Source organism: Mesorhizobium sp. M8A.F.Ca.ET.181.01.1.1 (genome assembly GCF_004792025.1).
Classification (GTDB): Bacteria; Pseudomonadota; Alphaproteobacteria; order Rhizobiales; family Rhizobiaceae; genus Mesorhizobium.
In genome coordinates this window covers 44,181-100,726 of record NZ_SRTV01000003.1, presented here as the reverse complement: position 1 = coordinate 100,726, position 56,546 = coordinate 44,181, and the positions used below count along the sequence as shown (strand labels likewise).

54 protein-coding genes, 1 tRNA gene and 2 rRNA genes (1 of these 57 only partly in view) are annotated in these 56,546 nt (G+C 63.1%); 33 read left to right on the top strand and 24 right to left on the bottom strand.

What is annotated here, in order from left to right:
• Positions 1-445: the 3' portion of a zinc-binding alcohol dehydrogenase family protein gene (locus EN824_RS13210; protein ID WP_127279886.1), read on the top strand. Its footprint begins 572 nt before the window's first position; the window shows 445 of its 1,017 coding nt (coding positions 573-1,017); the start codon falls outside the window, past its left edge; its stop codon occupies positions 443-445.
• 8 nt (positions 446-453) lie between these two features.
• Here the strand turns inward: EN824_RS13210 and phnF are convergent, their stop codons facing one another.
• The gene (gene phnF, locus EN824_RS13205) at positions 454-1,203 is read right to left on the bottom strand and encodes a phosphonate metabolism transcriptional regulator PhnF (protein WP_127279887.1); all 750 of its coding nucleotides are present in this window, start codon (positions 1,201-1,203) and stop codon (positions 454-456) included.
• A 110-nt stretch (positions 1,204-1,313) separates the two neighbouring features.
• Between phnF and phnG the strand changes: the two genes are divergently transcribed.
• The 12 genes from phnG to phnE (EN824_RS13145) all read left to right on the top strand — a co-directional run bounded on the left by phnG (position 1,314) and on the right by phnE (EN824_RS13145) (position 12,069).
• The gene (gene phnG / locus EN824_RS13200; RefSeq protein WP_127279888.1) at positions 1,314-1,775 is read left to right on the top strand and encodes a phosphonate C-P lyase system protein PhnG; all 462 of its coding nucleotides are present in this window, start codon (positions 1,314-1,316) and stop codon (positions 1,773-1,775) included.
• A complete protein-coding gene (phnH, locus tag EN824_RS13195; RefSeq protein WP_127279889.1) occupies positions 1,775-2,386 on the top strand; it encodes a phosphonate C-P lyase system protein PhnH in 612 nt (203 codons plus the stop codon). The genes phnG and phnH overlap by 1 nt, the downstream gene beginning before the upstream one ends.
• 2 nt (positions 2,387-2,388) lie before the next feature.
• Complete coding sequence (locus EN824_RS13190; protein WP_127279890.1) at positions 2,389-3,501, top strand: carbon-phosphorus lyase complex subunit PhnI; 1,113 nt, start codon at positions 2,389-2,391, stop codon at positions 3,499-3,501.
• The gene (locus tag EN824_RS13185; RefSeq protein ID WP_135865813.1) at positions 3,498-4,409 is read left to right on the top strand and encodes an alpha-D-ribose 1-methylphosphonate 5-phosphate C-P-lyase PhnJ; all 912 of its coding nucleotides are present in this window, start codon (positions 3,498-3,500) and stop codon (positions 4,407-4,409) included. Before EN824_RS13190 ends, EN824_RS13185 begins: the two co-directional genes overlap by 4 nt.
• Complete coding sequence (gene phnK / locus EN824_RS13180; protein ID WP_135914961.1) at positions 4,406-5,182, top strand: phosphonate C-P lyase system protein PhnK; 777 nt, start codon at positions 4,406-4,408, stop codon at positions 5,180-5,182. Before EN824_RS13185 ends, phnK begins: the two co-directional genes overlap by 4 nt.
• Positions 5,183-5,501: 319 nt before the next feature.
• Complete coding sequence (phnL, locus tag EN824_RS13175; protein WP_127277885.1) at positions 5,502-6,209, top strand: phosphonate C-P lyase system protein PhnL; 708 nt, start codon at positions 5,502-5,504, stop codon at positions 6,207-6,209.
• Positions 6,206-6,823: a DapH/DapD/GlmU-related protein gene (locus tag EN824_RS13170; protein WP_127277886.1), complete on the top strand. Its 618-nt coding sequence runs from the start codon at positions 6,206-6,208 to the stop codon at positions 6,821-6,823. Before phnL ends, EN824_RS13170 begins: the two co-directional genes overlap by 4 nt.
• Positions 6,824-6,969: 146 nt before the next feature.
• Positions 6,970-7,680 (top strand): DUF1868 domain-containing protein, encoded by a 711-nt coding sequence (locus EN824_RS13165; RefSeq protein ID WP_135932381.1) that lies wholly within the window; start codon positions 6,970-6,972, stop codon positions 7,678-7,680.
• A 129-nt stretch (positions 7,681-7,809) separates the two neighbouring features.
• A complete protein-coding gene (gene phnC, locus EN824_RS13160) occupies positions 7,810-8,667 on the top strand; it encodes a phosphonate ABC transporter ATP-binding protein (RefSeq protein WP_127277888.1) in 858 nt (285 codons plus the stop codon).
• 110 nt (positions 8,668-8,777) lie between these two features.
• Positions 8,778-9,686 carry a phosphonate ABC transporter substrate-binding protein gene (gene phnD / locus EN824_RS13155; protein WP_135932380.1) on the top strand — a complete coding sequence of 303 codons (909 nt, stop codon included), beginning with the start codon at positions 8,778-8,780 and terminating at the stop codon, positions 9,684-9,686.
• 55 nt (positions 9,687-9,741) lie between these two features.
• The gene (gene phnE / locus EN824_RS13150; RefSeq protein ID WP_127277890.1) at positions 9,742-10,698 is read left to right on the top strand and encodes a phosphonate ABC transporter, permease protein PhnE; all 957 of its coding nucleotides are present in this window, start codon (positions 9,742-9,744) and stop codon (positions 10,696-10,698) included.
• 3 nt (positions 10,699-10,701) lie between these two features.
• The gene (gene phnE, locus EN824_RS13145) at positions 10,702-12,069 is read left to right on the top strand and encodes a phosphonate ABC transporter, permease protein PhnE (RefSeq protein WP_135932379.1); all 1,368 of its coding nucleotides are present in this window, start codon (positions 10,702-10,704) and stop codon (positions 12,067-12,069) included.
• A 162-nt stretch (positions 12,070-12,231) separates the two neighbouring features.
• Here the strand turns inward: phnE (EN824_RS13145) and EN824_RS13140 are convergent, their stop codons facing one another.
• The 3 genes from EN824_RS13140 to EN824_RS13130 all read right to left on the bottom strand — a co-directional run bounded on the left by EN824_RS13140 (position 12,232) and on the right by EN824_RS13130 (position 15,603).
• Positions 12,232-13,083, bottom strand: a complete 852-nt coding sequence (locus EN824_RS13140; RefSeq protein WP_135865831.1) for a sugar phosphate isomerase/epimerase — start codon at positions 13,081-13,083, stop codon at positions 12,232-12,234.
• Positions 13,084-13,309: 226 nt separating this feature from the next.
• Entirely contained in the window at positions 13,310-14,497 is a 1,188-nt protein-coding gene (locus EN824_RS13135) for a Gfo/Idh/MocA family oxidoreductase (RefSeq protein ID WP_135932378.1), read from the bottom strand.
• Between the two features lie 50 nt (positions 14,498-14,547).
• Entirely contained in the window at positions 14,548-15,603 is a 1,056-nt protein-coding gene (locus tag EN824_RS13130; protein WP_127277894.1) for a sugar phosphate isomerase/epimerase, read from the bottom strand.
• 401 nt (positions 15,604-16,004) lie between these two features.
• Between EN824_RS13130 and EN824_RS13125 the strand changes: the two genes are divergently transcribed.
• The 5 genes from EN824_RS13125 to EN824_RS13105 are packed head-to-tail and all read left to right on the top strand — an operon-like array spanning position 16,005 to position 20,260.
• Entirely contained in the window at positions 16,005-16,892 is an 888-nt protein-coding gene (locus tag EN824_RS13125; protein WP_127277895.1) for a sugar phosphate isomerase/epimerase, read from the top strand.
• A gap of 59 nt (positions 16,893-16,951) precedes the next feature.
• Positions 16,952-18,121, top strand: a complete 1,170-nt coding sequence (locus tag EN824_RS13120) for a mandelate racemase/muconate lactonizing enzyme family protein (protein WP_127872324.1) — start codon at positions 16,952-16,954, stop codon at positions 18,119-18,121.
• Positions 18,122-18,123: 2 nt separating this feature from the next.
• Complete coding sequence (locus EN824_RS13115; RefSeq protein ID WP_127872323.1) at positions 18,124-18,843, top strand: FadR/GntR family transcriptional regulator; 720 nt, start codon at positions 18,124-18,126, stop codon at positions 18,841-18,843.
• Positions 18,844-18,857: 14 nt separating this feature from the next.
• The gene (locus EN824_RS13110) at positions 18,858-19,838 is read left to right on the top strand and encodes a hydroxyacid dehydrogenase (protein WP_127872362.1); all 981 of its coding nucleotides are present in this window, start codon (positions 18,858-18,860) and stop codon (positions 19,836-19,838) included.
• Complete coding sequence (locus EN824_RS13105) at positions 19,835-20,260, top strand: hypothetical protein (protein WP_245512088.1); 426 nt, start codon at positions 19,835-19,837, stop codon at positions 20,258-20,260. The genes EN824_RS13110 and EN824_RS13105 overlap by 4 nt, the downstream gene beginning before the upstream one ends.
• 21 nt (positions 20,261-20,281) lie before the next feature.
• On the opposite strand, the gene EN824_RS13100 is transcribed toward EN824_RS13105, so the two are convergent.
• A complete protein-coding gene (locus EN824_RS13100; protein ID WP_135865892.1) occupies positions 20,282-21,571 on the bottom strand; it encodes an amidase in 1,290 nt (429 codons plus the stop codon).
• A gap of 115 nt (positions 21,572-21,686) precedes the next feature.
• Between EN824_RS13100 and EN824_RS13095 the strand changes: the two genes are divergently transcribed.
• A complete protein-coding gene (locus tag EN824_RS13095; protein WP_127279578.1) occupies positions 21,687-22,034 on the top strand; it encodes a GFA family protein in 348 nt (115 codons plus the stop codon).
• A gap of 12 nt (positions 22,035-22,046) precedes the next feature.
• Here EN824_RS13095 and EN824_RS13090 read toward each other — a convergent pair whose 3' ends face one another.
• The gene (locus EN824_RS13090) at positions 22,047-22,955 is read right to left on the bottom strand and encodes an SDR family oxidoreductase (protein WP_135865836.1); all 909 of its coding nucleotides are present in this window, start codon (positions 22,953-22,955) and stop codon (positions 22,047-22,049) included.
• A 97-nt stretch (positions 22,956-23,052) separates the two neighbouring features.
• Between EN824_RS13090 and EN824_RS13085 the strand changes: the two genes are divergently transcribed.
• On the top strand, positions 23,053-23,631 hold the full coding sequence (locus EN824_RS13085) for a TetR/AcrR family transcriptional regulator (protein ID WP_245520978.1): 579 nt from the start codon (positions 23,053-23,055) through the stop codon (positions 23,629-23,631).
• Between the two features lie 40 nt (positions 23,632-23,671).
• On the opposite strand, the gene EN824_RS13080 is transcribed toward EN824_RS13085, so the two are convergent.
• Positions 23,672-24,886: an MFS transporter gene (locus EN824_RS13080; RefSeq protein ID WP_135932377.1), complete on the bottom strand. Its 1,215-nt coding sequence runs from the start codon at positions 24,884-24,886 to the stop codon at positions 23,672-23,674.
• Between the two features lie 182 nt (positions 24,887-25,068).
• Here EN824_RS13080 and EN824_RS13075 point away from each other — a divergent pair, with 182 nt between their 5' ends.
• Both EN824_RS13075 and EN824_RS13070 read left to right on the top strand, forming a co-directional pair.
• A complete protein-coding gene (locus EN824_RS13075) occupies positions 25,069-26,040 on the top strand; it encodes an AraC family transcriptional regulator (protein WP_135932376.1) in 972 nt (323 codons plus the stop codon).
• Between the two features lie 117 nt (positions 26,041-26,157).
• Positions 26,158-26,589: a DUF4437 domain-containing protein gene (locus EN824_RS13070; RefSeq protein ID WP_135920264.1), complete on the top strand. Its 432-nt coding sequence runs from the start codon at positions 26,158-26,160 to the stop codon at positions 26,587-26,589.
• Positions 26,590-26,596: 7 nt separating this feature from the next.
• Here the strand turns inward: EN824_RS13070 and EN824_RS13065 are convergent, their stop codons facing one another.
• The 7 genes from EN824_RS13065 to EN824_RS13035 all read right to left on the bottom strand — a co-directional run bounded on the left by EN824_RS13065 (position 26,597) and on the right by EN824_RS13035 (position 33,304).
• Positions 26,597-27,682 carry an ABC transporter ATP-binding protein gene (locus tag EN824_RS13065; RefSeq protein WP_127872317.1) on the bottom strand — a complete coding sequence of 362 codons (1,086 nt, stop codon included), beginning with the start codon at positions 27,680-27,682 and terminating at the stop codon, positions 26,597-26,599.
• Positions 27,682-28,785, bottom strand: a complete 1,104-nt coding sequence (locus EN824_RS13060) for an ABC transporter ATP-binding protein (protein WP_135932375.1) — start codon at positions 28,783-28,785, stop codon at positions 27,682-27,684. Before EN824_RS13060 ends, EN824_RS13065 begins: the two co-directional genes overlap by 1 nt.
• Positions 28,782-29,012, bottom strand: a complete 231-nt coding sequence (locus tag EN824_RS13055; protein WP_127279269.1) for a hypothetical protein — start codon at positions 29,010-29,012, stop codon at positions 28,782-28,784. The genes EN824_RS13060 and EN824_RS13055 overlap by 4 nt, the downstream gene beginning before the upstream one ends.
• Positions 29,009-29,968, bottom strand: coding sequence for a carbohydrate ABC transporter permease (locus EN824_RS13050; protein ID WP_127279270.1), 960 nt, complete (start codon positions 29,966-29,968; stop codon positions 29,009-29,011). The genes EN824_RS13055 and EN824_RS13050 overlap by 4 nt, the downstream gene beginning before the upstream one ends.
• A gap of 1 nt (position 29,969) precedes the next feature.
• Entirely contained in the window at positions 29,970-30,875 is a 906-nt protein-coding gene (locus tag EN824_RS13045; protein WP_015315632.1) for a sugar ABC transporter permease, read from the bottom strand.
• A gap of 69 nt (positions 30,876-30,944) precedes the next feature.
• Entirely contained in the window at positions 30,945-32,261 is a 1,317-nt protein-coding gene (locus EN824_RS13040) for an ABC transporter substrate-binding protein (protein WP_127279271.1), read from the bottom strand.
• Positions 32,262-32,620: 359 nt separating this feature from the next.
• Positions 32,621-33,304 (bottom strand): TetR/AcrR family transcriptional regulator, encoded by a 684-nt coding sequence (locus EN824_RS13035; protein ID WP_135932374.1) that lies wholly within the window; start codon positions 33,302-33,304, stop codon positions 32,621-32,623.
• Positions 33,305-33,404: 100 nt separating this feature from the next.
• Here EN824_RS13035 and EN824_RS13030 point away from each other — a divergent pair, with 100 nt between their 5' ends.
• Genes EN824_RS13030 through EN824_RS13020 form a run of 3 tightly spaced genes read left to right on the top strand, consistent with a single transcriptional unit; the run spans position 33,405 to position 35,900 of the window.
• Complete coding sequence (locus EN824_RS13030; protein WP_135929404.1) at positions 33,405-34,601, top strand: Tm-1-like ATP-binding domain-containing protein; 1,197 nt, start codon at positions 33,405-33,407, stop codon at positions 34,599-34,601.
• 9 nt (positions 34,602-34,610) lie between these two features.
• Positions 34,611-35,477: a phosphoenolpyruvate hydrolase family protein gene (locus EN824_RS13025; protein ID WP_135932373.1), complete on the top strand. Its 867-nt coding sequence runs from the start codon at positions 34,611-34,613 to the stop codon at positions 35,475-35,477.
• 6 nt (positions 35,478-35,483) lie between these two features.
• Positions 35,484-35,900 carry a cupin domain-containing protein gene (locus EN824_RS13020; RefSeq protein ID WP_127279966.1) on the top strand — a complete coding sequence of 139 codons (417 nt, stop codon included), beginning with the start codon at positions 35,484-35,486 and terminating at the stop codon, positions 35,898-35,900.
• A 177-nt stretch (positions 35,901-36,077) separates the two neighbouring features.
• On the opposite strand, the gene EN824_RS13010 is transcribed toward EN824_RS13020, so the two are convergent.
• On the bottom strand, positions 36,078-37,268 hold the full coding sequence (locus tag EN824_RS13010; protein WP_135932372.1) for a Xaa-Pro peptidase family protein: 1,191 nt from the start codon (positions 37,266-37,268) through the stop codon (positions 36,078-36,080).
• A 369-nt stretch (positions 37,269-37,637) separates the two neighbouring features.
• On the opposite strand from EN824_RS13010, the gene EN824_RS13005 reads away from it, so the two are divergent.
• From EN824_RS13005 to EN824_RS12980, 5 genes are all read left to right on the top strand, one after another.
• Positions 37,638-39,248, top strand: coding sequence for an ABC transporter substrate-binding protein (locus tag EN824_RS13005; RefSeq protein ID WP_135932371.1), 1,611 nt, complete (start codon positions 37,638-37,640; stop codon positions 39,246-39,248).
• Between the two features lie 262 nt (positions 39,249-39,510).
• Entirely contained in the window at positions 39,511-40,497 is a 987-nt protein-coding gene (locus tag EN824_RS12995) for an ABC transporter permease (protein WP_135932370.1), read from the top strand.
• Positions 40,494-41,324, top strand: coding sequence for an ABC transporter permease (locus EN824_RS12990; protein WP_135932369.1), 831 nt, complete (start codon positions 40,494-40,496; stop codon positions 41,322-41,324). The genes EN824_RS12995 and EN824_RS12990 overlap by 4 nt, the downstream gene beginning before the upstream one ends.
• On the top strand, positions 41,321-42,169 hold the full coding sequence (locus tag EN824_RS12985; protein WP_189343707.1) for an ABC transporter ATP-binding protein: 849 nt from the start codon (positions 41,321-41,323) through the stop codon (positions 42,167-42,169). The genes EN824_RS12990 and EN824_RS12985 overlap by 4 nt, the downstream gene beginning before the upstream one ends.
• On the top strand, positions 42,166-42,942 hold the full coding sequence (locus tag EN824_RS12980) for an ATP-binding cassette domain-containing protein (RefSeq protein WP_135865858.1): 777 nt from the start codon (positions 42,166-42,168) through the stop codon (positions 42,940-42,942). The genes EN824_RS12985 and EN824_RS12980 overlap by 4 nt, the downstream gene beginning before the upstream one ends.
• A 37-nt stretch (positions 42,943-42,979) precedes the next feature.
• Here the strand turns inward: EN824_RS12980 and EN824_RS12975 are convergent, their stop codons facing one another.
• The 4 genes from EN824_RS12975 to EN824_RS12960 all read right to left on the bottom strand — a co-directional run bounded on the left by EN824_RS12975 (position 42,980) and on the right by EN824_RS12960 (position 47,208).
• On the bottom strand, positions 42,980-43,735 hold the full coding sequence (locus tag EN824_RS12975; RefSeq protein ID WP_127279898.1) for an ATP-binding cassette domain-containing protein: 756 nt from the start codon (positions 43,733-43,735) through the stop codon (positions 42,980-42,982).
• Complete coding sequence (locus EN824_RS12970) at positions 43,728-44,789, bottom strand: ribose ABC transporter (protein ID WP_135932368.1); 1,062 nt, start codon at positions 44,787-44,789, stop codon at positions 43,728-43,730. The genes EN824_RS12975 and EN824_RS12970 overlap by 8 nt, the downstream gene beginning before the upstream one ends.
• 102 nt (positions 44,790-44,891) lie before the next feature.
• A complete protein-coding gene (locus EN824_RS12965; RefSeq protein WP_096457947.1) occupies positions 44,892-45,869 on the bottom strand; it encodes an ABC transporter substrate-binding protein in 978 nt (325 codons plus the stop codon).
• Between the two features lie 433 nt (positions 45,870-46,302).
• Positions 46,303-47,208: a sugar-binding transcriptional regulator gene (locus EN824_RS12960; RefSeq protein ID WP_135865860.1), complete on the bottom strand. Its 906-nt coding sequence runs from the start codon at positions 47,206-47,208 to the stop codon at positions 46,303-46,305.
• Between the two features lie 280 nt (positions 47,209-47,488).
• Between EN824_RS12960 and EN824_RS12955 the strand changes: the two genes are divergently transcribed.
• On the top strand, positions 47,489-48,397 hold the full coding sequence (locus EN824_RS12955; RefSeq protein ID WP_135932367.1) for a tagatose-bisphosphate aldolase: 909 nt from the start codon (positions 47,489-47,491) through the stop codon (positions 48,395-48,397).
• Between the two features lie 34 nt (positions 48,398-48,431).
• On the top strand, positions 48,432-49,877 hold the full coding sequence (locus tag EN824_RS12950) for an ROK family protein (RefSeq protein ID WP_135932366.1): 1,446 nt from the start codon (positions 48,432-48,434) through the stop codon (positions 49,875-49,877).
• A 217-nt stretch (positions 49,878-50,094) separates the two neighbouring features.
• On the opposite strand, the gene EN824_RS12940 is transcribed toward EN824_RS12950, so the two are convergent.
• Together EN824_RS12940 and EN824_RS12935 are read right to left on the bottom strand one after the other, a co-directional pair.
• On the bottom strand, positions 50,095-50,706 hold the full coding sequence (locus EN824_RS12940; RefSeq protein ID WP_127872303.1) for an NAD(P)-dependent oxidoreductase: 612 nt from the start codon (positions 50,704-50,706) through the stop codon (positions 50,095-50,097).
• Positions 50,707-50,746: 40 nt separating this feature from the next.
• Complete coding sequence (locus EN824_RS12935) at positions 50,747-51,385, bottom strand: DsbA family protein (protein ID WP_127279804.1); 639 nt, start codon at positions 51,383-51,385, stop codon at positions 50,747-50,749.
• A 140-nt stretch (positions 51,386-51,525) separates the two neighbouring features.
• Here EN824_RS12935 and EN824_RS12930 point away from each other — a divergent pair, with 140 nt between their 5' ends.
• Positions 51,526-52,443, top strand: a complete 918-nt coding sequence (locus tag EN824_RS12930; protein WP_135932365.1) for a LysR family transcriptional regulator — start codon at positions 51,526-51,528, stop codon at positions 52,441-52,443.
• Positions 52,444-52,810: 367 nt separating this feature from the next.
• Here the strand turns inward: EN824_RS12930 and EN824_RS12925 are convergent.
• The 3 genes from EN824_RS12925 to EN824_RS12915 form a co-directional block, all read right to left on the bottom strand.
• A tRNA-Met gene (locus EN824_RS12925) sits at positions 52,811-52,887 on the bottom strand.
• A gap of 178 nt (positions 52,888-53,065) precedes the next feature.
• Positions 53,066-53,180, bottom strand: a 5S ribosomal RNA gene (gene rrf, locus EN824_RS12920).
• Between the two features lie 204 nt (positions 53,181-53,384).
• Positions 53,385-56,194 (bottom strand): 23S ribosomal RNA (locus tag EN824_RS12915).
• Positions 56,195-56,546 lie beyond the last annotated feature (352 nt).

Below are 56,546 nucleotides of genomic sequence, written 5' to 3'. Positions count from 1 at the left end.
GAGCAGCGAAAGGCTGGGCTTCGCGTCAAGCGAGCTCGGCTTCTCAGTCCTTGACGGCTCACAAGCGCCGGTTGCCGATCTGGTGCGCGACGCGACTGGTGGCGAAGGCTTCGACGTGGTCTTCGACGCCACCGGCAACACCTCCTCGGTGCAATCGGCCTTCGCCCATGTCGCGCATGGCGGCACGCTTGTGCTGGTCAGCGTCGTCAAGGACGACATCGTCTTTTCCGATCCCGAGTTCCACAAGCGCGAGATGACGCTGGTCGGCAGCCGCAATGCGCTGCGCGCCGATTTCGATCATGTCGCCGCCTCGATCCGCAATGGCGCCGTGCCGCTGGCCAAGCTCGTCACCCACCGGACCACGCTGACCGATACGCCAGGGGATCTCGCACGCTGGGTCCATGAAAAGTCGGGCCTGATCAAGGCCGTGATCGAGATCGGATAGCCGGGGCGTTACAGCGCCGACAGCTTCAGCTCCACCCGCTCGGCCGGAAAACGTGACTCCGAAAACTGGATCGGCTGGCCGTCGGGCGTGACGTTGACCGCCACCGTGACCAGCACGATGGCGCCCGGCTGCAGATCGAGATCGGCAAGATCCGCGGCGTCGGCATGGCGCGCCGAGAGCACGGTCGATTGCCTGAGATAATCGTCGATGCCGAAACGCGCGAGCGACGCGGTGATCGAACCGGTCTGCGCCATCGCCTCGTCGATGCCGGCAAAGCGTCTGGCATCGAACCAGCTGGCAGCACGCGACACGGACCGTCCGTCGGCCTCGCCGCGTGTTTCCAGCCGCATCACGTCAGCGCCCCTGGCAAGGCCAAGACCCTCGGCGACACGCTGGCTGGCCGGCTCGATCGATGAAGAGAGCAGCACGATGTGTCGTTCCGACGTCTGTCCCTGCAGGCCCGCCGAGAAACGCGTACGCGCGCCGATCGGATAGGACAGCCGCTTGCGCGACAAGACGAACGTGCCGCGCCCTTGCTCGGCCCGCAGCACGCCCTCCTGCACGAGGGCCGATATGGCGCTGCGTACTGTGTGACGGTTGACGCCGTAGCGCTCGGCCAGCGCGACTTCGGGCGGCAGCGCGGCATTTTCGGCGAAATCGCCAATGGCAATCGCTTGCAGGATCCTGTCGGCGATCTGGCGCCATAGTGAAACACCGCTGCGCCGCTCGATGCTGTCGGCCGCTTGCTGCCCGATCATGTTTTGCCCCCGCCTGTCACGCACCCGTCATGGACTCGCGTTAGGGAATATGTATAATTTGTATAGTTGTCTATATCAATAGACAAATCTGGCGAAGAGGAAAGCTGCCGATGCGAGGACAGGAAGCCCGCGACCAGGCCGAGCGCAAAGCCGCCATGGCGACGCTGGCGCAATCCAGCGGCGACGACATCGTCCGGCTCTGGAACGAGGCCGGCCTGCCTTCGCAAGCCGAGCTGCTGCGCGGTCCCGAGACCGGCCTGGTCACGCTGCGTGGCCGCATCGGCGGCGGCGGCGCGCCCTTCAATGTCGGCGAAGCGACCGTTACCCGCGCCACGGTCCGGCTGCCGTCCGGACAGGTCGGTCATTGCTACGCGCTTGGCCGCGACAAGCAGAAGGCGAAGCTGGCGGCCATCGCCGACGCGCTCTGGCAGGACCCTGCCCGCCGCGCCGAGGTCGAGACCAGGCTCATTGCGCCCTTACGCTCGGCTCTGACCGTTGCCCACGAAAAACGCCGTGCCGAGACGGCGGCGACGAAAGTGGATTTCTTCACCATGGTTCGCGGAGAAGATTGATGGATATCGCGGCACAATCGATCGAGGGCGGTTTCGCCGATCCGGTCTTCAACGCACAGACCGTGTTTCGGGCAGTCATGGACGCCATGGCGCGGCCGGGCAGCGTCCAGCCCTTGCCGGGCCTGGCCCGCCCGCCGGCGCCGCTTTCGGCAACATCAGGCGCCATTGCACTGGCGCTCTGCGACAACGACACGCCGCTCTGGCTCGACCCGGCCCTGCACGCCTCCGCGGCGATCGGCTCCTGGCTTGGTTTCCACACCGGTGCGCCGCTTGCCAACACCCCGGCCGACGCGCATTTCGCGTTTGTTGCCACACCGGCCGAGATGATGGCGCTCGACGGTTTCTCACAAGGCACGCAGGACTATCCCGATCGATCGACAACGCTGATCCTGCAGGTCGGCGATCTCACTTCAGGAACCCCGCTGTTGCTCGAAGGCCCCGGCATCGAAACCAGCGCCACGATCGCGCCGGCACAAATGCCGCGCCATTTCGTCGAGCAGTGGAAGCAAAACAACAAGCGCTTTCCGCGCGGCGTCGACATCGTCCTCGCCACATCGCAAGGCGTAGCCTGCCTGCCGCGCACGACGCGCATCAAGACGATGGAGGCTTGAAGATGTATGTCGCGGTAAAAGGTGGCGAAGCCGCCATTGCCAACGCCCACGGCCTGCTTGCCGACCGCCGGCGCGGTGACCGCTCGGTGCCCGCGCTCCGCCTCGACCAGATCGTCGAGCAGCTGGCGCTGGGTGTCGACCGGGTGATGAGCGAAGGCTCGCTCTATGACCGTGAACTCGCCGCACTCGCCATCGTCCAGGCGCGCGGCGACATGATCGAAGCGATTTTCCTGGTGCGTGCCTACCGCACCACGTTGCCGCGCTTCGGTTACACCAGACCGATCGACACCAGCGCGATGCTGGTCGAACGGCGCGTCTCGGCGACTTACAAGGACCTGCCTGGCGGCCAGCTGCTTGGCCCGACCTTCGACTACACGCACCGCCTGCTCGACCCCGAGCTTGCCACCGGCGCCGATGTCGCCGAGCCCTTGCAGCGCGCCCGCGAAGCCGAGCCCATGCCGCGTGTCTCGGCCATCCTCGCCCGTGAAGGCCTGATCGAGCCCGATGGCAAGATGCCGCAGGATCACATCCCCGGCGACATCACCCGCGAGCCGCTGGAATTCCCGATGGCGCGCGACATCCGCCTGCAGGCGCTGTCACGCGGCGACGAGGGTTTCCTGCTGGCGCTCGGCTATTCCACGCAGCGCGGCTACGCCCGCAACCATCCCTTTGTCGGCGAGATCCGCATAGGCGAGGTCGAGTTGGAGCTTGACGTTCCCGAACTGCCCTTCGCGGTGCCGCTCGGCACGGTGCGGGTCACCGAATGCCAGATGGTCAACCAGTTCAAGGGCTCGGCCAAGGCGCCGCCGCAATTCACGCGCGGCTACGGTCTCGTCTTCGGCCAGAGCGAGCGCAAGGCAATGGCCATGGCGCTCTGCGACCGGGCGCTACGCGCCTCCGAGTTGGGCGAGGACGTCGTCGCCGCCGCGCAGGACGAGGAGTTCGTCATTTCGCATTCCGACAATGTCCAGGCGACCGGCTTTGTCGAGCATTTGAAACTGCCGCACTATGTCGACTTCCAGGCCGAACTCGACCTCGTGCGCCGCATGCGCGCCGAGTATGAGGCCCGCGAAAATCCAGCGAAGGCGGAAGAAACGAAGGAGGCAGCGGAATGACTGCGCAACCGACCGACATCGCCACCTACAACTTCGCCTATCTCGACGAACAGACCAAGCGGATGATCCGCCGCGCGATCCTCAAGGGCATCGCCATTCCTGGCTACCAGGTGCCGTTCGCCTCGCGCGAAATGCCGATGCCCTACGGTTGGGGCACCGGCGGCGTCCAGGTCACCGCCTCGATCATCGGCCCCGACGACGTGCTGAAGGTCATCGACCAGGGCGCCGACGACACCACCAATGCTGTGTCGATCCGCGCCTTCTTCAAGAAGGTCGCCAATGTCACTGTCACCACCGATACCGCCACCGCCAGCATCATCCAGACCCGCCACCGCATCCCCGAGCATCCGCTGACCGCCGGCCAGGTGCTGGTCTACCAGGTACCCATTCCCGAGCCGCTGCGCTTCCTCGAGCCGCGCGAGACCGAAACGCGCAAGATGCATGCGCTGGAGGAGTATGGCCTCATGCATGTGAAGCTCTATGAGGACATCGCCAAGCACGGCCGCATCGCCACCACCTATGCCTATCCGGTCAAGGTCGAGGGCCGTTATGTCATGGACCCCTCGCCGACGCCGAAGTTCGACAATCCCAAAATGCACCGCTCGCCGGCCTTGCAGCTGTTCGGCGCCGGCCGCGAAAAGCGCATCTACGCGGTGCCTCCCTTCACCGATGTGGTGAGCCTCGACTTCGAGGACCATCCGTTTGAGGTGCAGACTTTCGACCAGCCCTGTGCGCTCTGTGCGGCCGAGAACGTCTATCTCGACGAGGTCATCCTCGACGACCATGGCGGCCACATGTTCGTCTGCTCCGACACCGACCACTGCGAGAAGAGGCGCGAAGAGGGCCATCGCGGCCACCTTGCCCCCGAGACCCATCTGGCGCCAGCAAACATGGAGCCGGCCCAATGACCGACGAACCGCTGTTGCGCGTCTCGGCGCTCTCCAAATTCTACGGCTCGCGCGTTGGCTGCGACAACGTCTCCTTCGACCTGTGGCCCAGCGAAGTCCTGGCTGTCGTCGGCGAGTCCGGTTCCGGCAAGACCACGCTGCTCAACTGCCTGTCGACGCGGCTGCTGCCTTCCTCCGGCACCGCCAGCTACCGCATGCGTGACGGCCAGTTCCGCGAACTCTACCGCATGAGCGAGGCCGAGCGCCGCTTCCTGATGCGCACCGACTGGGGCTTTGTCCATCAGAACCCCGCCGATGGCCTGCGCATGACGGTTTCGGCCGGCGCCAATGTCGGCGAGCGTCTGATGGCGGTCGGAGACCGCCATTACGGCAAGATCCGCGCCACTGCGGTCGACTGGCTGTCGCGCGTCGAGATCGAGGAAGACCGCATCGACGACGAACCCCGCGCCTTTTCCGGCGGCATGCGCCAGCGCCTGCAGATCGCCCGCAATCTCGTCACCGGGCCACGGCTGGTGTTCATGGACGAGCCGACCGGCGGCCTCGATGTTTCCGTGCAGGCCCGCCTGCTTGATCTCCTGCGCGGTCTGGTCACCGACCTTGGTCTTGCCGCGATCGTCGTCACCCACGACCTTGCCGTGGCGCGGCTTCTGTCACAGCGCATGATGGTGATGAAGGACGGCCGCGTGGTCGAAAGCGGCCTCACCGACCGTGTGCTCGACGATCCGCGCGCGCCCTACACGCAATTGCTCGTTTCCTCGATACTTCAGGTGTGACGATGGCACCAGGTCACCCCCATCTGCCAAGCGCATTTTGCAACGTTGGAGATTGGCGAAACCGCCCGACACGGCCCCTTCACCCCGTCACTATACGGGGAGAAGTGCCCGGCAGGGCGATGAGGGGCGACGCTGACGTGGCGGGAACGCGCGCTGTGGACGCTTATGCTGTCCCGTTAGCCTCGCCCTGCCCAAAGCAACTTCTCAACCGGACCTCGGCGCTGCCCCTCATTGTCCTGCCGGACATTTCTCCCCGTATAGTGACGGGGAGAAAGAGCCGTATCCTCCCGCCGACCTACGACAATTGGAGAACCTTCTGATGCCGACTCCTCTCGTTGTCTCCGACGTCGCCAAGAGCTTCACCATGCATCTGCGCGACGGCATCAAACTGCCTGTCGTCTCCGGCGTCTCCTTCTCCATCAAGGCGGGAGAATGCACCGTGCTCGGCGGCCCCTCCGGTGCCGGCAAGAGCTCAATCCTGAAGATGCTCTACGGCAACTACGCCGTCGACGAAGGCCAGATCATCGTCACGCACGAGGACGGGTTGATCGATCTCGCCCATGCCAGCCCGCGCACCGTGCTTTCCGTTCGCCGGCAAACGATCGGCTATGTCAGCCAGTTCCTGCGCACCGTGCCGCGCGTCTCGGCTCTCGATGTCGTCGCCGAGCCGCTGGTCGAACGCGGCGAGCAGCGCGAGGCCGCCCGAGCCAAGGCCCGCGCCTTGCTGGCCCAGCTCAACCTGCCGGAAAAACTCTGGATGCTGCCGCCGGCAACCTTCTCCGGCGGCGAGCAGCAGCGCGTCAACATCGCGCGCGGCTTCATCACCGAGCATCCGATCCTGCTGCTCGACGAGCCGACCGCATCGCTCGACGCCACCAACCGCGACGTGGTGATCGAACTCATCGCCGCCAAGAAGCTGGCCGGCGTTGCCCTGCTCGGCATCTTCCACGACCACGATGTGCGCGAGGCGGTGGCCGACCGCATCATCGACGTCACCGCCTTCGCCCCGGGAAAACTCGCCGCATGACCAGGAAATTGTCGGAGACGCCGCTGGTCCACCCCTCAGCGGAGGTGCACAACTCGACGCTCGGCCGCTGGACCGAGATCGCCGACCGCAGCCGGGTGTCGGAAAGCGAACTCGGCGACTATTCCTACATGATGCAGGACTGCGCCGTCTGGTGCGCGACCATCGGCAAGTTTGCCAACATCGCGGCAAGCGTGCGCCTCAACGCCACCAACCATCCGACCTGGCGGCCGACGCTGCACCACTTCACCTACCGCGCGTCGGACTATTGGGATGACGCCGAGCATGAGAGCGAATTCTTCGCTGAACGTCGCGCCAAGCGCGTCAACATCGGCCACGACACCTGGCTCGGCCACGGCTCGACCGTCCTGCCTGGCGTGACCGTCGGCGACGGTGCCGCCGTTGGCGCCGGAGCGGTCGTCTCCAGGGACGTCGCGCCCTACACCATCGTCGCCGGCGTGCCGGCCAAACCGATCCGCGAGCGCTTCGACCGCCGCACCGCCGAACGCTACCAGGCGCTTGCCTGGTGGGATTGGGACCATGCCAGGCTGCGAGCCTCGCTCGACGATTTCCGCGAACTGTCCGCCGAGGCGTTCCTGGAGAAGTACGAGGGATAGGACAATTCCAGGAAAAGGGAGAACCGGTTTTCCTGGAATTGTGTCAGGTGAAGAGACATAGCCGCTCACATCATCGTCATATGGCGGTCCTGTTCATATCCCTGACACAGGACTCGGACAGGACGCCATCTCCCAAGGAGATCTCCATGCCCCACACTGTCAGACCCTCGCTCGCTGGATTCTTTGCCGGCTCCAATCCGATGCCGCCGACACATCTCGGCACGCGTTATGACACTTCCGGCAATTTCCTGATCGAACCCGGCAATACCGTCGTCAGCCATCTGGTCATCGGCTCACCATCGGAAGCCGTTGTGCTTGCTGTGCGCGATCGGATGATGGCGATGCCGGACGCCGACCGCCTCGCCTTCACGCCGGTTTCCAGCCTGCACATGACGCTGTTCCAGGGCATCATCGAATATCGCCGCCGCTTGCCCTTCTGGCCGCGCGACGTTCCGCTCGACACCGGCATCGACGCCATGACCCGCCTCTATCTGGAGCGCCTGAGAGGTTTCGAGGGCGCCGGCCCGTTCAATATCAAGGTGGTCGAGATCGTGCCGAGCGGCCTCACCGTTGCCGGCGCGACCGACGAGGATGTGCGCATCATGCGTGCATGGCGCGATGCACTGGCTGTGCCGTTCGGCTACCGGCACCCCGACCATGACGCCTACGTCTTCCACATCACCTTCGCCTATCAGATCCAGCGTCTCGCCGACGACAGGGCTGCTGCCTGGCAGGCGCTGTTCGATGAGAGCCTGGCGCTTTTCGGCCGGGAGGCCCCGGTGATCGAGATCAAGCCGCCCGCCTTCTGCGCATTCCGCGACATGAAGCATTTCGAGGAATTGCTGGTGCTCGGCTGATCGCCAGCAGGACGCGGCCGTCGTATCTGTGGAGCGTAACAAAACTGACATGCTGGCGACATGGCAGGTTCATGTGGCTGCGTTAGGCGAGTGCCTGACGATCAATATGGACCGGACTGGAACCAGCCCATGTCAGCAAGCTCTGCCACGCTCGAAATCCGCGGTGTCAGCCGACGATTTGGCAAGAACACCGCCGTCAGCGACGTCAACATCTCGATCCCGCAGGGGCAGATGGTTGGTGTCATTGGTCGTTCGGGCGCGGGCAAATCAACTCTGCTTCGCATGATCAACCGTCTTGTCGACCCCAGCCAGGGGTCGATTTTTTTTGACGGCGCCGAGGTTTCCCGGTTGCGCGGGTCGCCGCTGCGCCGCTGGCAGCGCGACTGCGCCATGATCTTCCAGCAATTCAACCTGGTGCCGCGCCTCGACGTGCTGACCAACGTACTGCTCGGCAAATTGAACCACCGTTCGACCCTGTCCAACCTTCTCGGCATGTTTTCGCGCGCCGAGTGCGCGGAAGCGGTCGCCGCGCTCGAGCGGCTCGACATCGCCCGCACCGCACTTCAGCCCGCCGGCACCCTGTCGGGCGGACAGCAGCAGCGGGTCGCCATCGCCCGCGCCATGATGCAGCAGCCCAGGGTGATCCTGGCCGACGAGCCGATCGCCTCGCTCGACCCGCTCAATGCCAAGGTGGTGATGGATTCGTTGCAGGACATCAATCTGCGCGAAGGCATAACCGTCGTCACCAATCTTCATACGCTCGATACCGCCCGCACCTATTGCAACCGCATCATCGGCATGGCCGCCGGCAAGGTCGTCTTCGACGGGCCGCCCGAAGAGCTCAACCGCGAAGCTGTGCGTCTTGTCTACGGCGCCGACAGCAATGGCGGCGAGATATCGGAGACCATCACCTCCACCAGCGCTGCCTTCAAGCAGAAAATCGCCGCATCCGCCGGACCGCTCGAACCCGCATTCCCGGGATACTGAGCCCGTTACGGGCCAGTAGCGAGCGCCTGGATCGTCCGCCCGCGTCAAGGGCACTTGTCAAGATCAAGAACGCTGCCGGCGCGGGGCCGGAACTTACAGGAGAGACATCAATGTTCAGGAAGATGGTTTTCGGCGCCGTTTCGGTGCTCGCCATGGCCACCAGCATTGCCCACGCCGCCGACATGAAGGAATTTCGCGTCGGCATTCTCGGCGGCGAAAACGAAACCGACCGGCTGCGCAACTACCAGTGCCTGGCCGACCACCTGAAGACCGAGTTCGGCTTCGAGAAGGTTTCGCTGTTTCCCGCCGCCGACTATGACGGCGTCATCCACGGCCTGCTCGGCGGCACGCTCGACTTCGCCGAACTCGGCGCCTCCGGCTATGCCAGCGTTGTCCTGAAGGACCCGAAAGCCGTCACCCCGATCCTCACCACCAAACAGACCGACGGCGCCACCGGCTATTATTCGATCGGCCTGGCGCTGAAGACCTCGGGGATCACCGACATCAAGTCGGCCAAGGACAAGAAGCTTGGCTATGCCGATCCGGATTCGACTTCCGGCTATTTGATCCCGCTGACCCAGATTCCGAAGGACACCGGCGCTTCGAACGAGACCTTCTTCGCTTCGACCCAGTTCAATGGCGGCCACGAAAACAACGTTCTGGCCGTGCGTGATGGCAAGGTCGACGTCGCGGTTGACGATTCCTCGGGCATCGGCGACTTCAAGAACGGCTACACCTCCGGCACTTTCCACAAGGAAGTCGCCAAGGGCGCCGTCGACCCCAACGACTTCGTCGAAGTCTGGCGCTCGGGCCTGATCCCGAACGGCCCGCTGGTCGTGCGCACCGCGCTCGGCGACGACATGACCGCCAAGCTGACCGCCTTCTTCACTGATCTGCCCAAGAAGGACAAGGCTTGCTTCGAAGGCGTCGAAGGCGGCGATTTTACCGGCTACGTTCCGGTGAAGCCCGACTTCTACAACGTCATCGTCGAAGCCCGTAAGGCAGCCATCGGCGGCTAACGGTGAAATCGGAAGGGGCGGTGTTCAAAACACCGCCCTTTTTGCATCTCCGATCATGACCCTTTCCGTGACAGCCCCCTCCGACGGCATTCACCAGACGGCCGATGCCTGGCGACGCCAGACGTCGCTGCGCCGGTTCTATACCGTGCTCGGCGTCGGCCTCCTGCTTGCCGCGATGCTTTCCAGCATGTGGTTCGCCGACGAAGCCAATGCCGGGCATTTCTTCGACCGGCTGCCGCACATACTGGATTTCCTGAGCTGGCTGGTCCCGAAAGACTGGAACGACGTCTGGCGAGCGCTGTTCGACATCGCCTCGCCGCGTGATACCGGCACCCAGGAATTCAACTTCCCGCTCGGCCGCGTCTATGTCTGGGGCGGTTTCTACGTCCCCGAATATTTCGAACTGATGCTGACCACGGTGAACGTGGCGCTGGTTTCGACCTTCATCGGCTTCATCTTCGCGGTGCCTTTTTCCTTCTTCGCGGCACGCAACCTGACGCCCCATCCGGCACTGAGGCTGGTGGTCAAGCGTTTCATGGAATTGCTGCGTGCCTTTCCGGAAATCGTCATCGCCGGCCTCTTCGCGGCAATCGTCTCGACCGGTCCGATCGCCGCCATAATCGCCATCGGCCTGCATTCGATCGGCGCACTCGGCAAGCTGTTCTACGAGATCAACGAGAACATCGACATGCGCGCCGAGGAAGGCCTGACGGCGGTCGGCGCCAACTGGTTCGAGCGGGTGCGCTTCGCCGACCTTCCGCAGGTGTTGCCCAATTTCGTGTCCTATACGCTGCTGCGGGTCGAGATCAACGTGCGGGCCTCGACCATCATCGGCGCCGTCGGCGGCGGCGGCATCGGCGAAGAGCTGAAGCTGTCCATCTCGCGCGGCTTCGGCGCCAAGACGCTGGCGCTGGTGTTGCTGCTGTTCACGACCATCTTCATCATCGATCAGTTTTCCGCCTGGCTTCGCCGCAAGCTGGTCGGCGAACAAGCCTTTATGATGGGGGCATAGATCATGGCAACCATGACCGCCGAGGAGATGCTGTCGATCGAGGCGCGCCACCCGCAGGTTTTCTGGCGCCCCGCATACAAGCGCTTCGGTCCGCTGCTCCTGTTCGTTGGCACTCTCCTCTATCTGGTCTATGCCTTGTGGTTCTTCAGCCTGCCGCAGGTATTGCGTGAATCGCATTGGGAGCGACTGCCACTCTTCCTGACGCAGTGGATCAGCTACGATCTGCAGCCGGAATTCCGTCTCGACCAGCCGGAGATCATGCCCAAATATCCGCGTTTCTCCGCACTGGGCGACAATCCCAATCCGGATTGGGTAATCAAGAATGCCGACGGGTCCTTCACCGTGCGGATCGACGGCCAGGCCAAATCCGTCACCTTCGACAAGACCTATGCGACGATTGTCGCCAATGGACAGACAGTGCCGGTGGCGCTGACCGGCGGCAAGCCGGTGGTCTCGGGCCCGGTGCCCGACTGGATGACGGTTCACGATGACGAGGTGATCGCCAGGATGGGCTTTGTCGGCGAGGTGCGCGTCACCGTCGACCGGGTCAAGGTGCGCAAGCGCTTCCTCGGCTGGGCGAACTTCGTCTTCGACACACGCTCGCCCTTCTTCGGCAAATCAGCGTCGGAAGTGATCTCGCTGATCATATCGGGGCCTGAGCTGAAACCTGGCACCTCGAACCTCGCGCTGGCCGGCGACAGCATCTGGAACAACGCCCAATGGCAGCACGGCGACGTCTGGACGAAGCTCCTGCAGACCATCGTCATGGCTTTTCTCGGCACGCTCCTCGGCGGCATCGTCGCCTTCCCGCTTGCCTTCTTCGCGGCGCGCAACATTACGCCAAGCGGCGTGCTCAGCCAGGGGCTCAAGCGCTTCTTCGACTTCATGCGCTCGGTCGACATGCTGATCTGGGCGCTGTTCTTCACCCGCGCCTTCGGCCCCGGCCCGCTGGCCGGGAGTGCCGCGATCTTCTTCACCGAGATCGGCACGCTCGGCAAAGTCTATTCGGAAGGTCTGGAGAACATCGACGACAAGCCACGTGAAGGGGTGCTTTCGACCGGCGCCAACGGCCTTTTGGTGCAGCGCTACGGCGTTATGCCCGAAGTGATCCCGATCTTCATCAGTCAGACCCTCTACCAGTGGGAATCCAACACCAGGGGCGCCACCATCATCGGCGCGGTCGGCGCCGGCGGCATTGGCCTGAAACTGTGGGAAGCGATGCGCACCAACTCCAACTGGGCCAACGTCTTCTACATGGTTCTGCTGATCCTGCTCGTCGTCTTCATCTTCGACAACATATCCAACTTCCTGCGCCGCAGGTTGAGCCGGACGATCCACGACTACAATAGGATCCAGGCCCAGCAAGGATAACGATCTCGCCTCAGGGCATGTTGAGATTCGGGTCAGGCCGAGTCGAAAATGCAGGGTTACGAGAACCGGAGCGGAGCGTACTTTTTGGGTACGTGAGCACCGGAAGCGCAGGAACCCTGCATTTGCAGACCGGCCTCACCCGAATATCGACGTGCCCTAAGCCTAAGCCGCCTTCTTCCACCCGTCCCTGATATGCTTGTATCCCTCGCGATAGACCGCTTCCGGCGTCTCGGAAAAATCGCGCCACACTTTCGTCGCCGCCGCCAGATCCTTCAGCGAGCGCCCGAACGCCTCGATGGTCAGCCAGTCGTCATAGCCGCTCTTGCGGATCGCCGCGAAAGTCTCTTTCCAGGGAATGTTGCCGCGCCCCGGCACGCCGCGATCGTTCTCCGATATGTGGATATGCACGACATTCCTGCGGTGCTTCGTATAAGCGCCGATCGGGTCGGCCTCCTCGATATTGGCGTGGAACGTGTCGTACATCGCCTTGATGTGCGGCCGGTCGATGACGTCGACATGCTCCGACAGGTCGGCCATGGTGTTGAGAAGATAGCATTCGAAGCGGTTCAGCGCCTCGAGCCCGATGGTGACGTTGCGCTTGCCGGCATGGTCACCAATGGCGCGCTGCGAGGCGACGGAGCGTTTTTTCTCGGCGGCTGTCGGCCCGGCTCCGGAAAAGGCGCCCAGCGTCGAATGCAGCGGTCCGCTCAGCGTGCGGGCGCCAAGCGCATCGGCGCAATCGATGGCCCATTTCATGTAATGGACACCAGCCTTGCGCGTTGCAGCATCGGCCGAGATCAGGTTCATCGAGGGATCGCCCATCGCTGAAACCGCCGTCCGCTCCAACCCGATGCGGTCGAGCAATTCGCCCAGTTTCCGGTAGTCGTCCGGCGTCCCGGCGAAGATCGGTATCTCGACACCGTCGAAGCCGGTTGCCTTGATGTCGCGAAGCAATGGCTCGTGCTTCTTCGACACCGCCGTCGTCCACAAGAACATGCACATGCCGATTTTCATCGACGCCCTCCCCATTTTCAAGGCCGGCTGGTTGTTCCCGCCAACTTCGCGCCAAGCCCCTCATCCGGCCGCTACGCGGCCACCTTCTCCCCGAGGGGAGAAGAGACTGACGCCGGCACCAGCGACCTCCTCTCCCCTCGGGGAGAGGTCGGATTGCCCCGAATTGCCCTTCGCAATTCGGTTGGCAATCCGGGTGAGGGGGAATTCCGCGCTTGCCAGGCCCCCCTTACAGCTTCGTCCACGCCCCATTCTTCTTCGACGACTTCACACAGGCTTCGATGAAAGCCATGCCTTCGACGCCGTCCTCAATGGTCGGGAAGACGACATCCTTTGCCGGCTTGCCGCCCTTGCGCCGCGCCGCGCGGATGGCGCGTGCGGCCTCCTGGTAGATATTGGCGAAGCCTTCGAGATAGCCCTCGGGGTGGCCTGACGGAACGCGGCTGACGCGGCCTGCCACCGGCAACGCGCCGGCGCCGTTGCGGGTGATCAACTGTTTCGGCTGGCCGAACGGCGTGTACCAGAGATAGTTGGGATCGGCCTGCACCCACTCCAGCCCGCCCTTCGAACCGTAGATGCGCAGCTTCAAGCCGTTCTCATGACCGGGCGCCACCTGGCTCGCCCAGATCATGCCCTTGGCCGGATGCGTTTTTCCCGCCGGTTTGAAACGCAGCATGACGTTGACGTTGTCGTCGAGCAGCCTCCCCGGCACGAAGGCATCGAGATCGGCCGACAGCGAGTCGAGCTCGAGCCCGGAGACGAAGCGGGCGAGGTTATAGGCATGGGTGCCGATGTCGCCGAGCGCGCCGCCGGCCCCCGCCTGCTTGGGGTCGCCGCGCCACGACGCCTGCTTCTGGCCGGTGGCGGCCAGGTCCTCGGTCAGCCAGTCCTGCGGATATTCCGACTGCACGATGCGGATGTCGCCAAGCACGCCCTTGGCCACCATTTCGCGCGCCTGCCGCACCATCGGATAGGCGGTGTAATTGTGGGTGAGCACGAACACCTTGCCGGTCTTTTCGACTATCGCCGCAAGCTTTTTCGCCTCTGCCAACGTGGTTGCCAGCGGCTTGTCGCAGATCACGTGAATGCCTGCTTCGAGGAAAGCCCTGGCCGCCGGCACATGGACGTTGTTGGGAGTGACGATGGCCACCGCCTCGATGCCATCCGGGCGCTTCGCCTCGGCCTTGGCCATTTCCGCGTAGGACGCATAGCTGCGCGAGGGATCGAGCCCGAGTTCGGCGGCCGAGGCCTTGGCGCGTGCCGGATCGGACGACAGGGCGCCCGCGACGAGCACGAAATCATTGTCCAGTCGCGCCGCGATCCGGTGCACCGCGCCGATGAAGGCGCCTTGCCCGCCGCCGACCATGCCGTAGCGGATCGGGCCGCCTCCCGTTTCCGACTTCGATGCGCCAACCATATTTTTCTCCCTCGTATGAAATACCCTCCCCAAAGGGAGCGAAAGCCGTGTCAAATTCCCATCATGGCGCGCAGCAGCTTCTTGTCCGTGGTGCCCGCGGCGAAATCGTCGAATGCCTTCTCGGTCACCCGGATGATGTGGTGCTGGATGAAGGGGGCCCCTTCGGCCGCCCCGTCCTCAGGATGCTTCAGGCAGCATTCCCATTCCAGCACCGCCCAAGAATCGTAATTGTACTGCGTCAGCTTGGAGAAGATGCCACCGAAATCCACTTGCCCATCACCGAGCGAACGGAAACGGCCGGCACGGTTCGTCCAGCTCTGGTAACCGGAGTACACGCCCTGCCGGCCGGTCGGATTGAACTCGGCGTCCTTGACGTGGAACGCCTTGATCCGCTCGTGATAGATGTCGATGAATTCGAGATAGTCGAGCTGCTGCAGCAGGAAGTGCGAAGGGTCGTAATTGATGTTGCAGCGCTTGTGGCCGCCGACGGCGTCGAGGAACATTTCGAAGGTGGCCCCGTCGAACACGTCCTCCGAAGGATGGATTTCGTAGCCGACATCGACACCATTGTCCTCATAGGCGTCGAGGATCGGCTTCCAGCGCTTGCCGAGTTCGCCGAAGGCTTCCTCGATCAGACCGGCGGGCCGCTGCGGAAAAGGATAAAGGTAGGGGAAAGCCAACGAGCCGGTGAACGACACCGAGGCATTCAGCCCGAGATTGCGCGATGCCTTGGCACCGAACTTCATCTGTTCGACGGCCCATTCCTGCCGCGCCTTCGGGTTGTTGTGCACCGATGGCGGCGCGAAACCATCCATCTGCGCGTCATAGGCCGGATGCACCGCTACCAATTGCCCCTGCAGATGCGTTGACAGTTCGGTGATCTCGACCCCGGCGTCAGTGCAGATGCCCTTCACCTCATCGCAATAGGCCTTGGAAGACGCCGCCTTCTTGAGGTCGAACAGGCGCGCGTCCCAGGTCGGGATCTGCACGCCCTTGTAGCCGAGACCGGCGGCCCATTTGGTGATCGACGCCAGCGAATTGAACGGCGCGGCGTCGCCCGCGAACTGCGCCAGAAACAGTCCAGGGCCCTTCATTGTCGTCGGCATCGGCATCCTCCTCATTTTGTCGCGACCAAGCATAGCGCCGATTGGAAGCAGGGCCAGCCATTTTGGTCTTTTCGAACCAGGCGCCTTACAGGCACGGCCATTCTGGTATTACCAAATGGGGGATTTTGGTCAAGCCCGACAATGTCACGGCAAAGCCCTCCGCATATCCAAAATATCGGCACATAACGCAATACAATCAATGTTATAATTCACACAGGAAGTAGCGTCTCCACGCTTCTTGCCGTTCCAGGGAATTTGCTGTAGACCTCGCTTCAGGCCCAATTGGTCGAACCAGTTTGCGGGAAAAGGCTGGGGATGCCTTGGGGAGGAAACCCTTGCGTCGTCTTCCGGCGATGCATGTCGCAGGCAAACCATACGGACGAATCTGGGAAGGACAGACCATGCATCTTTCGACGCACAACTGGATGCGCGCGGAACCCCTTGAGACGACGCTCAAGCGCATCAAGAAATTCGGCTATGAGTCGATCGAGATTTCCGGCGAGCCCGCGCAGTACAAGACCAAGGAGACGCGGGCGCTGCTGAAGGAGCATGGCATCCGCTGCTGGGGCGCGGTGACCCTGATGTTGGGCGAACGCAACCTCGCCGCCAGGAACCAGGGCCAGCGCGAGCGCTCCGTGCAATACGTCAAGGACGTGCTGACGATGGTCAGCGAACTCGACGGCGAGATCATCACGCTGGTTCCGGCAACCGTCGGCAAGGTGGTGCCGGACGGCACCGAGGAAGAGGAGTGGAAGTGGGTCGTCGACGCGACCCGCGAATGCTTCACCCACGCCAAGAAGGTCGGCGTCAAGATTGCCGTCGAACCGCTGAACCGCTTCGAGACCTATCTGTTCAACCGCGGCGCACAGGCACTGGCGCTGGCAGATGCGGTGAGCCCCGAATGCGGCGTCTGCCTCGACGCCTACCACCTCCACATGGAGGAATTTAACGTCCATGACGCCATCCGGCAGGTCGGAAAGCGCCTGTTCGACTTCCATGTCGCCGACAACAACCGCTTCGCCGCCGGCCTCGGCCAGATCGACTGGCCCAGGATCGTCGCGACCTTGAAGGAAGTCGGCTATGATGGCGCGCTGACCAACGAGTTCGTCGCCCCGGTCGACCGCACGCCGGCGGCACCCTATCCCGACATGGTTGAGCGCCACCCGGTCGATATCTCGCCCGAGCAGCTGAAGTTCATCCAGGATCACGGCTCCAGCGTACTCACCGAGAAATTCTACACCGACCAGATGCGCATCACCGCCGAAACGCTGTTGCCGCTGATCAAGTAGTCGACCGCCTCTGGGAATTTGCCCTTCCGCCCTGGCCGGCGGCGGGGCTGGGGAAAAATATGCGCATCAAGACAGTCCAGGCCTGGTGGGTCCGCGTCCCGATCGAAGCCGCGAAGCAGCATCGCAGCGACTTCGGCCAGGTGACGACCTTCGACGCGGCCATCCTGCGCATCGAAACCGATGACGGGCTGGTCGGCTGGGGCGAAGGCAAGAATGCGGCCGGCAGTGCCGGCAGCTATGGCGCCCTCGTCCATATGCTGAACCAAGAAGTCGGGCCGCAATTGATCGGCCGCGATCCGGCCGATATCGGCGTCATCTGGGAAATGCTCTACAACGGCGTGCGCCACCAGAGTGCCGCCCATGCAGGCCACGCCATGCCGCAGCTGGCGCGGCGCGGCATGAGCGTCGCCGCCATCAGCGCCGTCGACATCGCGCTCTGGGACATCCTGGGCAAGTCGCTAGGCCAGCCGGTCTGGCGGCTTCTCGGTGGCCGTAAGGTCGATCGCATGCAGGCCTATGCCTCCGGTGGCTGGGCGTCGGCCGATGCCATCGGCGAGCAATTGAAATCTTATATCGCCAGGGGCGGCTTCAAGGCGCTGAAGATGCGGGTGGGCGCCATGGATGGCGCCGCGCATATTTCCGCGGCTCGCGTGCGCGCGGCACGCCAGGCGCTCGGCCCCGATGTCGATCTGATGGTCGATGCCCACGGAACCTATACCGTGGCGGAAGCCAAGCGCTTCATCCACCTCGTCGGCGATCTCGATCTCGCCTGGTTCGAGGAGCCCGTGATCGCCGACGACAAGCCGGGCATGGCCGAAGTGCGCGCCGCCGGCGCCGTTCCGATCGCCACCGGCGAAAGCGAGGCGACGCGCTATGCCTTTCGCGACCTCGCCGTGCTCAAGGCCGCCGACATCTTCCAGCCGGATCCGGCCTTTTGCGGCGGCATCAGCGAGGCAATGAAGATCGGCACCATCGCCAGCGCCTTCAATTTGCGCTTTGCGCCGCATCTATGGGCCGGCGCGCCCTGCTTCTTCGCCGGGCTGCATGTCTGTGCCGCATCGCCTTCGAGTTTCACGGTCGAATATTCGCTCGGCGCCAACCCGATGATCCACGATCTGGTCGATGAGACTGTCGAAGCGAAGGACGGTATGATAGCGATCCCGGAAAAGGCCGGATTGGGATTCACCATTTCGGAGCGATTCCTGGAGGCGCACGCGCAACGCAATTGACGATGAAAGAAAACAACCTTCTCGCGGAACTCGCCGCCTATCTGTTCTCCCACTCGGACAAGGAGAGCGGCCGCACGCCTTCCGAACGCGAGTTGGCTGAGCATTTTGGCGTCAGCCGCGGGCAGATCCGCGAAGCGCTTGCCATCCTCGAAGCCATGCGCATCGTCGAGCGCCGCGCCAAATCAGGCATCTACATCGACACCAAACAGGCGAGCGTGGAGGCGCTGGCGCTGTTCGCACGCGCCGGCCTGCCGCTCGATCCCATGCAGATTTATGAAACGGTCGAGTTGCGCAAGATCCATGAGATCAAGGCCGCGGAGCTTGCCTGCTCGCGCGCCACCGAGGAAAATTTCGAACGGCTGCGCGAAATCCTGAAGGCCTCCGAGGAGCGCATCGCCGCTGGCGAAGGCTTGGCCAAGGAGGACCGCGAATTCCACCTCGAAATCGTGCGCGCCACCAAGAACAGCGTCTTCCACAACATCTGCAGCGTCTACTATCTGATGGGCGAGCAGCGCCTGCCGATCTACTTCAACGATCCCGAACGCAGCGTGCGCTCGCATGCCGAGCACGTGCAGATCTACGAGGCGCTGCTGCGCCGCGACGGCAATCTCGCCCAGGCGCTGATGAGCGCCCATCTGCAAGGCGCCGAAAGCTACTGGAAGGGCCTGATCGAGGGCGGCATGGCGGCTTCGCCCGCAGGCGCGGCGCTCGAAAAGGCCTGACCGTGACCCAGACCGTGCCAAAGATCCTGTCGACCCATCCGCTGCACCCGCGCGCCTCGGCCAAGCTCGCCGGCGCCGGTCAGCTGGTGATCGCTTCGGCGCTGGACGCCGGCACATTGGCCAGGGAGGCCAAGGATGCCGACATCGTCATCGTGCGGGCGCCGCTGCCGCCGGCGCTGTTCGAGGGCGCCTGGAAGCTGAGGGCCGCAATTCGCCATGGCGCGGGGCTCGACATGATCCCGATGGAAGCAGCCGCGGCAGCCGGCGTGCTGGTGGCTAACGTGCCGGCGGTCAATGCCCGCTCGGTCGCCGAACATGTCATGTTCACCGCGCTTGCGCTGCTGCGGCAATTCCGCAGGGTCGACCGCGACCTGCGCGCCAAGGGCTGGCTTGCCGGCCGCGAGCATGCCAACTCCAACATCGAACTCGCCGGCAAGACCATCGGCATCGTCGGCCTCGGCGCAGTCGGGCAAGCCGTCGGGCATATCGCCGCGCACGGCTTCGACCTCAAGGTTGTGGCAACGACGCGCAGCATGCAGCCGGCGCCGGAAAAAGTCGGCTTCCTGTCGATCGACGCGCTGGTCGAGCAGAGCGACATCATCGTGCTCTGCTGCCCGCTGACGCCGGAGACGCGCGGCCTGATCAGCCGCGAGCGCATCGCCCGCATGAAACCCAACGCACTGCTGATCAACGTGTCGCGTGGGCCGGTCGTCGACGACGACGCGCTGATCGAGGCCTTGCGGCAGCGCCGCATTGGCGGCGCCGCGCTCGACGTTTTCTCGACACAGCCGCTACCGGCAAATCATCCCTATTTCGGCTTCGACAATGTCATCATCACCCCGCATATGGCAGGGATTACCGAGGAATCGATGATGCGCATGGGCGTCGGCGCGGCCGGCGAGACCCTGCTGGTGCTGGCCGGCAAGCTGCCTGTCAATCTGCGCAATCCCGAAGTGGTCGATCATTACCGGCGGCGGTTTCCGGCCGACACGTGAAATACACCGCGGTTTCGCTTCAATTGTTGGTGACGCTGAAAGTCATGTTGTATCGTCGCTTGGCATCCTTGGTTCTCGCCGCGTGTTCGACCGCGGCCTTGCCTGCACTCGCTGCGGCAGAGGGCAGCGACTATGTCTACTGCAGCAATGGAATCGTCTGCTTCAGAGACCCTTGTCCCTCGGGTAACGCGCTGGATCTGGCCACCGGCAAGGTCATCAAAGGCGTGGCGCTCAACACCACCGAATTGGCGCTGCAAGACAGGGCCGCACCCGACACTTCCGACAAGCTCCACGCGGGACAGCTCGTCGTCAGAGGATCGATCCAGCATCGCGGTGAGCCGAACGAGCCGCCCATGCTGGTCGTTACGCGTATCGAACGCGCCTCTGGCAAAGCCGAGCGCAGGCGCTGTGCGGCGCACTGATTGCCGTGGGCACGCTGCTCGTCACAGCAGCCTCTCCACTTCAGCCGCTATCCGCAGCAGACGATGGTCGTGGCCGTTGCGCGCGACCAGCATCAGGCCAGCCGGCAGCGCCGTGCCCGGCATTGGCAGCGAGATCGCGCAGAGGTCGAACTGGTTGGCGACCTGCGTGTTGCGCAGCAGCAGTCCTTCGGTGCGGTCGCGCAGCTCGGCGTCCTCGGCCATGGAGGCGATGGTCGGGGCGGTCACCGGTGTGGCCGGCAGAGCCAGGAGATCGACCGACGCCAGCCGCTCGTCCATGGCAGCGACCAGTGCGGCGCGCCGGCGCAGCGCCCTGATATAGACGGGCGCCGGCAGCAGCGCCGCCCGCGACAAGGGTCCACTCACATGCGGGTCGACCGGCGCCGGCGCGCCTGCCGCCAGCCAGTCGGCATGCACCTCGGCGCCTTCCATGGCGGCGATCGAACCGCGCTTGGTGGCCGCACGAAACTCCGCGATCATGTCGTCGATCGACAGATCCGCAATGTGCGCGCCGGCCTGTTCGATCCTGCCAAGACAATGCTCGAAGGCCGCGGCAACCCCGCCTTCTATGTCGCCGAAAAGAACGCCGCGCGGAATGCCAATGCGAAGCCCGGCGAGTGGAATGGCGGCCAATTCGTTCGGCGCCTCGCCGGCCATCACCGCGTCGGCGGCTGCGCATTGCGAGACGGTTCGGGCGAGCGGCCCGATAGAGTCCAACGTGCCCGAAAGCGGAAAGGCGCCGGTCAGCGGCACGCGCCGTGCTGTCGGCTTGAAGCCGACGACACCATTGAGCGCCGCCGGGATGCGGATCGAACCACCGGTGTCGGACCCGATCGAGATGTCGCTCGTCCCCTCGCCGACAGACACGCCGGCGCCCGAGGACGAACCGCCTGGAATGCGCCCTGGGTCGACGGGATTGCCGGGCGTTCCGTAATGCATGTTGTCGCCGATCGCGGTGAAGGCGAATTCGGTCATGTTGGTCTTGCCGATGATGACCGCACCGGCTTGCCGAAGCCGGCCGACGATGGCCGCATCGCGCTGAGCCGGCGCGGCGGTCTTGCGCATCAGCGAGCCCGCCGTGGTCGCTTCGCCGGCGACATCGAACAGATCCTTGATCGAGACAATGGTGCCGTCGAGCGGCCCAAGAGTCACGCCGGCTCGTTTGCGGGCATCGCTGGCGTCAGCCGCGGCCCGTGCGGCTTCGGCATAAAGCTTCGTGTAGACCTTCTCGTCGGCTGCACGACTGGCAAGACGTGACAGGATGTTTTCGAGACGGTCGCGGATTGATTGCATGTCGATGTCGGACTCCGCCAGGATAGAACGTCCTTCGGGCAAGCAGCCGCCAGGCCTGCCGAAGGAATAACCCGGCCAGCGTGCCTTTGCACCGGCCAGCGACAGGAAGATACTGATGCTGTACAAGGGCAGCTGCCATTGCGGCAAGGTTGCGTTCGAAATCGAGGGCGAGCTCGAGGGCGTCGTTCGCTGCAATTGCTCGATCTGCGCCCGCAAGGGTGCGCTGCTGTGGGCCGTGCCACATGACAAGCTCACACTCGTCGCCTGGGGCGATGACCTTGGCCGCTACACATTCGGCGAAGCGAAAATAGCACACCGCTTCTGCCGAACCTGCGGCATCCATCCCTTTGCCGAAGACATCAGCGAAAGCGGCGAACGCAGCGCCTACGTCAACATCAACTGCTTGACCGGTCTCGACCCGTCCACCTTGTCGATCTTCGACTTCGATGGGCGCTCGGCCTGAAGCAGTTCTGCTCTACCGGTAGCCTGTTGCATCGGCTGGTTTGCCGGCATCCTGAACCTCCGGAACATAGCGCCAGGCATCGGGTCGCGAGCCGTCCAAATCGGTGAAACCATAGACCTGCGCCAGCCCGCCGCTGGACAGCGACTGGCCGTTCCAGCGCGAGCGATCCGGATCCGTGGCCAAAGCGGCGACGGCGCGGCCGACGAAGCGCGGCGTTTCGGAGATGACGAAATGGGGCACTTTCGCCGTGGCGTCGCGCCAGTTTTCTTCGGCGACGCCATAGATCTCCAGCATCATTTCCGAACGCATCCAGCCCGGCGTCAGCGAGACCGACGTGGCGCCGTGTTTTGCAAGGTCCTTGGCGTGAGCCCAGGCCATGCGGTTCACCGCCACCTTGGCAAGGTCGTAGAAAGGCGACAGGCGATAATGCCGGGCATTGTATTCGGCGGTGCCGTCGGTGATCTCGACAAGCAGCCCGCCCGGCCGCTCGATCATCAACGGCAAGGCATGGTGCGCGGTGATCAGATGCGTGTCGATGGCCAGGCGCAGCATGCGCAGGCCGTTCTCCAGATTGTGCTCCCAGACCGGCTTGTCCCATTCGAACAGCTTTTCGCCGCCCCAGATATCGTTGACCAGTATGTCGAGGCGACCCTGCTCGTCACGGATGCGCTCGACCAACCTGCGTACTTCATCGGCGATGAGATGATCGACCTTCACGGCGATGCCCGTGCCGCCGTTCACGGTGACCAGTTCAGCCGTCTCCTCGATGGTCTCTGGCCGGGCATACTCGGATTGCTGGCCGCGCGTGCTCCGCCCCGTGACATAGACGGTGGCGCCGGCGGCGCCGAGTTCGACCGCTATGCCGCGCCCGGCGCCCCGTGTGCCGCCGGCAACCAGGGCAACTTTCCCTTGCAACGTCATTGAACTCTCCCAAAACAGCACCATCGATCAAATCCGAGCTGGCAAACGCCGCTCGCAACATATATAAATGATCATTCGGTTATATTGGAATGTCAAGATGACCCGTCCCAAAACCCGGTCCGACGAACAGGTGCTGGAAGCAGCCTTGCGATTGATCCACGAGCACGGGCCGGAGGCGCTTACCTTCGAGCGTCTGGCAAAAGCCTGCGGCCTGTCCGGCGCAACCCTGGTGCAGCGCTTCAAGAACAAGGCGCGGTTGAAGCAGCGCACCTTGCTGCATGCCTGGGATGATCTCGACGACAAGACCAGAACGCTGGCCACCGGCGTTGCTAGAACCCCGGCCGGTGCCATCGAATTGCTGGTGGCGCTGTCGCAGGGCTATGGCGGCATCGAGTCCTATGCCGAGGGCCTGCTCGTCTTGCGCGAGGATCTGCGCGATCCTGTGCTCAGGGCGCGCGGCGCTACCTGGAAGGCATTCCTGTGCGCTGCTCTTGCGGCCTGCTTCGCTGAAATCGACGACCCGCCACCAGACGTCGGCCTGCTGATGGCGTCGCACTGGCAAGGTTCGTTGCTATGGTGGAGCTTTGATCCGACCATCGAAGTGGCCGTCTATGTCGAGGACAGTCTCAACCGCTTCGTCGCCGCCATCACAACGGCAACGGCCCGAAAACCGTAGTGGTTCTCGGGCCGTTGCCAATGGTAGCTGTTGGGAGAGACTATTCGGCCTGCCTCGGGCCGCGCAGGAACACCACGATGGCAGCCAGCAGCGTGGCGACGCCGCAATAGGCAAAGGCACTGGCGACGCCGGCATGGTCGACCAGCAGGCCGCCAAAGACGGCGCCCAGCGCAATCGCCACCTGGAAGGTTGCAACCATCAGACCGCCGGCGCTCTCGGCCTGGTCGGGTGCTGCCCGTACCAGCCAGCTCTGCAGCCCGACCGGCACCGCGCCGAAGGCAAAGCCCCAGGCCGCGACGGCAGTGGCGGCGATCGTGGGCGACGCGCCAAGGATCAGCATCGAGGCGGCCGCCAATGCAATCAGCAGAGGCGCCAGCGCGATGGCGGCCTTGAGGTTGCGTTCGGCGAGGATGCCGCCGGCGATGTTGCCGAAGAAACCGCCTATGCCGTAGGCCAGCAGCACCAGCGAGATCGTCTCGATGTTGAGCACCGGCACCTTCTCGAGGAAGGGACGGACATAGGTGAAACCGGCAAAGTGCCCGGACGCGACCAGCAGCACGACCAGCAGGGCAACCCTGATCGACGGCCGCTCCAGCACTTCGAGCAAGGTGCGGAAGCTCGCGACGCCCACCGGCGGCAGTTTCGGAATGGTCGCCAGTTGCACCAGCAGTGCCAGCGCCCCGACGATGGTCGCGATCATGAATGCCGTGCGCCATCCCCAGATGTCGCCGACATAGGCGCCGACCGGAGCCGCGGTGACGGTGGCAAGCGACACACCGGTCAGGATGATCGACATCGCCCGCGGCATCAGCCGCATCGGCACCAGCCGCAACGCCATGGCGGCCGACATGGCCCAGAAGCCGCCAAGGGCCACGCCGAGCACGACGCGGGCCAGCAGGAGCATGGGCAGCGACGAGGCAAAGGTGGCGAGAAGGTTGGACAGGATAAGGAACGCCGTCAGCATCCACATCACCAGCCTGCGGTCCGTGCGCCTTGTGATGATGGCCATGGTGGGAGCGGCGATGGCGCCCACGATCGCGGTCGCCGTCACCGCTTGCCCGGCAACGCCTTCGCTTACGCCGAGATCGCGCGCCATCGGCGTCAGCAGACTGGCGGGCAGGAATTCGGCGGTGACCAGACCGAAAACGCCCAGGGCGAGCGAGACCACGGCACCCCACGCCGGTTCGGTTCGTTCATCGGATTCGGCGGGGTCGAGAAGTGCGGCGTCAATGGCGCCTGTCGCGGGTTCGGCCATGGTCAGTCTCCGATCTGTTTGCGGCGCCACATAGAAAACAACCGGGCTCTGGCATCACCCGTTACATGCTTGCCGTCGTGGCTTGGCTATGCGGCCGGTCTTCGATTTGTTTGCAGCGCAGCATTTGGCTGCACCGCAACATGGGAGTGACGAGTTGGAGTTTCCATGCTAGAAACGCCGGAATGAATTACAATTCGTCCAAAATGGCGCAGCCGACTTCCGGTGATCCGCTGACCGACATGCTGCGTGGATTACGGCTCGACGGCGTCGACTACGGCCGCTGCGTGTTGGGCGAGCCCTGGGCCGTTTCCTTTCCCGCACAGAAGGCGGCTCGGTTTCATTTCATCGGCCAGCAGGGCTGCTGGCTGTTCTCACCGGCCAAGGAGTGGATCGAACTATCCGTGGGCGACGCGCTTTTGATCCCGCGCGGCGACGCGCATGTCCTGGCCAGCGCGCCCGGCGTGCCCCCGGTGCCGATCGGCCGCTACACGATCGAACCGGTGTGCGAAAACATCTACGACGTCTCCAACGAGTGTGGCGGCCCCAAGACCTTGCTGTTTTGCGGCAGCATGCATTTCAATCTCGACGGCTCGCACCCGCTGCTCGACATGATGCCCAACCTGATGCAGGCGCATAAGCTGATGGCGAACGCACCGGGCATTCAGCATCTGCTCGACGCGATGGCCGGCGAAGTGACGATGGACCGGGTCGGCTCCGGCGGCATCCTTGCCCGCCTTGCCGATGTGCTCGCCGCCACGATCATCCGCTCCTGGGTCGAGAACGGCTGTGGCGATGCCACCGGCTGGATCGCGGCCGTCCGCAATCCCGACGTCGGCAAGGTGCTGGCAACCATCCACCTGCAGCCGGATCGTGATTGGAGCGTCGAGGCACTGGCGCGGATGATGGGAGCCTCGCGCTCCGCCTTTGCCCAGCGCTTCGCAACAGTGGTCGGAGAGACGCCGGCCAAATATGTGCTGCGCGTGCGCATGCACCAGGCCCGGCAATGGTTGGCCCGGGATGGCATGAGGGTATCGGTGGCGGCGGCGAAACTGGGCTATGATTCGGAAGCATCCTTCAGCCGCGCCTTCAAGCGGGTGATGGGCGTGGCGCCGAGCCATCTGCGCCACATTGGTGCCGGCGAAGAGCCGTCCTGACGTCAGGCAGCCAAATCACGCCAATCCTTCCCGGCTGGAGGAATTGCAGGGTCTTTTGGACGCGGCGTCATTGCCGGCCGGCTTCCGGCGGATAGGCTGGCCCGTGGAGGAAATCCCATGGCCAATCATTTCGTACTGCTCGCGCTTGGTGTCCTGTCGGTCATTCCAGGACGCGCCTTTGCTCTCGAGGACAGCTATCTGCCGGCAGGCAAGATCCCTTACGTCGCCGAGGCGCTTGACCAGCCGCAGCGCCTGGGACCACTGTGGGGCGAAAGGGCCAAGGGGTCCGCCGGAACCTTGCTGAAAGTCCCGGGCAACTGGCGCGCCCCCGTGCACGCGCACACCGCCGACTATCGCGCCGTGGTCATCCAGGGTCTATGGGCGCACTGGCAGATGCAAGGCGGCGAGGCGAGCAAGGTCGAACTGCCACCTGGATCCTACTGGACCCAGAAGGCCGATGAGATGCATGACGACGCCTGCCTCTCGCAGACGGAATGCGTGATCCTGTTGATCAACGACACGCCTTACGAGACCTACCTGCCGAAATAGCCGCGCCTTATGACGCGTGCCGCAAGCTGACTCCACTGCCCTTGTCGAACAGCACCACCTTGTCGGGGTTCCAGGCAAAGCGCACCGGTTGCTCGATCGCGACATCGGTCCTGGCCGGCACCGTGGCGCGCAGGGTTGTATCGCCGACCCGCAGCGTCAGGATCTTTTCCACGCCATGGTTCTCGACGTCGTGGACACGCGCCTCGACCGGTGCGCCGCTTTCCAGATACACATCCTCCGGACGGATGCCGAAGACGAGCGGGCGACCCTCGGTCGCCCCACTCGCCTTGGCTCCCCCTGCAAACGGCAGTTCAAAATTCAATGGCGCCATCACCGCACGGCCGTTCACCAGCCTGCCGTCGATGAGGTTCATCGGCGGCGAGCCGACGAAGCTCGCCACGTAGGTGTCGCGCGGGTTGTTGTAGATCTCGTGAGGCGTGCCGGTCTGGATGATGCGGCCATGGTTGAGCACGCCGACTTTGTCACCCATCGACATCGCCTCGATCTGGTCGTGGGTAACGAACAGGAAAGTGGCGCCGAGCTGTATCTGCAGGTTCTTCAACTCGGTGCGCAGCGCCTCGCGCAATTTGGCGTCGAGCGCCGACAGCGGCTCGTCCATCAGGAACACGCGCGGCTTGCGCACGATGGCGCGGCCGATGGAGACGCGCTGCATTTCGCCGCCGGACAGCCGGTCGGTCTTGCGGTCGAGCAGGTGCTCGATCCGTAGCGTGCGGGCGGCGCGGTCGACGCGGTCCTTGATCTCGGCGTCAGGCAACCTGCGGATCTTCGGCTTCAACGGAAATTCGAGGTTTTCGCGCACCGTGTAGCGCGGGTAGAGCGAATATTGCTGCAGCACCAGCGCCACGTCGCGCTCGGCCGCGCCCCAGTCGGCAACGTCGACCCCATCGATGAAGACCTGCCCCGCGCTCGGCTTCTCCAGCCCGGCGATCAGCCGCAGCGTGGTCGTCTTGCCGGCGCCCGTTTCGCCGAGCAGGACGAAGAATTCGCCATCGGCGATGTCGAGGTCGAGCCCGGTCAAGGCCGTGTGGTTACCGAACGTCTTGGAGATATTCTTGAGCTGGATATGGGCCATCAGAGCCTCACCTCAAGCGACTTGCCGCTTGCCTTGTCGAAGAAATGCGCCTGCGTCGGATCGATCCTGGCAAAGACCTTTTCGCCGGGGCCTGAAATGAAGCCGCTCTTGGTGCGGGCACGCAGCATATTGGAGCCGACCTTGAGGTCGACGATGTCGAAGGAGCCGAGCGGTTCGACGATCTGCGTCTCGACCGCCATGAAGCCGTCGGCCGCATCACGGCGAATGAGCACCCCTTCGGGCCGGATGCCGAGCGCCAACGCGTCGCCGGCATGACCGTTGAGCTTCGACAGCAGCGTGCTGGGAAACTCGAAGCCGGTGGCCGCGTCGCCTAGGGTCACCGATGCGGCCGAGGCTTTCTCGGTCACCGCCGCGTCGGCGACATTCATCACCGGGCTGCCGACGAACTGGGCCACGAACAGATTGGCCGGCTGCGAATAGACCTCGTCGGGCGTTCCCACCTGCTGCAACACGCCCTCGTGCATGATGACGATGCGGTCGGCGAGGCTCATCGCCTCGATCTGGTCGTGGGTGACGTAGATGGTGGTCGAGCCCTGCTTGATGTGCAGCCGCTTGATCTCGGCCCGCATCTCTTCGCGCAGCTTGGCGTCGAGCGCGCCGATCGGCTCATCCATCAGCATCGCCTTCGGCCGCCGCACCAGCGCCCGGCCGATCGCCACCCGCTGCATGTCGCCGCCTGAAAGCGCCGACGGTTTCTTGGCCAACAGGTCTGAAATTTGCAGCGTCTTGGCGACCGAGCGTACTTCCTGGTCGATCTCGCTTTTGCTCTTGCGCGTGGCGCGGAGCGGAAAGGCGATGTTCTCGTAGACGCTCATATGAGGGTAGAGTGAAAACGACTGGAAGACCATGGCGATATCGCGGTCGGCCGCCTTCAAATGCTGGACCGGCTTGCCGTCGATGAGGATGTCGCCCTCGCCGATGGTTTCCAGTCCGGCGATGGCGCGCAACGTCGTCGTTTTGCCGCAGCCGGACTGTCCAAGCAGCACGATGAACTCATTGTCCGCGATCTTGAGGTTGAGGTCCTTGATGACCTGGACGGCACCGAAGAATTTCTGGACGCCGCGAAGCTCTATCTGGGTCAATGCTGTGCTCCCGGATTTCGCGTATCCGCGCCATGGCCGGTGCCGGCCTCTTCCTCTGGCGCTATCTTCGAGGTGATGTTGAAACCGATCAGCCCGATCAGGATGATGGTCAGGCCGTAGCTGTGCAGCAGCATGTTCCACGGCTGGCAGAGTGCGACGATGCCGAGCACCATCAGCACTTGGCTACCGGGCTCCAGATATTTCTGATTGATGGCGCGAAAGCTCATTTGCGGATCGCTCCGAAGGACATGCCGCGCAGCAGATGATTGCGAAGCAGGAAGGTGAAGATGGCGACCGGCAGCAGGAACAGGAAGGTTCCGGCGGCAATCACCGTCCAGTCCGGCAGGCCGGAGCCGACCTGGCTGGGAATGAACGGCGGCGCCGTCTGGGCGCGGCGGTTGGTCATGATCAGCGCGAAGGCATATTCGTTCCACGCGGTGATGAAGCAGAACACGGCTGTGGCGGCGATGCCGGTGGCGGCCTCCGGCAGCACGATCTTGAAGAAGGCCTCCATGCGTGTGTAGCCGTCGACGAGTGCCGCCTCCTCATACTCCTTCGGGATTTCGTCCATGAAACCCTTCATCAGCCACACCGAGAAGGACAGGTTGAAGGCAGTGTAGAGGATGATCAGGCCGATATGGGAATCGTTGAGGCCGACCGCGCGGTACATCAGGAACATCGGGATCGCCACCACCACCGGTGGCAGCATGCGTGTCGACAGGATGAAGAAGAGCAGGTCCGCCTCTCCTTTCACCTTGAAGCGAGAGAAGCCATAGGCGGTGAACGTGCCCATACCGACAGCCAGCACCGTCGAAGTGATGGCGATGATCAGCGAGTTCAGGAAGCGGCTCGGATAGCCCGACCACTGCACCTGGCCCTTGCCGTCGCGCACGATCTTTTCACCGCCGTCGAACACGACGCGCTCCCACCATGGGGCGGCCGCGTACTCTTCCGGCGAAGGCGGACTGCGCAATTGGGAGCGCTTGGTGAACAGCTTCACGAAGGGCGATATCTCCGGCTGGAAGACGACGGTCGGCGGAATGGTGGTGGCAAGATTGCGCGGCTTGAACGCGGTCGAGGCGATCCAGTAGATCGGCGCCAGGAAGATGATGGTCACCAGCAGCACGGCGACGATGGCGACGCGGTTGAAGGTGATTTCGGAAGAAGTGCGGACGGCGGCCATCTCAGCGCTCCTTCACCTTGTTGAGATATTTGACGTAGATGTTGGTGATCGCCAGCACCATGATCAGCACGATGTAGGCCATCGCGCAGGAGCGCCCGGTCTGCCATTCCTGGAACGCCATCTTGTAGAGCCGGATCGATATCAGCTCGGCCGTCGGCTGGCTGGTCAGGATGTAGGCGAGGTCGAAGGTCTTGAACGCTTCCATGGTGCGGAAAATGACCGCGATCATCAGGATCGGCGCGACCAGCGGCAGGGTGATGCGGAAGAAGGTGTAGAACGGCCCGGCGCGGTCGATCGCGGCGGCCTCATAGAGATGCTTCGGCACCGCTGACAGGCCGGCCAGCGACAGCAGCATGACGAAGGGCGACCACATCCAGATGTCGGTCAACGCAACGGCGTAGAGCGCCATCTTGGGATCGGCCAGCCACTCGAAATTGCCGAGCCCGAGCGCATAGTTGATGACACCCCATGATGGGTCATAAAGCAGTTTCCAGAACAGCCCGACGACCGCCATCGACAGCATCATCGGCAGCAGCAGCAGCGTGGTGATAAGACCCTTGAGCGGGATATCCCGGTTGAGCAGCATCGCCACGCCGAAGCCGACAAGCAACTGTCCGACGACCGAGACAATCACGTATTTCGCCGTGATGGCGAAGTTCGACCAGACGTAGGGGTCGTTGAGCAGGTCGCGATAGTTCTGCAGCCCGACGAAATTCGCCGGCGCATTGGTCGACGCTCTAAAATCGGTGAAGGAATAGCCGAGCGAGTAAATCAGCGGAAAAATGTTGAAGACGATCAGGAACAGAACCGTCGGAATGATGAAGAGATTGCGGATGGAGATATCGCTCAGGCCGCGTGCCGCGGCGCGCGAGGATCTGTCGAGGGTGGTGATCATCGTGGTCGCCAAGACCCTGCTCCCGGTTCAAGAAAAAGAAACGGAGGAGGCGACACCGCCCCCTCCGCGGGACATGAAGGATTATTGCACGCGGCCGTATTTCTTGAAGGTCGCGTTCCAGTCTCCAGCCAATGCGTCCAGCGTTTCCTTGGCGGTGCCACTGCCGCCGATCATGTAGGGGTAGATGCGCTGGTTGAGCTGCTGCAGCAGTTCGGCGTATTCCGGCACCGCCCAGAAGTCCTTCACCTTGAACATGGTCTCGTAGAAGGCCTTGTTGTAGGGCGTGGCGTTCTGGAACTCAGGCGACTTGAGCACTGCCTGGCTACAGGTGTAGCCGCCGAGGGCCGCCCACTTCTTCTGGGTCTCGTCCTTGATGAACCATTCGAGGAACTTCATCGCCTCGTCCTGCTTCTTCGAATACGAGATGACGGAGATGCCTTGCCCGCCCAGTGCGGCGAACTGGTCGCCATTTGGACCGGGAGGGTTAGCGAAGAAGCCGGTGTTCTTGGCATTCGGGTTCGAGGCCTCGTTGATCAGCGAGGGGAAGAACGCGAAGAAGTTCATGCTCATCGCGGCCAGGTTTTCCGTGATTGCCTGGTTGTCCTCGACGAAGAACGATTTGGCCCAGCCCGGAGGTGTGAACTTGTAGAGTTCTTTGTAGGCATCGAGCGCGGCAACCGCCTTGTCGGAGTTGATATGGCCGTCGACCTTGTAGGTCGTGTAATCGCCCAATTCACCGCCATAGGAGAACAGCGCGTTCTCGAAGCCCATCGCCATCGCGTCATAGGAGTTGTCGGTGTAGATGGCGATGCCGTATCTCTTCTGGTCCGGCCGGTGGAAGAACTCCGCGATGTCACGCAGCGCCTTGAAATCCTTCGGCACGTCGAGGTCGTAGCCATACTTGGCCTTGAAGGCTTCCTTTTCCTTGGGATCCTCGAACCAGTCCTTGCGATAGGACCAGCCGACGGCGTCGCCCTCGAGCGGGATCGCCCAGTATTTGCCGCTGTTGCCGGGATACTCGGCATAATATTTCACCGTCGCCGGTGCCATGACGTTGCCGAGATCATGCTTCTTGAAGAAGTCGGTCAGGTCGACATAGTGGCCGCCGGTGGAGCCGGCCCCGAGCCACTGAGAGTCGCCGACGACCAGGTCATAGGCGTCGCCATGGGCGTTGAACTCGGTGAAGGCCTTGGTCTGGAAGTCGGACCAGGGCGTGGTTTCCACCGTGATCTTGACGCCGGTTTCCTTCTCGTACTCGTTGCCGAGTTCCTGCAGGTAATTGGCCGGATCCCACTCCGCCCAGAAGATGGTGAGCGACTTTTCCTGCGCGTAGACGGACGTTCCGCAGGCAAGCGTTAAGCCGATACCAGCAAGCATGCTGGTCACTAACTTGCGCATAATGATTTCCTCCCTTGTGCGCATTCTACCCTGTCTTGCGAGCCGGCGACGGAGCCGGCCCTGGTAGTTCCTCCCGTGGTCGCGCTTTCCGAATTCGGAGCCTCCTCGCCCTGTCCGGAAATGGATCGCAGCCCTCACTTTCGATCCGCTTTTCTTTCCAAATCTGGTATTACCAATTGTGAATGCCCGTCAAGCCCTTTCTTGAGCAGTGATGTCGGACAAAGTCGGCGAATTCCAGACTTATCCACCTGTTTTCTCTATATTTTCCTACTCATTGATACGCTTTGGCCTTGTACGGACTTTTGCCTTGGAACTATTATCGCTAGTCGACACCCAAATCTGGTAGAACCAGATAAGCGCTATTTCTGTGTCGTTCCCTGCATGATCCGGGCCGTATCGACGGCCGACTCCGCGATCGCCGCGCGCACCAGCGCACGCGCCGCCCATTGCGCGACCGACATCGTCCGGCGGCTGTCCAGCCCCCATATATCCTTGAGCACGATCAGCACCTCCACACCGAAGATCAGCGACAGCGCCTGCGCCAGCCGCTTGAAGTCGCGCGGCGGCAAGCGGCCCTTGAGTGGCGCCAGCGCCTCCTTCAGCAATTCGACCCGATGGCCGCGCGTGAAGGCCGGCTCGCCGCCCAGCGTGCCCGCCTGGCGCCGCGCCCATTGATCAAGCGACAACTTCAACGCTGCCTTGAATGTGGCCTCGAAGGCCTCGATGCGCGGCATGGCCGTATCGAACAGTTCGGCCACGCGGCGCTCGGCATCGGCGGCGGTGGATTTCCAGGTGAGGATCGGCCCGAGCCCCTCGTCGACGACCGCCTGCACTAACGCTGACTGACTCGGAAAATAGCGATAGGCGGTGGCGCGGGACACTTGCGCCGCCTCCGCCACTTCGCTGACCGACGGGGTGACACCCGCCTGCATCAGCCTTGTCGCCGTCTCCAGCATCAGCCGTTTTGTACGCGCGCGGGGTCCGCGCTCGGCTCTCTCACCGGTATCGTCGTTCGTTGCCGGTTGTTGACGTGAGACATCCATACCAATACGATACGCGCGTCTCAAAAAATTGCAATGGCAGCCCAGCGCGACCCTGGCGATGAGACACACGCATCGCAGCCGCCAGGATTGGGGACCCTTGATGAAGCGCGTCTATGTGGTGGGCACGACCGACACGAAAGGCGAGGAACTCGGCTTCCTGGCCGATGCCATCGCTGCCACCGGCGCAGTAGTCTGCCGTGTCGATGTCGGAACGCGAGAGGCAACAATATCTGTCGACATCGGTGCCACAGATGTCGCGGCGCATCATCCCGGCGGCAGCACGGCCGTGCTCGGCGGCAATGATCGTGGCGCGGCGGTCGCCGCCATGGGCGTCGCCTTCACCCGATTCATCCAGTCGCGAAATGACATTGCCGGCGTGATCGGCATCGGCGGCGGCGGCGGCACCTCGATCGTCACCGCGGGCATGCGCGCGCTGCCGCTCGGCCTGCCTAAGATCATGGTCTCGACGCTTGCCTCCGGCGACACCGCTCCCTATGTCGACGTCTCCGACATCGTCATGATGCCATCGGTGACCGACATGGCCGGCCTCAACCGGCTGTCGCGTGTCGTGCTGCACAACGCCGCCCAGGCGATAGCGGGCATGGCAGGCAATCCAGCGCCGGCAGCGGACGGCAAGGCGTCGATCGGCCTCACCATGTTCGGCGTCACCACGCCTTGCGTGACCGCAATCGCCGATCGATTGCGCGACGTCTACGACTGCATGGTCTTCCATGCCACCGGCACCGGAGGCCGCAGCATGGAGAAATTGGCCGACAGCAGCCTGCTGTCAGGTGTCATCGACATCACCACGACGGAGGTCTGCGACCTGCTGTTCGGCGGCGTTCTGCCGGCGACGCAGGATCGTTTCGGTGCCATCGCCCGCACCGGCCTGCCCTATGTCGGCTCGGTCGGCGCCCTCGACATGATCAACTTCTGGGCGCCTTCGACCATCCCGGAACAGCATCGCGACCGGCTGTTCTACGAGCATAACCCCAACGTCACGTTGATGCGCACGACCGCGCAGGAATGCCGCGCGATCGGCGAATGGATTGGCACCAGGCTCGCCCAGTGCGAAGGTCCGGTGCATTTTCTGATCCCGGAAAAAGGCGTCTCCGCGCTCGACATCGAAGGCGGCGCCTTCTTCGATCCGGAAGCCGACGCCGTCCTGTTCGACGCCATCGAGCGCACCATCAGGCCGAATGCGACGCGCCGCGTCACCCGCCTGCCGCTGCACATCAACGACCCCGAATTCGCCCAAGCGGCAACCGCCGCCTTCCTCGACATTGCCAGACAGTGAGACCCAGACATGCCAGCCATACCGCGCAAGGACATATTGAAGAAGTTCAGGGGAATGATCGACAAGGGCGTGCCGATCGTCGGCGGCGGCGCCGGCACCGGCCTGTCGGCCAAGGCCGAGGAAGCCGGCGGCATCGACCTGATCATCATCTACAATTCCGGCCGCTACCGCATGGCGGGTCGCGGCTCGGCCGCCGGCCTGCTCGCCTATGGCAACGCCAACGAGATCGTCAAGGAGATGGCCTACGAGGTCTTGCCGGTGGTCAAGAAGACCCCGGTGCTGGCCGGCGTCAACGGCACCGATCCCTTCGTCATCATGCCGCTGCTTTTGGCGGAACTGAAGACGATGGGCTTTTCCGGCGTGCAGAATTTTCCGACCATCGGCCTGTTCGACGGCAGCATGCGGCAGAGTTTCGAAGAAACCGGCATGGGCTTCGGCCTCGAGGTCGACATGATCGCCGAGGCGCACAAGCTCGACCTTTTGACCACGCCTTATGTCTTCAACCCCGAAGAAGCGCGTGCCATGACCCAGGCCGGAGCCGACATCGTCGTCGCCCATATGGGGGTGACGACGGGCGGCTCGATCGGCGCCACCTCGGCCAGGTCGCTCGACGACTGCGTCGTTGCCATCGACGCCATTGCCGAGGCAGCGCGCTCGGTGCGCAAGGATGTCATCCTGCTTTGCCATGGCGGCCCGATCTCGATGCCGGACGATGCGCGCTACATCCTCTCCCATGCCAAGGGCCTGCACGGCTTCTATGGCGCGAGCTCGATGGAACGGCTGCCGGCGGAAGCCGCGATCGCCAGGCAGACGGCGGATTTCAAGGCCGTCACACTGGGCGACGACAGAGCGCCCGCGAAGAAGAAGAAGGGATGATGAGAGATGACCGACAAGAGCAAGGTGTTTGTCTATCCGAAGGACGTCAGCGCCTTCGGCTTCGACTGGGGGAAATTGTCCCTGACCGTTGCGCCCGAAGTGAATGGCGCGACCCGCTTTTCCGGCGGCGTCGTCGACCTGCCCTCGGGCAAGGGCCATACCCGCCACAACCATCCGGGCGCCGAGGAAATCATCTTCGTCATTTCGGGCCACGGCGAACAGATGGTCGAGGACGAGAAGGGCAATCCGGTGGTCGAAAAGGTTGGCCCCGGCTGCACAATCTATGTGCCGGAAAGCCGGTTCCACTCGACGCTCAACACTGGTGACGGGCCGATGCAGCTGTTTGTGGTCTATTCGCCGGCCGGGCCGGAGCTGGTGCTAAGGGAGCTTCCGGATTTCAGGCTGGTGCCGGCGGGGGAGTGAACCCTTCAAGGGTCGCGCCGCCCCTCATTGTCCTGCCGGACATTTCTCCCCGTATAGTGACGGGGAGAAATATGCTGTCATCGCCGCTTTCGCCAATCGCCGAAGCTGCCTTCTTCTCCCCGTTCTACGGGGAGAAGGTGCCGGCAGGCGGATGAGGGGCAGCGCCAGCCTTGGGCATCATGAAATCCCACCCCTATTCCAACCCCGCCCGCGATCGCCAAACATCACATATCCCGCCTCGGTCACCGCCAGCGTGTCCTCCAGCTTGATGAAGCCGCGCGTCGGGTGAAGCATGGTGGTCTCCACCGACAGCACCATGTTTTTCTCAAGCGGTTTGGCCGCATAGGTGCCTTCATAGGTCACCGGATGGTTGGTCATCAGGAACGGCGCCTCATGGGTGATCAAGCCCATGCCGTGGGCGAAGAAATCCGTATAGGGCGCGACTTTGGATTTCTTCAGCACGCCCTCGGCGGAAGCAATCATGTCGCCGCCCAGCACACCTGCCCTAACCTTCGAAAACGCCGCCTGCTGCACCGTCTCGACCTCAGCCAGCAAATCCTCCAGCTCGGCATCGGGTTCGCCTAGAATGCCCATCCGGCAGAGGTCGCCGATATAGCCGTGATAATTGCCGCCGGAATCGATCGACAGCACCTCGCCCTTCTTCCACGCCTGTAGCGAAGCGGCGCGGTTGTGGCTGGAGCCAAGCGTCAGCAGGCAATATTCGAAATGCGCGCCGCGATTGGTCTCCTCGCGCCTGACCTGCTCGATCATCTCGGCCTTGGTCGTGCCCTCATGCGCCCAGGCAATGGTCGCCAGCATGGAATCGGTGATCAACTCGGAGGCGGTGCGCAGCTTTTCGAGCTCGGCATCGGTCTTGATGGCACGCATGCGCTCCAGCATGTCGGTCGCGTCGATCAATTTCGCGTCGGGCAATGCCTTGCGGATCAGCGCATAGGCGTCCGACGGCAGGAAGCCGGGTTCGATACCGATGCGCGCGCCCTCCTTGCCGATCTTCCTGACATGCTCGACGGCAAGGTTCGCGGCGTCGAGCGTGCCCCAGCAGGCGGCATGCAGCGTCGGCGTCCAGAACGGATGGTTCTGGTGCTCGCCGCCCTCCATGCGGTTGCCGATATAGGCCGCATGGTCCGGTCCGCCCTTTTCGTAGACGACGATCGGCAGGTAACGGCTGTGGCCGATCGCATCCATGGCGGCAAAGAAGATGAACTTGTAGCCGCCCAACAGGTACTGCGTGTTGTGCTTGGAGGTCGCGAGCAGCACGTCGATGCCGGCCTCCTCCATCAGCCGGTCGACACGTGCCTGGTCGAACGGGATATTGCTGACGGCATTCTTGCCCGGCGCAATGTTCATCACTCTCTCCCTGAATTGCCGCGATCGGCGCTGTTTAGCAGCGATCCGCTGGTTCGCGATCAAATCTGCACTACTTTGATCACTCTGGTCCAGCCAGAAACGGTATGAATGCCCGTCCATGCGGCGTCAAGCCGGTCTTCGGTCCAGCTATCCGGATATCTGGTCCTACCAGACAAAGGAATTGAATGAACTTATGCCAAACTGGTCCAGCGGACGAAAATTTCAAAGCCAAGCAAGGATGCGCCAATTCCGTCTCTGGCGAAACCCTTCGCAAGGCTCATAATCCCCGCCGCAAGGATGCCGATGCACGCCGGCGTTCTAGGGGTGTCGCGCCCGGGTCGGGTCGCGCGGAGAGGACGGAGTTCGATCATGTCAGGTTTCACCATTTCCAGACGCACCATGCTTACCGGCTCGGCGATGCTGCTGGCCTCCACGGCCATGCCGGCGCTGGGTTGGGGACAGACGCCGAAGAAGGGTGGCCGGCTCGTGCTTGCCGCCGACTCCGAGCCGCGCAATCTCAACCCGGCGATCGTCGCCTCGAACGGCGTTTTCTTCATCTCCAGCAAGATCGTCGAGACGCTGGCGGAAGCCTCCTTCGACGGCAAGGACGGGCTTGCGCCACGGCTGGCGGTGAGCTGGGAAGGGGCCGCCGACGGACTGTCGGCGACGTTCAAGCTGCGCGAAGGAGTCAAATGGCATGACGGCAAGCCATTCACCTCGGCCGATGTCGCCTTCTCGGCGCTGCAGATCTGGAAGCCGCTGCAGAATCTCGGCCGCACCGTGTTCAAGGACCTCAGCGCGGTCGACACACCAGACGATCTGACCGCCGTGTTCAAATTCGCCAAGCCGACGCCGTTCCAGCTGATCCGCAACGCCCTGCCGGCGCTGTCGAGCGTGGTGCCGAAGCACGTCTACGAGGTCGGCAAGATCGAGGACAACCCGGCCAACAACGCGCCGATCGGTACCGGTCCGTTCAAGTTCGGCGAGCACAAGGCCGGCCAGTATTACCGGCTGACGAAGAACACGGACTATTGGGGCAAGGACGAGCCCTATCTCGACGAGATCATCTATCAGGTCCTGCCCGACCGCACCTCCGCCGCTGCGGCGCTGGAAGCGCAAGAAATCCAGCTCGCGGCTTTCTCGGCCGTGCCGTTGGCCGACCTCGACCGCATCTCCAAGGTTCCCGGCCTGAAGGTCATCACCAAGGGCTATGAGGGGCTGACCTACCAGCTCGTCGTCGAGATCAACCATCGCCGCAAGGAACTGGCCGACGTGAAGGTGCGCCAGGCGATCGCGCACGCCATCGACAAGGATTTCGTCGTCAAGACGGTGTTCCTCGGCTATGCCGCCACCGCCACCGGCCCGGTGCCGAAGAACGATCCGCAATTCTACACCGCCGACGTGCCGACCTATGCCTTCGATGTCGCCAAGGCCAACGCCCTGCTCGACGAGGCAGGCTACAAGAAAGGCGCCGACGGCAACCGCTTCTCGCTCAAGCTCTTGCCGGCCCCCTATTTCAACGAGACCAAACAGTTCGGCGACTATCTGCGCCAAGCGCTCGCGGCTATCGGCATCGACGCGCAACTGGTCAACAACGACTCGGCCGCCCACATCAAGGCAGTCTACACCGACCACGCCTTCGACCTCGCGGTCGGCCCGCCGGTCTTCCGCGGCGACCCGGCGATCTCGACTACCATCCTGGTGCAGAGCGGCATTCCGGATGGCGTGCCGTTCTCCAACCAGGGCGGCTACAAAAACCCTGCGCTCGACGCGCTGATCACCAAGGCATCGGAAACGCTCGACACCACGGCGCGTACCGACCTCTACAAGGAGTTCCAGAGGCAAGTCACGGCCGACCTGCCGCTGATCAACGTCGCCGAATGGAGTTTTATCAGCGTCGCCAGTGACAAGGTGGGCAACATCGCCAACAACCCGCGCTGGGCGGTGTCGAACTGGGCGGACACCTATTTGGCGGGCTGATCCCGCACTTGCGGATCGAAGTTTGGGGTGCTCAGATTCGGAGAATGAGAGTTCCTTCGCGCCCCCCTCTGTCCTGCCGGACATCTCCCCCACAAGGGGGGAGATTGGCGGTTTCCGCGCCTCGCACTTCCCTGCAACGTTGGCGATTGGCGAAAGCCGCGATGACAACTGATCTCCCCCCAAGTGGGGGAGATGTCCGGCAGGACAGAGGGGGGCGCCGTGGAGCACGGCCTCAGAAGTTTACAAGCGGCGTCCCATCATTATGACTCGCGCCCTCGTCCTCCTGCGTCGTCGCCTCATCGGCAGCATCTTCGTTCTGCTTATCGTCGTCATCGGCACCTTCCTTCTCCTTGAAGCCGCGCCCGGCGACGCAGTCGACGCCTATATCGTCTCGACCGGCGGCGACGCCGGCATGATCGAGCTCTTGCGCCATCGCTGGGGCCTTGACCAGTCGGAGTTGACCCGGCTCGCCAACTATCTCTGGGCATTGCTGCATCTCGACCTCGGCCAGTCCGTCACTTTCTCCCGGCCGATCCGCCAGATCATCTTGGAACGCCTGCCGACCACGCTCATCCTGATGGTCAGCGCCACCGCGCTCTCCTTCGGCCTCGGCTCGGCGCTCGGCATCTATGCCGGCGCAAGGCCCGGCACCTTCCGCGACCGTTTTCTCTCCGTCGCCTCGCTGGCGCTCTATGCCGTACCCGGCTTCTGGCTCGGCCTGGTGCTGATCGTGATCTTCGCCGTCGACCTGCGCTGGTTGCCGATCGGCGGCATCGAGACCCTGGCATCGGACAAGACCGGTCTCAACCGCGCCGCCGACATCGCCATCCATCTGGTGCTGCCGGTTTCCGCGCTCGGCTTCATCTACCTGGCGCTCTATCTGCGCATGATGCGCGCCGGCATGGCCGAGGCCTGGCGTCAGGATTTCGTGCTGGCCGCCCGCGCCAGGGGGCTTTCGCGCCGCCGCATCGTGCTCGCCCATGTCGCCCGCAACGCACTTTTGCCGCTGGTCACCATGCTTGGCCTGCAATCGGCGCAGATGCTGGGCGGCAGCGTCGTCATCGAGAGCGTCTTTGCCGTGCCCGGCCTCGGCCGGCTGGCGCAGGAAGCGGTGGCCGCGCGCGACACCCCCTTGCTGCTTGGCATCATCCTCACAAGCGCGGTGCTCGTCATCCTCATCAACCTGCTCGTCGACATCGCCTATGCCTTTCTCGACCCCCGCGTCGGCGCCAGCGAGGCGGGCGCATGAGCCGTCTGCGCCGCTTCCTGCGCACGCCCGAGGCGGTTGCCGGCACTCTCCTTCTGGCGGTGCTGTTCGCCATGGCGCTGTCGGCCTCGCTACTGTTTCCCGGGGATCCGCAAGCCATTGCCGGCCCCGCGCTGCTGCCGCCATTCCAGGATTGGTCGCTGCCGCTCGGCACCGATCGGCTCGGCCGTGACGTGCTGGCCGAACTGTTCCACGGCGCCCGCACCTCGCTGGCTGTCGGCCTCGCTGCAGCCGCCGCGGCCCTTGTCGTCGGCGCGGTCGTCGGCACGCTGGCCGGCTTTGCCGGCGGCCTCATTGACGAAGTGCTGATGCGCATTACCGACGCGTTCCAGACCGTGCCTGGTTTCCTGCTGGCGCTAGCCTTCGTCAGCGTGGTTGGCCCCTCGCTCGGCGTCGTCGTCGTGGCCATAGCGCTCGGCACCTGGACTGGACCGGCGCGCATTGCCCGCGCGGAAGTGCTGTCGATCCGCGAGCGCGACTATGTCGCCGGTGCCCGCGTCATCGGCATGCATCCACTGGAGATCGCCTTTCGCGAAGTGCTGCCCAACGCCTTGCCGCCGGTGCTGGCGATGTCATCGGTGATCGTCGCCGCCGCGATCCTCACCGAAGCGGCCCTGTCCTTCCTTGGCCTCGGCGATCCCAACCGGGTCACCTGGGGCGGCATGATCGCGGAAGGCCGCACTGTCTTGCGCACCGCGCCGTTCCTGTCGATCGTCCCGGGCATTGCGCTGGTGTTGACGGTATTGAGCGTCTATCTCGCCGGCGTAGGCATCGTCGAGACGACGGCCGTGCGCAGGGGCCTGTCGTGACCGCGCTGGCGTCGATCCGCGATCTCTCGGTGACCTACCGCGGCGATGGCATCGAGGTCACGGCGCTGAAGAACATCACTATCGATCTCCACGCAGGCGAACGGCTTGCGATCATCGGTGAAAGCGGTTCGGGCAAGAGCACCCTGGCGCTGGCGATCGCGGGGTTGTTGCCACTGTCTTCGAAAATTGAAGGCAGCATCGAGTGGTTCTCTCTACCAACGTTGGATGCCGTAGAACGCAGAACGCCAAAGTCTCACTCCGGACAAAACCTGACACCCCTCCTCGGCCGCGACATCGGCTTCGTCTTTCAGGATCCCTCCGCAAGCCTCGATCCCGTGATGACCATCGGCAAGCAGATCGCCGAAGTCGCCCGCACCCATCTCGGCCTCACATGGCAGCAGGCATACGCCAAGGCCAGAACCCTCCTCGAACGCGTCCGCTTGCCCGACCCTGACTCCGCCCTGCGCGCCTTCCCGCACCAGCTTTCCGGCGGCCAGAAGCAGCGTGTGGCGATTGCCGCCGCGATTGTCGCCGGGCCGAAACTGCTGATCGCCGACGAGGCAACCAGCGCGCTCGACACCATCGTGCAGGCCGAGATCGTCGTGCTGATCCGACGGCTGGTGGCAGAGGACGGCATGACGCTGCTGTTCATCAGCCATGACATCGCGCTCGCCGCCGAACTTGCCGAACGCATCGCGGTCTTCCGACATGGCCAGTTGGTGGAGCTTGGCAAGACGGCGCAGATGATCGACGCACCCGCCCAAGCCTACACGCGCGCGCTGCTCGACGCCCATATCGGCCTCGACGCCCAACCCTTGCTGAACCGAAGCGGGCTGAATGGATGAGCCTGCTGACGGTGTCCAAGCTCACCAAACGCTATGGTCGCGGCGGCAAGACCCTCGCCGCGGTGGACGATGTCTCCTTTCATGTCGAACCCGGCGAAACACTGGCGCTGGCCGGGCCTTCCGGCAGCGGCAAATCGACGATCGCGCGACTGGTGTTGCGCTTGATCGAGCCGGATGGCGGAGGCATCGAATTCGAAGGCGATGATTTCTTGGCGCTGCGCGGCGCGCCCTTGCGTGTGCGCCGCGCCCGCCTGCAAATGGTGTTCCAAGATCCGCTCGCCGCCTTCAACCCACGCGCCACCGTGGCGCGCGTCCTCGACGACCCTTTGCGCATTCATGGCGTCGCCTCGCGCTCCGAGCGGCCGCGCCGCATCGCTGCCTTGCTGGAGCGGGTCGGCCTTGCGGCCGGTCTTGCACCGCGCGCCATCCATGAAATCTCCGGCGGCCAGCGGCAACGCGTGGCGATTGCCCGCGCCATCGCCACCAAGCCGTCGCTGATCGTGCTTGATGAAGCGGTGTCGGCGCTCGATGTCTCGGTGCGCGGCCAGATCCTCGATCTCCTGCTCGACCTGCAGCACCAGGAACGGATCGCCTATCTCTTCATTTCGCATGATCTCGGCGTGGTGCGCGCGATCGCCCACCGCGTCATCCTTCTCGACGGCGGGCGGATTGCCGAGAGCGGCGATGCCCGAACCGTTATCGACGCACCGCAATCGGCCGTCGGCAAGGCGCTGGTGGCGGCCGCGCCCAGATTGGACAGAAGCAGACCATGATCCGGTCTTCGAGCAAGATCACACTGAGAGAACCCGCCTATCCCCCGACCATCAGCCTGACGACCTCATCATGGTTGGTCTCCGAAATCTTGCGCTCGCCGGCCTGAACGCCGCGCCGCAGCACGACGATGCGGTCCGAAACCGCGAAGATGTCCTGCAGATTGTGCGAGATGAAGATCACGCCGCGTCCTTGCGCCTTGAGCTGGTGGATCAGCGAGATCACCTTGCGCTGCTCCGGCACGCCCAATGCCGCCGTCGGTTCGTCCATGATCAGGATCTGCGCATCCCAGTAGACGGCGCGGCCGATGGCGACGGCCTGGCGCTGGCCGCCGGAGAAATTGCTGACCGGGGCGTTCATCCGGCTGACATGGAAATCGAGCCGCTTCATCGTCTCCCTGGCGGCCTCTGCCATCGCCTTGCGATCGAGCACCGGCAGGAAGCCGAACGCCTTGCGCATCGGTTCGCGGCCAAGGAAGATGTTGGCGCCGATCGACAGATTGTCGGCCAGAGCCAGATCCTGGTAGATCGTCTCGATGCCTTTTTCGCGCGCCTCCTGCGGCGTCGCGAAAGCCACTGGCTGGCCACCGAGCAGGATTTCGCCCCCCGTCGGCTGGAACACGCCCGAGATCGCCTTGATCAGCGTCGTCTTGCCGGCGCCATTGTCGCCGGCAAGCGCCACCACTTCGCCCGGCCGCACGGCCATGGAGAAATCGCTGAGTGCACGCACGGCGCCAAAATGCTTGGACAGGTTGCGGACTTCGAGCAAGGGGGTGTTCTGGTCGGTGCTATTCATCCTGGCGGCCTCCACTGAACCGGCGCTGCGCCTGGTCTATGAGCACGGAAATGATGATGACGACGCCGACGGCGATGAATTGCCAGAACGGCTCGACATTGACGAAGACCAGCCCGTACTGGATGACCGCGATCACCAGCGCGCCGGCGACCGTGCCCAGGATCGTGCCGGAGCCGCCGAACAGGCTGGCGCCGCCGATCACCACCGCCGCGACGCTGTCGAGCAGCAGCGGCTCGCCGGCTTGTGCCGCACCGGCGGTGAAGCGCGCTGCGTAGAGCGCCCCGCCAAGGCCGGCGCACATCGCCGACAGCACATAGAGCCGCAATATGTGGCCCCTGATATCGATGCCGGCGCGCCGCGCCGCCTGCACATTGGCGCCGATGGCATAATTGTGCTGGCCGAACCGCGTCTGGCTGAGCAGGTAGTGCATGCCGATGACGAAGACGGCAGCGATCATGACCAGATAGGGCACGCCATAGAACTTGCCGTTGCCGAGCAGCGCGAACCAAGAATTCTGCACCGGCACCGTGGTGCCGCCGGCAAGCAGGAAGGCAACGCCGCGCGCGACGCCGAACATGCCGAGCGTACCGATGAACGGCGGCACCCTGAGGCGTGAGATCAGCAGACCATTGATGATGCCGGGCACACCGGCAACGATCACGGCGGCGAGGATGCCCGCGAGCATGGCCAGCGGCAAGGGAATGGCGGCGCCCGCCATATTGGTGGCATGCGCGGCAACGACTGCGGCAAGGCCCATGATGAAGCCGAGCGACAGGTCGATGCCGCCTGAAATGATGACGAAGGTCTGGCCGGTCGCCAGCAGCAGCGGCGCTATCGCGAAGATCGCGATGGATTGCAGGTTGAACGGGTTGAGCACGAACGTCGCGCCGAAGGCGTATCTCGACCATATCTCGAAACAGATGATCAGGCCGGCAAGGAACAGCCAGGCGCGCCCTTCGGCGATGCGTCCGATCAGGCTCCTGGCCGGATCGCCATGATCGGCCTGGGGGGCGACATGCTTCTCGGCAGGCTGGGCTACTGATGTCGAGGTCATGAATACTCCGCGGCGCGGCTGCCTTCAAACAGGCCCCGCCTTTTGCGGGACCCGGCGCGAACTCCCCCCGGCAAAACCGGGAGGAGCCAAGCTCGTCTGGGCTTACTCGGAGTAGAGATACTTCGAGATGTTCGGGTCCGCGATGTTGGACTTGTCCATGATCGTGAAGCCGGTGCCGATCGTGACCGGGATCGAATGGCCGGTCAGGTGGGCGTAGGCCGAAACGACGCCGTAATAGCCGATCTCGGCCGGATGCTGGGCGATTGCCACGTCCACGAGGCCGGTATTGATGTTGTCGACGATGCTGGTCGGTGCATCGAAGGCAACCACCTTGACGGTTCCCGTCTGTCCCGCCTGCTTGACGCCGTTGGCGGCGCCGAGCGCCGAGAACAGGTTGGCGCCGAACACGCCGACGAGATCGGGATTGCGCGCGAAGACAGCCTGCAACTGCGAGGCCGCCTTGTTGGCGTCGTCGTCATTGAACTGGGTCTCCAGAACGGTGATGCCGGTATGCTTGGCCATCTCCTTCTTGAAGCCTTCTTCGCGTTGGTCGGTGGTCGAAATGCCGGGCTTGACGTTCGATACATAGACCTTGCCCTTGTCGCCAATGGCGGTGGCCAGCGCCCGCGCCGCGATCTCGCCGCCCAGCACATTGTCCGAGGCAATGTAGGCCAGCGGGAAATCGGCGTCGCCGGCACCCGTCTGGTAAACGCCGCTGCCGATGAAAGTGTCGACGGTTATGACCGGGATGCCGGCATCATTGGCCTTGCGCAGCGGTTCCACCAGCTGAACCTTGTCGGTCGGCGCGATCAGGATCGCGTCCGGCTTCTTGGCGATGACTGCGTCGAGCACCGGCACCTGGGTGACCGGGTTGAAGTCCGGAGCACCCTGGAAGACCAGGTTCACGCCGAGCGCATCGGCAGCCGCCTGAGCACCCTTGCGCATGGTGATGTAGAAGCCATCGGTGGTGAGACCCGGAATGAGCGCAATGGTGTATTTCTTGTCCTGTGCCTGCGCGGGCGCCATCAGCACCGTCGCGCTGACGGCAAGCGCCGCGAGCGCGGCAACGATCTTCTTCATGACATCCTCCTCATTGTTGGCAATTCTGCCGTTTGCGGTGACATTGGAATGGCCGTCATCCGCGCGGGGGCAGGATGCCGACGGCCGGGAACGCCTGTTTGCCTTTCGCGGGCAGCTCCTCCCAAGCGCCCTCCAGTCTGTCAGCCGGCCAGCCGACCGGCACAATCGCCGTGCTCGCTTTCCTCGCCTCCGCGACGTCAGGCAACCACGGCGCCCGGCATGCCCTGCACGCCGGATCCGCAATTTGTAACACTTTGCAGAAATAAATTGCAACTCGGTTTTTCCGAGACGGCAACGCAGGCTTTTCCAGACACCATCCGACTGCTCCTCGGAGCCCCGGGGGAACTATCGTCCCGACTCCACGGCGATACAATCGATTTCGCAACGGCTTCTCTCCGCGCCACGGCGCGGCATCCGTCCGGCATATCTGCCGCTATCGCGTTGCAAGAACCGCGAGGACGGCCTGCGCCGTCTTGGTATCCGTCACCAGCGTGTTGATGAGCCCGGAACGAACGGCGCCGATGATTGCCGTCGCCTTCTCAGGCGAGGCGGCGACGCCGATCACCAGCGGCACGGCGCGAAGCTGCGCCGGCGACATGGCGATCATCCGGCTCTCCCCTTCCCAGGCGATCAGGGCGCCTTCTGCATCGAAGTAATGACGCAGCACGTCGCCGGCCGCGTGAACCAGCGCCTGCTCGCTCGGCGTGGCGGCGCTCGCCTCGGGCGCGTTTATGGCGTGCGGCAGGCCGATGCCGACGATGGCCACATCGGTTCTCTCCCACAAGGCGACGGCGTCGCGGATGGCGGCGTCGCGCAGGAAGACCTCACGCAGCTCGCTCGACGGCAAATAGGGGGCGTGGATGAAGCGCGGTGTGCCGCCGAACTCCTCCGCGGCAAGCCGCACGAATTCGTTGACCTGGAAATGCGCCGCGTGCTGCTGCATGCCGCCGGTTGCTGCCACTGTCAGCACGCCCGGCATACGCGGCAGGCCGGATCGGATGACCTCGCGCACGGCGCGCCCCCAACCGATGGCGACCACGGAGCCGGCAACCAGCTGCGCCTGCCTGAGCAAAGCGCCAAGCGGGGCGGAAAGCGCCGTCAACCCACCCGCCGCCGGCGTCTCGACAACCGCGGCATCCCGCAATTTCAGCCCGTCGACCAGTTGCCTGGTGATATCCTCCGGCGTCGCCAGGTCGATGACCTCGATGCGCACGATGCCCTCGGCCCGCGCCCGCTGCAGCAAGCGCGAAATCGTCGCGGTGGAGACACCGAGCTGCCGCGCTATGTCGACCTGCGACATCTCCTCCACATAGTGCAGCTTTGCAACCGTGTGCAGCATCGTGCGCGATGCGGTCGCGTCCTGGACGGAGGGAACAGACAGCTTGCAATTCCTTTCAGCAACGTGTTACACACGTATACGCCGATGGGAGTTATCGCGCAAATCCGGTGAACTCGCAACTTGAGGGCCATACCAGGCCACGCGCCGGCAAGGCTGCTTGTACTGGCAGCCGGCGATGCATCAGGCGGCAAAATCTTCCTGCCGGCAGGCAGGCAAACTGACCATTGTTTCCACGGGATCAGCGCCTCGGCGAGAGAGCGCCAACATCGGACAGAAAACCATGACGAAGATGACCACCGCGGAACTGCGCGGCTACCAGCAGATATGCGGCAAGGACGGCGCCATGGTGGCCATCGCTTGCGACCAGCGCGGCGGCATGCGCACCTTGCTGGCGTCGGATCCCGCGGACCAGGCCAGGATCACCAACGACATGCTCGGCGACACCAAGGCCGACATCACGCGCTACCTCGCAAGCGCTGCGTCCTGCGTGCTGCTCGACCCGCTCTGCGCGGTGCCGAGAGTGGTCGACGAGGGCGTGCTCAACCGGGATACCGCACTCCTCATCGGCCTCGACGCGTCCGGGTTCGACCTTTCGCCGGAAGGCTACCGCCTGTCGCGGCTGGTTCCCGGCATCGACGCGCGGCGTGTGCGCGAACTCGGCGGCACGGGCGGCAAGATCATGGTCTATCTCAGGGCCGACAAGCCGCAGGCCAACGAACACAACATCGCCATGCTGCGCCAGTGCATTACCGACTTCGGCAAAGAGGACCTGCTGCTCGTCGTCGAATTCCTGACCTATCAGCTCGACGGAGAAAGTCCGGAAGCCTATGCGGCCAAGACACCCTGGCTGGTCGAGGAAGGTACCAGGATTTCGCTGGAATGCGGCGCAAAGGTGCTGAAGCTTCCCTACCCCGGAACGCCGGAAGCCTGTGCCAATATCACAAAAATGGCCGGCGAAGTGCCGTGGGCGGTACTTTCAGCTGGCGTCAACCACGCCACCTTCCTCGGCCAGGTCGAGATCGCCATGCAAAATGGTGCCTCCGGCGTGATCGCCGGCCGTTCACTGTGGAAGGACTGTATCTCGCTCGACCGTGACATTCAGCGCGAAAGGCTTAAGACCATCGCGGTGCCGCGATTGCGCGAGATCCAGGCGGTGATCGGGCACTATCGGCAAAAGGCCGCCGCCTGACATTCCGTTGGATCACCGGCACGTGCAGGACATCATGCCACATAAGTCGATGGCCATAGGGATCGATATCGGCGGCACCAATTTGCGTGCCGCCCGCATCTCGGGCACGGGTGAAATCCTCAAACGCCTCAGCGAGAAAAGCGCACCCGACCCGGAACTGGTGCTTGGCCGCATCGCCGACATGGTGCGCCTTCTCGATACGCCCGACGTGGCGGCCATCGGCGTCGGTGTTCCCGGACGCGTCGACGCGCGCCGCGGCGCTGTCCTGTCGGGAGGTTACGTCAACCTTGCCTCGGTCGCGCTCGCGCAGCGGCTGGAAAGCATGACCGGCAAGCCTGTTGTCCTCGACAATGACTGCAACATGGCGCTGGCCGCCGAGATGGCCCTTGGCGCCGGCCGGGGCCACGACAACATCGCCATGTTCACCATCGGCACCGGCATTGGCGGCGCCGTCGCCCAGAACCGACGGATCATGCGCGGCCGGGCAACGGCGGGGCAACTTGGCCACATCACCGTCGACGTCGACGGCGAGGTCTGTGCCTGCGGGCGGCGCGGCTGTGTCGAAACCACCAGTTCCGGCACGGCGCTTGGCCGCCACATCGCGCGCGCCGGCTTTGGGCCTGACGTTTCGGTCGACCAGCTCTTTGCTCGCGACGTGGCCGGCGATATCGAGGCGCGCAGCATACTGGAAGCCTGGGCAAGGCCGCTGCGCGCGGCGATCGATACCACCGTCGCCATGTTCGACCCCGATGTCGTCCTGCTTGGCGGTGGGCTTGGCCTCGCGGCACACAGAGCGCTCGGCCACGCGCCGGCGCTGGCGCCCTGGTACCAATGCCCGGTCGAACCGGCACAGCTCGGCGACGATGCCGGTGTGATCGGCGCCGGGCTCCAGGCGCTTTCGGCCCCGGCATCGACATCGCTTTCCGTTAACCTTGGTCGCGCCAGACGCGCCGTGCTCGTCAACGGCATCCCGGCCAGCGGCAAGAGCACCGTGTCACGCGGCATCGCCGACCGCATGGGATGGCCGCTGCTTGCACTCGACACGGTCAAGAACCCGTTCCTCGAAGTGCTCGGCGGCGCCGATCGCGAATTCAACCGCACGCTGGGCCGCGCCAGCTACCAGGCAATCTGGTCGCTGGTCGGCGACGCCCCGGCCGGCAGCACCTTCATCGTCGATGCCTGGTTCGGTTTCCAGCCGCGGCAAGTGCTCGAGGATCATCTGCGCAGGGCCGGCGTCGAACATACCGTCGAAATCTGGTGCCACGCGCCCGGCGAGGTTCTGGCCGAACGTTATGGCGCCAGGCTCGGCCAGCGCCTCCCCGGCCATCCCGGCGCTGCCTACATCCCTGAACTGATTGAACTGGCCAAACGCGCCGAACCGCTGCGGCGCGGACCGCTGTTCGACGTCGACACCACGCGGCCGATCGACTTCGATGCCATGACCGCATGGCTGCGCGCGACCTTGGCCAGCGACGCCTGAGTCGCTCGGTGCCAGCACCGGTCATGCCGGCGGCAGCGGAAGCGTCCTGCGAGCGATCTGCCAGGCGGATTCGGCATGCCGCCGCGCCGCCGCTTCAGCCTCATGGCATCCATGATCTCGGTCATCACGGCAATCGCCGGCCCGCGTTTCCAGCCTGAGGACTAGCGAAGATGACGAGCGGTCACTTTGCGACGCTCGTCACTTGCGCAGCGCTGTATCAATAGCCGACGGTGAAGCGCTGCCTGACATGCGCCGGCTTCTCGATCTCGTCGACCAGGACGATGGCATAGTCCTCGAAGGAAATGCTGCTGCCCTTGTCCGAGGCGAGAAGCGTGTCCTTGCCGAGACGGTATTTGCCGGTGCGCTCGCCTGGGACGAACAGGGCCGAAGGCGACAGGAGCGTCCAGTCGAGATCGCCGACCGTCTTGAGCTTATCCAGGAAGTCGGCGCCCTTCTGTGCTTCGGCCTTGTAGATCTCGGGGAATTCGGGAGTGTCGACCAGCCGCTTGCCGGGCGCGACTTCGAGACTGCCCGCGCCGCCCACGACGAGATACCGCTTCACGCCGGAGTCACGCACCGCGGCGATCAACGTATCGGGGTCGCTGTCCAGGAAATGCACCGAGCTGATCACCACGTCGTGTCCGCGGATCAAATCGGCGAGACCTTGCCTGTCAAAGACATCGCCTTTTCTGGCGGTCACGCCGGGCAGCGCCGCGATCTTTTCCGGGCTGCGGGCGATGCCGGTGACCGTATGGCCACGGTCGGAGAGTTCCTTGAGCAGGCGCGAACCGACGGCGCCGGAGGCGCCGATAAGAGCAACTTTTGCCATGTCTTCTTCCATTTCCTGTTGGAGGCTGATTGGGTGGAGATCAGGCCGCAGCGATATGGGCGACGAGATTGTCGAAGCTGCCGAACAGCGCGTTCGAACCGATGAGCCGGGGCGCTTCGTTGCGGATGACCGCCAGCGAAGGCACGCCATTGGCATGCAAGCGCTGGAACAACGCGCGGCCGCGACCGACCAGTTCGCGGTGAGCCGTCAGCAGCCGCTCCGTTGGCGCCGCCAGCAACTCGCCCGCATCCGCCATGCCAGCGGCGGAGAGCACCTCGGCGACACCGCCGGCGGTGACGATATCGCGGCCGTCGACATAGCGTGCCCGCTGGATCGCCTTCAGCGCGGTCAGCCGCCGGCCGGGATCTTCCAGGCCTGCGGCGCTGATGGCGAGCGTGGCGGTATGGGAGTCCAGCAGAGTGCCACGAACGTTTAGAACGTTGCGCTGATAAGCCTGCGTGAACGGCTGTCCCGTCAGACGTTCGATACGCTGATCGTTGGCCCAGGCATGGGCGGCAAACCCCTCATCCATCGGACGCGCGCCGGCGCCGGAAAACAGGCCGGTCGCCAGCAATTCGACGCGCACGCCGCCTGCCATCAATTTGTCCAGCATTGGGGTGGCGCCGTAGCACCAACCGCAGAGCGGATCGAAAAGGTAAGTCACGCCTGAGTTGCGCATGATTGCCTGATGTCCGTTGGCGGGGCTCCCCGCGACCTGACCGTCAAATGTCCTGGCCCATATGTGGCAGCGGGCGGTCTTGCGATAAATGGCTACCAATAATACAAACTGTCTGATCCAATCAGACAAAAGCGATCACTTTGGCCGACCTGCTGAACCTCAATCGACTCATTTACTTCACCACCGTGATGGAGACCGGGTCCTTCACATCGGCAGCCGACCGACTTGGCGTCGCCAAAGCCGTGGTCAGCCATCAGATTGGCAAGCTCGAGGAAGAACTGGGCGCGTCTCTCATGCGACGCACGACGCGCCGCGTCACACCGACAGAAGAGGGACGCCTCTTCTATGACCGTGCAATGATCATTCTGCGGGAAGCGGAAGCCGCCTATGGCGAGATTTCGCGCGGTGGCGTCGAACCGGCGGGAATGCTGAGACTGACCGCACCGCTCGACTACGGCACGAAGATCGTTGCGCCGGTCATCGCCGCCTATCTGAAAACCTATTCGCATATGCGCGTCGAGGCGATCTTCGACGATGCGGTAAGCAATCTGGTCGACGAGCAGATCGACCTCGGCATCCGCGTCGGCTGGCTTGCCGATTCCTCGAACCAGGCGCGGCGCCTGGGCACGATACGGCAGATCGTGGTGGCAAGTCCTGCCCTCGCCGCGAGCCTGCCGCAGGGTGTGAGCCCGCGCCAGGCGCGATCGCTGGCCTGGGTCGGAAACGCCCAGCTTCGCGGTGTCGGCCAATGGCTGTTTTCCAGGAATGGTGACAAGGTGCTGACCGAGCTCAATCCGGTCATCACATGCGACAAGAGCCCGGCCGCCCACGCCTGCGTGCTTGCCGGCATAGGGCTGGGTGTGTTTCCCGACTACAGCGTCAGCGATGATATCGCCGAAGGACGGCTGGTGCCGGTCTTTGCCGAATGGGCCTTGCCCACCGGCGGCATCCACGCCGTCTTTCCGCCGGCAAGGTTCAGGCCCGCCAAGGTACGCGTATTTGTAGACCTGCTCGCCGCCGCCGAGAAAAAACGATCGCGCGGCAGCGCGATGCTGTGAGATGTGACCGCCGCGGAAGGTCAGGAATGACTTACATTAAAGCGGTTATGCCATCTCCCAAAAACAAAACGCCCGCGGCGATTGCTACGGGCGTTTGTATGGATTGTTTTGGTCGGTGGGATTTGTTTGTTGTGCGTCGCGGGCTTGTTCTCGCCTGGGGGGCGGATTGATCTCTGGTTCGAACGCAAAACGGCCCGCCGGGTTTGATTCTGGCGGGCGGTTTAATTTGGTTTTGGGGATAGGATTTGAGTTATCGGTCCTGCTGCGTCGGCAAGGCCTGCTTGCGGGCCGCTGATGACAGGTTCGAATCGCCGGCGACCACGGCAAAATACAAAAGAGCCCGCACGATGGCGGGCTCATTTGTATTTGGTTGCGGGGACAGGATTTGAACCTGTGACCTTCAGGTTATGAGCCTGACGAGCTACCGGGCTGCTCCACCCCGCGCCACCGATTTGCAAGCGAGAGCTTGCGAGAGGTTTGTCCGCCAAATGAAAGGGCCGCTGACGCGGCCCGTGTTTCCCGTTGGCGGGCCATGTTCAGAGAAGATTTCATCGCCTCGACCCAAAAACCGGTTTCGATTTTTGGAAAGTAGGATGTGACACATAAAACGTGCGTTTAGCAGACCTGGCAGCGACCTACTCTCCCGCGTCTTGAGACGAAGTACCATCAGCGCTGGAGCGTTTCACGGCCGAGTTCGGAATGGGATCGGGTGCAGCCGCTCCGCCATAACCACCAGGTCGGCAAAACGCACGTTATTCGAGAAGCTGTTTTTTTGTGCCTTTGGAGTTCTTTTAGCCTGGCGCCTTTCGAAGCGAAGCTTCGCAAGGTCGACCGACCGTCGGCGCTTGTGCGCCGCACCCACGTAGCGCCGCCCGAAGGGCGGAACAAGCGTGAGTGAGAACAAACCATCTGACGAAGTCAGATGGACATAAGGAATGAGAACGATCAAGCCGATCGAACTATTAGTACCGGTAAGCTTCAAGCGTTGCCGCTCTTCCACACCCGGCCTATCAACGTGGTCGTCTTCCACGGTTCTCAGGGAATACTCGTTTTAAGGTGGGTTTCCCGCTTAGATGCCTTCAGCGGTTATCCCGTCCGGATATAGCTACCCTGCTATGCGGCTGGCGCCACAACAGGTCCACCAGAGATCCGTCCATCCCGGTCCTCTCGTACTAGGGACAGATCCTTTCAATATTCCTACACCCACGGCAGATAGGGACCGAACTGTCTCACGACGTTCTGAACCCAACTCACGTACCGCTTTAAATGGCGAACAGCCATACCCTTGGGACCTGCTCCAGCCCCAGGATGCGATGAGTCGACATCGAGGTGCCAAACAACCCCGTCGATATGGACTCTTGGGGGTCATCAGCCTGTTATCCCCGGCGTACCTTTTATCCGTTGAGCGATGGCCCTTCCACGCGGGACCACCGGATCACTATGACCGACTTTCGTCTCTGCTCGACTTGTCAGTCTCGCAGTCAGGCAGGCTTATGCCATTGCACTCAGCGAACGATTTCCGACCGTTCTGAGCCCACCATCGCGCGCCTCCGTTACTCTTTAGGAGGCGACCGCCCCAGTCAAACTACCCACCATACATTGTCCCGGACCCGGATAACGGGCCGCGGTTAGACATCCATAGTAATAAGGGTGGTATTTCAAGGGTGGCTCCACCTGAGCTGGCGCCCAGGTTTCAAAGCCTACCACCTATCCTACACATGCCACTACGAATGCCAATGTAAAGCTATAGTAAAGGTGCACGGGGTCTTTCCGTCTAACCGCAGGAACCCCGCATCTTCACGGGGAATTCAATTTCACTGAGTCTATGCTGGAGACAGCGGGGAAGTCGTTACGCCATTCGTGCAGGTCGGAACTTACCCGACAAGGAATTTCGCTACCTTAGGACCGTTATAGTTACGGCCGCCGTTTACTGGGGCTTCGATTCAGAGCTTGCACCCCTCCTCTTAACCTTCCAGCACCGGGCAGGCGTCAGACCCTATACGTCGTCTTGCGACTTCGCAGAGCCCTGTGTTTTTGATAAACAGTCGCTACCCCCTGGTCTGTGCCACCCTCCTCCACTTGCGTGGAAAAGGGTCACGCTTCTTCCGAAGTTACGCGTGCAATTTGCCGAGTTCCTTCAGCATAGTTCTCTCAAGCGCCTTGGTATACTCTACCAGACCACCAGTGTCGGTTTCGGGTACGGTTTATAAGGAGGAGCTATTTCCTGGAACCACGCAGCAGCCCGTTCAATCCGATAAGATTGGACTACCTCAATGATCCGTCACTACCTCCAAGCCCACGAATATTAACGTGGTTCCCATCGACTACGCGTTTCCGCCTCGTCTTAGGGGCCGGCTAACCCTGCTCAGATTAGCTTTAAGCAGGAACCCTTGGTCTTTCGGCGGGGGAGTCTCTCACTCCCCTTACGTTACTCATGTCAGCATTCGCACTTCTGATACCTCCACCACCCCTCACGGGTATGGCTTCATCAGCTTACAGAACGCTCCGCTACCGCTCGTATTGCTACGAACCCTAAGCTTCGGTGTATGGCTTTAGCCCCGTTACATTTTCGGCGCAAAGACCCTTATTTAGACCAGTGAGCTGTTACGCTTTCTTTAAATGATGGCTGCTTCTAAGCCAACATCCTGGTTGTTTTGGGATCCTCACATCCTTTCCCACTTAGCCATAACTTGGGGACCTTAGCTGTAGGTCAGGGTTGTTTCCCTTTTCACGACGGACGTTAGCACCCGCCGTGTGTCTGCCGACTAGTACTCCCAGGTATTCGGAGTTTGGTTAGGTTTGGTAATCCGGTGAGGACCCCTAGCCCATCCAGTGCTCTACCCCCTGGGGTATTCGGTCGACGCTCTACCTAAATAGATTTCGCGGAGAACCAGCTATTTCCGAGTTTGATTGGCCTTTCACCCCTAGCCACAAGTCATCCCGAACTATTGCAACAGTTATGGGTTCGGTCCTCCAGTAAGTGTTACCTTACCTTCAACCTGCTCATGGCTAGATCACTCGGTTTCGGGTCTAATGCGACGAACTGAACGCCCTGTTCAGACTCGCTTTCGCTGCGCCTACACCTAGCGGTTTAAGCTTGCTCGTCACACTAAGTCGCTGACCCATTATACAAAAGGTACGTGGTCACCCTTGCGGGCTCCCACTGTTTGTAGGCAATCGGTTTCAGGTACTCTTTCACTCCCCTTGTCGGGGTGCTTTTCACCTTTCCCTCACGGTACTAGTTCGCTATCGGTCATGCACGAGTACTTAGGCTTGGAGGGTGGTCCCCCCAATTTCAGACAGGATTTCACGTGTCCCGCCTTACTCGAGGACGATTGATTGCATTACGCGTACGGGGCTGTCACCCACTATGGCCCTACTTTCCAGAAGGTTCCGCTTGTCTCTCAATCGCCACTGGCCTGGTCCGGGTTCGCTCGCCACTACTTCCGGAGTCTCGGTTGATGTCCTTTCCTACGGGTACTTAGATGTTTCAGTTCCCCGCGTTCGCCACTTTATCCCTATGTATTCAGGATAAGTTACCTATATCTGATACTTGGAAACCACAGCAGCAAGTCGGCCTTGCGACCTTCTGGCTGCTCTGATTTTCCAAGTACCTTAGGTGGGTTTCCCCATTCGGAAATCTACGGATCAAAGGGTATTCGCACCTCCCCGTAGCTTATCGCAGCGTATCACGTCCTTCATCGCCTGTGCATGCCAAGGCATCCACCAATTGCCCTTAAGACACTTGATCGTTCTCATTGCCAATGCCCACCCGCGCAATCCGAAGGATTGTCGCTTCAGCCACCCTTGAGGGGTTAGCGTCCGCGCAATTCCGAAGGAATTGTCGCCTGAACCGGATCCTGTGCGGGATCCAATTCGATGTCATTGGCACAAAAAGACCAGCTTCTCGAGATCGGTTCGAGGGTGCGGTTAGGCAAACCCATCATATGCAAGGGATTGAGCGTCCCTTGCGACAAATCACGATCCTTTCAGATCATGAAGTTCGAACAAATCTTCTCTTTACGATGTCAAACAGAACAGGCGGAGAGCATGACGCTCGCCGCAAACTCTTATTACGAATGACTTTTTCTCACCATCTCTAC

Bases quoted from the DNA above. Each gene is read 5' to 3' on its own strand.
- phnF (WP_127279887.1), bottom strand. From the start codon at position 1,203: ATGATCGGGCAGCAAGCGGCCGACAGCATCGAGCGGCGCAGCGGTGTT.
- phnG (WP_127279888.1), top strand. From the start codon at position 1,314: ATGCGAGGACAGGAAGCCCGCGACCAGGCCGAGCGCAAAGCCGCCATG.
- phnH (WP_127279889.1), top strand. From the start codon at position 1,775: ATGGATATCGCGGCACAATCGATCGAGGGCGGTTTCGCCGATCCGGTC.
- EN824_RS13190 (WP_127279890.1), top strand. From the start codon at position 2,389: ATGTATGTCGCGGTAAAAGGTGGCGAAGCCGCCATTGCCAACGCCCAC.
- EN824_RS13185 (WP_135865813.1), top strand. From the start codon at position 3,498: ATGACTGCGCAACCGACCGACATCGCCACCTACAACTTCGCCTATCTC.
- phnK (WP_135914961.1), top strand. From the start codon at position 4,406: ATGACCGACGAACCGCTGTTGCGCGTCTCGGCGCTCTCCAAATTCTAC.
- phnL (WP_127277885.1), top strand. From the start codon at position 5,502: ATGCCGACTCCTCTCGTTGTCTCCGACGTCGCCAAGAGCTTCACCATG.
- EN824_RS13170 (WP_127277886.1), top strand. From the start codon at position 6,206: ATGACCAGGAAATTGTCGGAGACGCCGCTGGTCCACCCCTCAGCGGAG.
- EN824_RS13165 (WP_135932381.1), top strand. From the start codon at position 6,970: ATGCCCCACACTGTCAGACCCTCGCTCGCTGGATTCTTTGCCGGCTCC.
- phnC (WP_127277888.1), top strand. From the start codon at position 7,810: ATGTCAGCAAGCTCTGCCACGCTCGAAATCCGCGGTGTCAGCCGACGA.
- phnD (WP_135932380.1), top strand. From the start codon at position 8,778: ATGTTCAGGAAGATGGTTTTCGGCGCCGTTTCGGTGCTCGCCATGGCC.
- phnE (WP_127277890.1), top strand. From the start codon at position 9,742: ATGACCCTTTCCGTGACAGCCCCCTCCGACGGCATTCACCAGACGGCC.
- phnE (WP_135932379.1), top strand. From the start codon at position 10,702: ATGGCAACCATGACCGCCGAGGAGATGCTGTCGATCGAGGCGCGCCAC.
- EN824_RS13140 (WP_135865831.1), bottom strand. From the start codon at position 13,083: ATGAAAATCGGCATGTGCATGTTCTTGTGGACGACGGCGGTGTCGAAG.
- EN824_RS13135 (WP_135932378.1), bottom strand. From the start codon at position 14,497: ATGGTTGGCGCATCGAAGTCGGAAACGGGAGGCGGCCCGATCCGCTAC.
- EN824_RS13130 (WP_127277894.1), bottom strand. From the start codon at position 15,603: ATGCCGACGACAATGAAGGGCCCTGGACTGTTTCTGGCGCAGTTCGCG.
- EN824_RS13125 (WP_127277895.1), top strand. From the start codon at position 16,005: ATGCATCTTTCGACGCACAACTGGATGCGCGCGGAACCCCTTGAGACG.
- EN824_RS13120 (WP_127872324.1), top strand. From the start codon at position 16,952: ATGCGCATCAAGACAGTCCAGGCCTGGTGGGTCCGCGTCCCGATCGAA.
- EN824_RS13115 (WP_127872323.1), top strand. From the start codon at position 18,124: ATGAAAGAAAACAACCTTCTCGCGGAACTCGCCGCCTATCTGTTCTCC.
- EN824_RS13100 (WP_135865892.1), bottom strand. From the start codon at position 21,571: ATGCAATCAATCCGCGACCGTCTCGAAAACATCCTGTCACGTCTTGCC.
- EN824_RS13095 (WP_127279578.1), top strand. From the start codon at position 21,687: ATGCTGTACAAGGGCAGCTGCCATTGCGGCAAGGTTGCGTTCGAAATC.
- EN824_RS13090 (WP_135865836.1), bottom strand. From the start codon at position 22,955: ATGACGTTGCAAGGGAAAGTTGCCCTGGTTGCCGGCGGCACACGGGGC.
- EN824_RS13085 (WP_245520978.1), top strand. From the start codon at position 23,053: ATGACCCGTCCCAAAACCCGGTCCGACGAACAGGTGCTGGAAGCAGCC.
- EN824_RS13080 (WP_135932377.1), bottom strand. From the start codon at position 24,886: ATGGCCGAACCCGCGACAGGCGCCATTGACGCCGCACTTCTCGACCCC.
- EN824_RS13075 (WP_135932376.1), top strand. From the start codon at position 25,069: ATGAATTACAATTCGTCCAAAATGGCGCAGCCGACTTCCGGTGATCCG.
- EN824_RS13070 (WP_135920264.1), top strand. From the start codon at position 26,158: ATGGCCAATCATTTCGTACTGCTCGCGCTTGGTGTCCTGTCGGTCATT.
- EN824_RS13065 (WP_127872317.1), bottom strand. From the start codon at position 27,682: ATGGCCCATATCCAGCTCAAGAATATCTCCAAGACGTTCGGTAACCAC.
- EN824_RS13055 (WP_127279269.1), bottom strand. From the start codon at position 29,012: ATGAGCTTTCGCGCCATCAATCAGAAATATCTGGAGCCCGGTAGCCAA.
- EN824_RS13050 (WP_127279270.1), bottom strand. From the start codon at position 29,968: ATGGCCGCCGTCCGCACTTCTTCCGAAATCACCTTCAACCGCGTCGCC.
- EN824_RS13040 (WP_127279271.1), bottom strand. From the start codon at position 32,261: ATGCGCAAGTTAGTGACCAGCATGCTTGCTGGTATCGGCTTAACGCTT.
- EN824_RS13035 (WP_135932374.1), bottom strand. From the start codon at position 33,304: ATGGATGTCTCACGTCAACAACCGGCAACGAACGACGATACCGGTGAG.
- EN824_RS13030 (WP_135929404.1), top strand. From the start codon at position 33,405: ATGAAGCGCGTCTATGTGGTGGGCACGACCGACACGAAAGGCGAGGAA.
- EN824_RS13025 (WP_135932373.1), top strand. From the start codon at position 34,611: ATGCCAGCCATACCGCGCAAGGACATATTGAAGAAGTTCAGGGGAATG.
- EN824_RS13020 (WP_127279966.1), top strand. From the start codon at position 35,484: ATGACCGACAAGAGCAAGGTGTTTGTCTATCCGAAGGACGTCAGCGCC.
- EN824_RS13010 (WP_135932372.1), bottom strand. From the start codon at position 37,268: ATGAACATTGCGCCGGGCAAGAATGCCGTCAGCAATATCCCGTTCGAC.
- EN824_RS13005 (WP_135932371.1), top strand. From the start codon at position 37,638: ATGTCAGGTTTCACCATTTCCAGACGCACCATGCTTACCGGCTCGGCG.
- EN824_RS12995 (WP_135932370.1), top strand. From the start codon at position 39,511: ATGACTCGCGCCCTCGTCCTCCTGCGTCGTCGCCTCATCGGCAGCATC.
- EN824_RS12990 (WP_135932369.1), top strand. From the start codon at position 40,494: ATGAGCCGTCTGCGCCGCTTCCTGCGCACGCCCGAGGCGGTTGCCGGC.
- EN824_RS12980 (WP_135865858.1), top strand. From the start codon at position 42,166: ATGAGCCTGCTGACGGTGTCCAAGCTCACCAAACGCTATGGTCGCGGC.
- EN824_RS12975 (WP_127279898.1), bottom strand. From the start codon at position 43,735: ATGAATAGCACCGACCAGAACACCCCCTTGCTCGAAGTCCGCAACCTG.
- EN824_RS12970 (WP_135932368.1), bottom strand. From the start codon at position 44,789: ATGACCTCGACATCAGTAGCCCAGCCTGCCGAGAAGCATGTCGCCCCC.
- EN824_RS12965 (WP_096457947.1), bottom strand. From the start codon at position 45,869: ATGAAGAAGATCGTTGCCGCGCTCGCGGCGCTTGCCGTCAGCGCGACG.
- EN824_RS12960 (WP_135865860.1), bottom strand. From the start codon at position 47,208: ATGCTGCACACGGTTGCAAAGCTGCACTATGTGGAGGAGATGTCGCAG.
- EN824_RS12955 (WP_135932367.1), top strand. From the start codon at position 47,489: ATGACGAAGATGACCACCGCGGAACTGCGCGGCTACCAGCAGATATGC.
- EN824_RS12950 (WP_135932366.1), top strand. From the start codon at position 48,432: ATGCCACATAAGTCGATGGCCATAGGGATCGATATCGGCGGCACCAAT.
- EN824_RS12940 (WP_127872303.1), bottom strand. From the start codon at position 50,706: ATGGCAAAAGTTGCTCTTATCGGCGCCTCCGGCGCCGTCGGTTCGCGC.
- EN824_RS12935 (WP_127279804.1), bottom strand. From the start codon at position 51,385: ATGCGCAACTCAGGCGTGACTTACCTTTTCGATCCGCTCTGCGGTTGG.